At 62.9% G+C, this 57,224-nt stretch carries 50 protein-coding genes and 2 tRNA genes (2 of these 52 cut by a window edge); 33 read left to right on the forward strand and 19 right to left on the reverse strand.

Going from position 1 to position 57,224, the window contains the following annotated elements:
* From bamA to ACI3K3_RS05550, 5 genes are all read left to right on the forward strand, one after another.
* On the forward strand, positions 1–1,538 hold the 3' portion of the coding sequence (gene bamA, locus ACI3K3_RS05530) for an outer membrane protein assembly factor BamA (RefSeq protein WP_404912614.1). It extends 1,132 nt beyond the left edge of the window; 1,538 of the gene's 2,670 nt are visible here — the last part of the coding sequence; the start codon falls outside the window, past its left edge; the stop codon is at positions 1,536–1,538.
* Positions 1,538–2,140: an OmpH family outer membrane protein gene (locus ACI3K3_RS05535; protein WP_404912615.1), complete on the forward strand. Its 603-nt coding sequence runs from the start codon at positions 1,538–1,540 to the stop codon at positions 2,138–2,140. Before bamA ends, ACI3K3_RS05535 begins: the two co-directional genes overlap by 1 nt.
* A gap of 20 nt (positions 2,141–2,160) precedes the next feature.
* Positions 2,161–2,613 (forward strand): 3-hydroxyacyl-ACP dehydratase FabZ, encoded by a 453-nt coding sequence (fabZ, locus tag ACI3K3_RS05540; RefSeq protein WP_313434216.1) that lies wholly within the window; start codon positions 2,161–2,163, stop codon positions 2,611–2,613.
* Positions 2,614–2,732: 119 nt separating this feature from the next.
* Positions 2,733–2,960, forward strand: coding sequence for a 50S ribosomal protein L31 (rpmE, locus tag ACI3K3_RS05545; protein ID WP_313434215.1), 228 nt, complete (start codon positions 2,733–2,735; stop codon positions 2,958–2,960).
* A gap of 294 nt (positions 2,961–3,254) precedes the next feature.
* The gene (locus tag ACI3K3_RS05550; RefSeq protein WP_404912616.1) at positions 3,255–3,839 is read left to right on the forward strand and encodes a superoxide dismutase family protein; all 585 of its coding nucleotides are present in this window, start codon (positions 3,255–3,257) and stop codon (positions 3,837–3,839) included.
* A 52-nt stretch (positions 3,840–3,891) separates the two neighbouring features.
* Here ACI3K3_RS05550 and ACI3K3_RS05555 read toward each other — a convergent pair whose 3' ends face one another.
* Positions 3,892–4,524, reverse strand: coding sequence for a prolyl hydroxylase family protein (locus ACI3K3_RS05555; RefSeq protein ID WP_404912617.1), 633 nt, complete (start codon positions 4,522–4,524; stop codon positions 3,892–3,894).
* A gap of 177 nt (positions 4,525–4,701) precedes the next feature.
* Here ACI3K3_RS05555 and ACI3K3_RS05560 point away from each other — a divergent pair.
* From ACI3K3_RS05560 to ACI3K3_RS05605, 10 genes are all read left to right on the forward strand, one after another.
* Positions 4,702–4,778: transfer RNA gene (locus ACI3K3_RS05560), tRNA-His, on the forward strand.
* A 146-nt stretch (positions 4,779–4,924) separates the two neighbouring features.
* Positions 4,925–5,653: a heme ABC transporter permease CcmC gene (gene ccmC, locus ACI3K3_RS05565; protein ID WP_404912697.1), complete on the forward strand. Its 729-nt coding sequence runs from the start codon at positions 4,925–4,927 to the stop codon at positions 5,651–5,653.
* On the forward strand, positions 5,647–5,826 hold the full coding sequence (locus ACI3K3_RS05570; protein WP_404912618.1) for a hypothetical protein: 180 nt from the start codon (positions 5,647–5,649) through the stop codon (positions 5,824–5,826). Before ccmC ends, ACI3K3_RS05570 begins: the two co-directional genes overlap by 7 nt.
* A gap of 2 nt (positions 5,827–5,828) precedes the next feature.
* Positions 5,829–6,323, forward strand: a complete 495-nt coding sequence (ccmE, locus tag ACI3K3_RS05575) for a cytochrome c maturation protein CcmE (protein ID WP_404912619.1) — start codon at positions 5,829–5,831, stop codon at positions 6,321–6,323.
* Between the two features lie 24 nt (positions 6,324–6,347).
* Positions 6,348–8,381 carry a heme lyase CcmF/NrfE family subunit gene (locus ACI3K3_RS05580; RefSeq protein WP_404912620.1) on the forward strand — a complete coding sequence of 678 codons (2,034 nt, stop codon included), beginning with the start codon at positions 6,348–6,350 and terminating at the stop codon, positions 8,379–8,381.
* The gene (locus ACI3K3_RS05585; protein WP_404912621.1) at positions 8,378–8,962 is read left to right on the forward strand and encodes a DsbE family thiol:disulfide interchange protein; all 585 of its coding nucleotides are present in this window, start codon (positions 8,378–8,380) and stop codon (positions 8,960–8,962) included. Before ACI3K3_RS05580 ends, ACI3K3_RS05585 begins: the two co-directional genes overlap by 4 nt.
* Positions 8,962–9,378 carry a cytochrome c-type biogenesis protein gene (locus ACI3K3_RS05590; RefSeq protein ID WP_404912698.1) on the forward strand — a complete coding sequence of 139 codons (417 nt, stop codon included), beginning with the start codon at positions 8,962–8,964 and terminating at the stop codon, positions 9,376–9,378. Before ACI3K3_RS05585 ends, ACI3K3_RS05590 begins: the two co-directional genes overlap by 1 nt.
* Entirely contained in the window at positions 9,375–10,067 is a 693-nt protein-coding gene (locus tag ACI3K3_RS05595; RefSeq protein ID WP_404912622.1) for a tetratricopeptide repeat protein, read from the forward strand. The genes ACI3K3_RS05590 and ACI3K3_RS05595 overlap by 4 nt, the downstream gene beginning before the upstream one ends.
* Before the next feature lie 105 nt (positions 10,068–10,172).
* Entirely contained in the window at positions 10,173–12,131 is a 1,959-nt protein-coding gene (locus tag ACI3K3_RS05600) for a potassium transporter Kup (protein WP_313434200.1), read from the forward strand.
* A 98-nt stretch (positions 12,132–12,229) separates the two neighbouring features.
* The gene (locus tag ACI3K3_RS05605) at positions 12,230–13,381 is read left to right on the forward strand and encodes a glycosyltransferase family 2 protein (RefSeq protein WP_404912623.1); all 1,152 of its coding nucleotides are present in this window, start codon (positions 12,230–12,232) and stop codon (positions 13,379–13,381) included.
* Between the two features lie 18 nt (positions 13,382–13,399).
* On the opposite strand, the gene ACI3K3_RS05610 is transcribed toward ACI3K3_RS05605, so the two are convergent.
* From ACI3K3_RS05610 to ACI3K3_RS05635, 6 genes are all read right to left on the reverse strand, one after another.
* The gene (locus tag ACI3K3_RS05610; RefSeq protein ID WP_313434197.1) at positions 13,400–14,053 is read right to left on the reverse strand and encodes an inner membrane-spanning protein YciB; all 654 of its coding nucleotides are present in this window, start codon (positions 14,051–14,053) and stop codon (positions 13,400–13,402) included.
* Positions 14,053–14,994, reverse strand: a complete 942-nt coding sequence (gene ftsY, locus ACI3K3_RS05615; protein ID WP_404912624.1) for a signal recognition particle-docking protein FtsY — start codon at positions 14,992–14,994, stop codon at positions 14,053–14,055. Before ftsY ends, ACI3K3_RS05610 begins: the two co-directional genes overlap by 1 nt.
* On the reverse strand, positions 14,991–16,208 hold the full coding sequence (locus tag ACI3K3_RS05620; RefSeq protein ID WP_404912625.1) for a MiaB/RimO family radical SAM methylthiotransferase: 1,218 nt from the start codon (positions 16,206–16,208) through the stop codon (positions 14,991–14,993). The genes ftsY and ACI3K3_RS05620 overlap by 4 nt, the downstream gene beginning before the upstream one ends.
* The gene (dapF, locus tag ACI3K3_RS05625) at positions 16,205–17,023 is read right to left on the reverse strand and encodes a diaminopimelate epimerase (RefSeq protein WP_404912626.1); all 819 of its coding nucleotides are present in this window, start codon (positions 17,021–17,023) and stop codon (positions 16,205–16,207) included. The genes ACI3K3_RS05620 and dapF overlap by 4 nt, the downstream gene beginning before the upstream one ends.
* A gap of 58 nt (positions 17,024–17,081) precedes the next feature.
* The gene (locus ACI3K3_RS05630) at positions 17,082–18,809 is read right to left on the reverse strand and encodes a putative bifunctional diguanylate cyclase/phosphodiesterase (RefSeq protein WP_404912627.1); all 1,728 of its coding nucleotides are present in this window, start codon (positions 18,807–18,809) and stop codon (positions 17,082–17,084) included.
* 138 nt (positions 18,810–18,947) lie between these two features.
* Positions 18,948–19,883 carry an isopenicillin N synthase family dioxygenase gene (locus ACI3K3_RS05635; protein ID WP_404912628.1) on the reverse strand — a complete coding sequence of 312 codons (936 nt, stop codon included), beginning with the start codon at positions 19,881–19,883 and terminating at the stop codon, positions 18,948–18,950.
* 168 nt (positions 19,884–20,051) lie between these two features.
* On the opposite strand from ACI3K3_RS05635, the gene ACI3K3_RS05640 reads away from it, so the two are divergent.
* From ACI3K3_RS05640 to ACI3K3_RS05650, 3 genes are all read left to right on the forward strand, one after another.
* On the forward strand, positions 20,052–20,465 hold the full coding sequence (locus tag ACI3K3_RS05640; RefSeq protein ID WP_404912629.1) for an EVE domain-containing protein: 414 nt from the start codon (positions 20,052–20,054) through the stop codon (positions 20,463–20,465).
* A 116-nt stretch (positions 20,466–20,581) separates the two neighbouring features.
* On the forward strand, positions 20,582–20,764 hold the full coding sequence (locus tag ACI3K3_RS05645) for a CsbD family protein (RefSeq protein WP_404912630.1): 183 nt from the start codon (positions 20,582–20,584) through the stop codon (positions 20,762–20,764).
* A 165-nt stretch (positions 20,765–20,929) separates the two neighbouring features.
* On the forward strand, positions 20,930–21,121 hold the full coding sequence (locus tag ACI3K3_RS05650; RefSeq protein ID WP_404912631.1) for a hypothetical protein: 192 nt from the start codon (positions 20,930–20,932) through the stop codon (positions 21,119–21,121).
* Between the two features lie 10 nt (positions 21,122–21,131).
* Here the strand turns inward: ACI3K3_RS05650 and ACI3K3_RS05655 are convergent, their stop codons facing one another.
* The gene (locus tag ACI3K3_RS05655; RefSeq protein WP_404912632.1) at positions 21,132–22,445 is read right to left on the reverse strand and encodes an MFS transporter; all 1,314 of its coding nucleotides are present in this window, start codon (positions 22,443–22,445) and stop codon (positions 21,132–21,134) included.
* 231 nt (positions 22,446–22,676) lie between these two features.
* Here ACI3K3_RS05655 and pgsA point away from each other — a divergent pair, with 231 nt between their 5' ends.
* Both pgsA and ACI3K3_RS05665 read left to right on the forward strand, forming a co-directional pair.
* Positions 22,677–23,270 carry a CDP-diacylglycerol--glycerol-3-phosphate 3-phosphatidyltransferase gene (gene pgsA / locus ACI3K3_RS05660; RefSeq protein ID WP_404912633.1) on the forward strand — a complete coding sequence of 198 codons (594 nt, stop codon included), beginning with the start codon at positions 22,677–22,679 and terminating at the stop codon, positions 23,268–23,270.
* Positions 23,271–23,500: 230 nt separating this feature from the next.
* Positions 23,501–24,628: an MFS transporter gene (locus tag ACI3K3_RS05665; RefSeq protein ID WP_404912634.1), complete on the forward strand. Its 1,128-nt coding sequence runs from the start codon at positions 23,501–23,503 to the stop codon at positions 24,626–24,628.
* 89 nt (positions 24,629–24,717) lie between these two features.
* On the opposite strand, the gene ACI3K3_RS05670 is transcribed toward ACI3K3_RS05665, so the two are convergent.
* The 3 genes from ACI3K3_RS05670 to ACI3K3_RS05680 form a co-directional block, all read right to left on the reverse strand.
* On the reverse strand, positions 24,718–25,614 hold the full coding sequence (locus tag ACI3K3_RS05670; RefSeq protein WP_313434179.1) for a hydrogen peroxide-inducible genes activator: 897 nt from the start codon (positions 25,612–25,614) through the stop codon (positions 24,718–24,720).
* A 235-nt stretch (positions 25,615–25,849) separates the two neighbouring features.
* Positions 25,850–27,070, reverse strand: coding sequence for a ribonuclease D (rnd, locus tag ACI3K3_RS05675; protein ID WP_404912635.1), 1,221 nt, complete (start codon positions 27,068–27,070; stop codon positions 25,850–25,852).
* Positions 27,071–27,151: 81 nt separating this feature from the next.
* Positions 27,152–27,376 carry a hypothetical protein gene (locus ACI3K3_RS05680; RefSeq protein ID WP_404912636.1) on the reverse strand — a complete coding sequence of 75 codons (225 nt, stop codon included), beginning with the start codon at positions 27,374–27,376 and terminating at the stop codon, positions 27,152–27,154.
* Between the two features lie 254 nt (positions 27,377–27,630).
* Between ACI3K3_RS05680 and aspS the strand changes: the two genes are divergently transcribed.
* From aspS to mltG, 4 genes are all read left to right on the forward strand, one after another.
* The gene (gene aspS / locus ACI3K3_RS05685) at positions 27,631–29,415 is read left to right on the forward strand and encodes an aspartate--tRNA ligase (RefSeq protein ID WP_404912699.1); all 1,785 of its coding nucleotides are present in this window, start codon (positions 27,631–27,633) and stop codon (positions 29,413–29,415) included.
* 233 nt (positions 29,416–29,648) lie between these two features.
* Positions 29,649–29,885 carry an acyl carrier protein gene (locus ACI3K3_RS05690; RefSeq protein ID WP_007013838.1) on the forward strand — a complete coding sequence of 79 codons (237 nt, stop codon included), beginning with the start codon at positions 29,649–29,651 and terminating at the stop codon, positions 29,883–29,885.
* A 186-nt stretch (positions 29,886–30,071) separates the two neighbouring features.
* Positions 30,072–31,331, forward strand: coding sequence for a beta-ketoacyl-ACP synthase II (gene fabF, locus ACI3K3_RS05695; protein WP_404912637.1), 1,260 nt, complete (start codon positions 30,072–30,074; stop codon positions 31,329–31,331).
* Between the two features lie 20 nt (positions 31,332–31,351).
* Positions 31,352–32,326, forward strand: coding sequence for an endolytic transglycosylase MltG (gene mltG, locus ACI3K3_RS05700; RefSeq protein ID WP_404912638.1), 975 nt, complete (start codon positions 31,352–31,354; stop codon positions 32,324–32,326).
* A gap of 9 nt (positions 32,327–32,335) precedes the next feature.
* Here mltG and ACI3K3_RS05705 read toward each other — a convergent pair whose 3' ends face one another.
* Entirely contained in the window at positions 32,336–32,746 is a 411-nt protein-coding gene (locus ACI3K3_RS05705) for a sugar transporter (RefSeq protein ID WP_404912639.1), read from the reverse strand.
* Between the two features lie 110 nt (positions 32,747–32,856).
* Here ACI3K3_RS05705 and ACI3K3_RS05710 point away from each other — a divergent pair, with 110 nt between their 5' ends.
* The 4 genes from ACI3K3_RS05710 to ACI3K3_RS05725 all read left to right on the forward strand — a co-directional run bounded on the left by ACI3K3_RS05710 (position 32,857) and on the right by ACI3K3_RS05725 (position 37,124).
* On the forward strand, positions 32,857–33,399 hold the full coding sequence (locus ACI3K3_RS05710; protein ID WP_404912640.1) for a 2'-5' RNA ligase family protein: 543 nt from the start codon (positions 32,857–32,859) through the stop codon (positions 33,397–33,399).
* Positions 33,400–33,507: 108 nt separating this feature from the next.
* A tRNA-Met gene (locus ACI3K3_RS05715) sits at positions 33,508–33,584 on the forward strand.
* Positions 33,585–33,785: 201 nt separating this feature from the next.
* A complete protein-coding gene (locus tag ACI3K3_RS05720) occupies positions 33,786–35,159 on the forward strand; it encodes a tyrosine-type recombinase/integrase (RefSeq protein ID WP_404912641.1) in 1,374 nt (457 codons plus the stop codon).
* Positions 35,160–35,789: 630 nt separating this feature from the next.
* A complete protein-coding gene (locus ACI3K3_RS05725) occupies positions 35,790–37,124 on the forward strand; it encodes a prolyl hydroxylase family protein (RefSeq protein WP_404912642.1) in 1,335 nt (444 codons plus the stop codon).
* A gap of 218 nt (positions 37,125–37,342) precedes the next feature.
* Here ACI3K3_RS05725 and ACI3K3_RS05730 read toward each other — a convergent pair whose 3' ends face one another.
* Positions 37,343–37,831 carry a hypothetical protein gene (locus ACI3K3_RS05730; RefSeq protein WP_404912644.1) on the reverse strand — a complete coding sequence of 163 codons (489 nt, stop codon included), beginning with the start codon at positions 37,829–37,831 and terminating at the stop codon, positions 37,343–37,345.
* A 147-nt stretch (positions 37,832–37,978) separates the two neighbouring features.
* Here ACI3K3_RS05730 and ACI3K3_RS05735 point away from each other — a divergent pair, with 147 nt between their 5' ends.
* Positions 37,979–39,250, forward strand: coding sequence for an acetyl-CoA carboxylase biotin carboxylase subunit family protein (locus tag ACI3K3_RS05735; RefSeq protein ID WP_404912645.1), 1,272 nt, complete (start codon positions 37,979–37,981; stop codon positions 39,248–39,250).
* Between the two features lie 478 nt (positions 39,251–39,728).
* Here the strand turns inward: ACI3K3_RS05735 and ACI3K3_RS05740 are convergent, their stop codons facing one another.
* Positions 39,729–41,669: a hypothetical protein gene (locus tag ACI3K3_RS05740; protein WP_404912647.1), complete on the reverse strand. Its 1,941-nt coding sequence runs from the start codon at positions 41,667–41,669 to the stop codon at positions 39,729–39,731.
* A gap of 190 nt (positions 41,670–41,859) precedes the next feature.
* Positions 41,860–48,246: an NACHT domain-containing protein gene (locus tag ACI3K3_RS05745; protein WP_404912648.1), complete on the reverse strand. Its 6,387-nt coding sequence runs from the start codon at positions 48,244–48,246 to the stop codon at positions 41,860–41,862.
* A gap of 754 nt (positions 48,247–49,000) precedes the next feature.
* On the opposite strand from ACI3K3_RS05745, the gene ACI3K3_RS05750 reads away from it, so the two are divergent.
* From ACI3K3_RS05750 to ACI3K3_RS05760, 3 genes are all read left to right on the forward strand, one after another.
* The gene (locus ACI3K3_RS05750; RefSeq protein ID WP_404912649.1) at positions 49,001–49,306 is read left to right on the forward strand and encodes a hypothetical protein; all 306 of its coding nucleotides are present in this window, start codon (positions 49,001–49,003) and stop codon (positions 49,304–49,306) included.
* On the forward strand, positions 49,290–51,206 hold the full coding sequence (locus ACI3K3_RS05755; RefSeq protein ID WP_404912650.1) for a hypothetical protein: 1,917 nt from the start codon (positions 49,290–49,292) through the stop codon (positions 51,204–51,206). Before ACI3K3_RS05750 ends, ACI3K3_RS05755 begins: the two co-directional genes overlap by 17 nt.
* A gap of 573 nt (positions 51,207–51,779) precedes the next feature.
* Positions 51,780–53,201, forward strand: a complete 1,422-nt coding sequence (locus tag ACI3K3_RS05760) for an MBL fold metallo-hydrolase (RefSeq protein WP_404912651.1) — start codon at positions 51,780–51,782, stop codon at positions 53,199–53,201.
* 265 nt (positions 53,202–53,466) lie between these two features.
* On the opposite strand, the gene ACI3K3_RS05765 is transcribed toward ACI3K3_RS05760, so the two are convergent.
* From ACI3K3_RS05765 to ACI3K3_RS05775, 3 genes are all read right to left on the reverse strand, one after another.
* On the reverse strand, positions 53,467–54,246 hold the full coding sequence (locus ACI3K3_RS05765) for an HNH endonuclease (RefSeq protein WP_404912652.1): 780 nt from the start codon (positions 54,244–54,246) through the stop codon (positions 53,467–53,469).
* A 51-nt stretch (positions 54,247–54,297) separates the two neighbouring features.
* On the reverse strand, positions 54,298–56,016 hold the full coding sequence (locus ACI3K3_RS05770; protein WP_404912653.1) for an AAA family ATPase: 1,719 nt from the start codon (positions 56,014–56,016) through the stop codon (positions 54,298–54,300).
* A gap of 204 nt (positions 56,017–56,220) precedes the next feature.
* Entirely contained in the window at positions 56,221–56,358 is a 138-nt protein-coding gene (locus ACI3K3_RS05775) for a hypothetical protein (protein WP_404912654.1), read from the reverse strand.
* 56 nt (positions 56,359–56,414) lie between these two features.
* On the opposite strand from ACI3K3_RS05775, the gene ACI3K3_RS05780 reads away from it, so the two are divergent.
* Positions 56,415–56,861: a hypothetical protein gene (locus tag ACI3K3_RS05780; RefSeq protein WP_404912655.1), complete on the forward strand. Its 447-nt coding sequence runs from the start codon at positions 56,415–56,417 to the stop codon at positions 56,859–56,861.
* A gap of 192 nt (positions 56,862–57,053) precedes the next feature.
* Here ACI3K3_RS05780 and ACI3K3_RS05785 read toward each other — a convergent pair whose 3' ends face one another.
* A protein-coding gene (locus tag ACI3K3_RS05785) for a hypothetical protein (protein WP_404912656.1) crosses the window boundary here: on the reverse strand, positions 57,054–57,224 show its 3' portion. 69 nt of this gene lie beyond the right edge of the window; 171 of the gene's 240 nt are visible here — the last part of the coding sequence; the start codon falls outside the window, past its right edge — the gene reads right to left on this strand; it ends in the stop codon at positions 57,054–57,056.

Here is a 57,224-nt window from a genome sequence, read left to right on the forward strand (position 1 = left end):
ATGTCGAGAAGATCGACATCAACGGCAATACGCTGACGCAGGACAAGGTCATCCGCCGCGAGTTCCGCCTTGCGGAGGGTGATGCGTTCAACTCTCTGCAGGTCAAGCGCTCGACCAACCGCATCAAGTCGCTCGGTTACTTCCAGGAGAAGTTCGAAGTCGAGCAGAAGCCCGGCACCGCCGACGATCGCATCGCTCTCGAAGCCAACGTCGAGGAGAAGCCCACCGGCGAACTCCAGCTCTCGGCCGGTTTCTCCAGCCTCGAACGCTTCATCTTCCAGGCCTCGATCCGCCAGCGCAACTTCCGCGGCCGCGGCCAGACAGTCGGCCTTTCGGGCAGCTATTCGTCCTATTCGAAGTCGGTCGAGGCGAGCTTCGTCGAGCCTTACCTGTTCGACAAGAACGTGTCGCTGGGCGTCGATATCTATCGGCGCGACTACAACAGCTTCAACTTCGCCAATTCCAGCCGCAACACGACTTACGAACAGTCGACCACCGGCTTCCAGATCCGCGCCGGCGTGCCGCTGACCGAATACCTGACGGCGATCGCGCGCTATACGCTCAACTACGACGACGTTTCGCTGGACAAGAGCACCTATTACTCGGTCAATGACAACGGCGAATACGCTTGCGATCCCATCCGCGCCGGCCGCTATCTGTGCGATGCCATCGGCAAGCGGCTGAGTTCGATTCTTGGCGGGTCGCTGATCTATGACAACCTCGACAACCGCATGCGTCCGACGCGCGGTGAGACGGTGTCCGTGAACTTCGATCTGGCTGGCCTTGGCGGCGACGTGAATTACTACCGTCTGCGCGGCAATGCGGCGAAGTATTGGCCGCTGGGCAAGGGCTTCATCTTCTCGATCCAGGGTGAGGGCGGCCTGATCAAGGGCTGGGGCGGCGACGATATTCGCCTTACCGACCGCTTCTACCTGGGCGAACCGCAAATCCGCGGCTTCGGCATTCGCGGTGTCGGTCCTCGCGTGGTCCGTCAGTATTACACCGCGGATTCCGATGGTAATTACACAGTCGAAGGGCAGGATACCGACGACGCGCTGGGCGGCCGCTATTACTACATGAGCCGTGCCGAACTGGAGATCCCGCTGGGCTCCGGCGCAAGGGAGATGGGGCTGCGGCCCTCGATCTTCGTCGATGCAGGCGCGGTATGGGCGATCAAGTCGCCGGTGCTGAACCAGTGCCACGCTCCCGATACGACCGATCCCCGCGGCTGCTTCGTGGGTTCGCGTGATAACAGCGGGAACCAGCTTTATACCCAGACGGCTGCGGACGGCACGCAGACGACAACCACGAGCGCGACCAATACCGTCACGGGCGGAGCAAATGATCCGATCGGCTCGTACAACAACTTCACCGAACGTTTCCTCGGCAACACCTGGAAGCCGCGTGTTGCCGTCGGTTTCGGCGTGAACTGGAACTCGCCTTTCGGCCCGTTCCGTATCGACATCTCCAAGGCGCTGCTCAAGTATGACGGCGACCGTACCAAGACCTTCACTTTCAACGTGGGAACTCAATTCTGATGAACATGCTTCTCAAGTCCGCCGCTCTGGCCTCGGGCCTGGCGTTTGTCGCACTGGCCCAGCCTGCGCTGGCCCAGGCCGTGCCCGCGTCGAAGGTGGCCGTGGTCGATCTCGACCGCGTCGCCCGCGAGTGCAACGCTTGCAAGACCGCCAACCAGGCCCTGCAACAGCAGATCCAGACCTTCGAGGCGCGCCGCAACCAGCTCCAGACCTCGCTTCAGCCCGAAGCTCAGGGCCTTGAAACTGCCGTCAAGGCGCTGAACGGCAAGCAGCCGGACGCCGCGCTGCAGACCCGCATCCAGGCTTACCAGCAGAAGGAACAGCAGGCCGGCCAGGAACTCCAGGGCCAGCAGCAGCAGCTCCAGCGCAACCAGGCCTACATCGGCCAGCAGATCCAGGCGCAGCTCCAGAACCTCTACAAGCCGGCGATGCAGAAGCGCGGCGCCAACATGCTGGTCGAAATGGGCCAGACGCTGGCCTACGATCCGTCGCTGGACATCACCACCGACGTGCTGACCGCCCTCAACGGTGCGCTCACCACGATCAACACGACCGCTCCGGCTCAGCAGCAGCAGCCGGCACCGGCGGCTTCGGGCCGCTAAGAGCAGCGACGGGCAAGGCCATGAGCGAGCCGACCGAGCTGGTATACGACACCGCGAAGATCCTCGCGGCCCTGCCGCATCGCTATCCGATGCTGCTGGTAGACCGTGTGGTCTCGTTCGATGAGAACGAGATCCACGCGGTCAAGGCCGTGAGCTTCAACGAAGGCTTCTTCCAGGGGCACTTCCCCGGCCGTCCGATCATGCCCGGCGTGCTTCAGATCGAGGCGCTGGCGCAGGCCGCGGGTATCCTGGCGATCGAATCGCTGGGTCTCGCGGGGACCGGCAAGCTGGTTTACTTCATGGCGATCGAGGAAGCGAAGTTCCGCAACCCCGTGACCCCGGGCAACCTGCTCGACCTGCGGGCCGGCTTCGTCCAGAAGCGCTCGCGCGTCTGCAAGTTCTGGGGCAAGGCTTCGATCGGCGACAAGGTGACCTGCGAAGTGAACTTCACCGCGATGATCGCGGACGCCTGACAATCCGGAGAGGCGGGCGCTCTGCGCTTAACCCTTGCTTTTTCGGGGTCATCGATGTAAGGGCGCCGCTTTCCCAAGCAGGCCGGTCGGAACCGGCCATATGCGAAGAGAGATACGACATGAAGGCCGATACGCATCCCGACTACCACACGATCACCGTCCAGATGACCGACGGCTCGACCTTCCAGACCCGCTCGACCTGGGGCTCGGAAGGCGACACGCTCGTTCTCGACATCGATCCCACGTCGCACCCGGCCTGGACCGGCGGCAAGGCACAGCTGCAGGACGGCGGCCGCGTTGCCCAGTTCAACAAGCGTTTCGGTGGTCTGTCGCTCAAGAAGAACTGAGCGAAACAGGTTCGCGAACACGAAGAAGGCGGTCCTTGCGGACCGCCTTTTTTGTTGCCCGCAGCACCGTTCGCATCGCTTTTCCTCGCGCAGTCTCGCGAAGATGGGGTGCAGCCTTGCGAGCAACCCCGTCGCTGTGCGATGTCCTTGGCGTAACGTCGAAAATTCGCAGCCTATTCCGGTCGGTTTCGTTAAGGGACAGTCGCCGCGAACCTCTCAAGGCAAGTCCTCACCGAGGTTCGATGTGAGATCGAGGCATAAGCCGGCGCGCCGGCTCGCAGATGGAGAAGCGCAATGAACCGTAATTTCCGTATCCTGACCGCTTGTAGTGCTTCGCTTTTGGGCATCGGCGCTCTCGCGGGCCAAGTGCAGGCGCAGGGAACCACTGCATCTGCGGCTCCGGCGTCGGCTCCGGTCGAAGCGCCGTCGATCGTTGCCAAGGTCGTGGGTCTCGACGGCAAGGCTCTGGGGACGGCAAAGCTTCAGGACACGCCCGCCGGCGTACTCGTGACCACCGACCTCAAGGGCATTCCGGCCGGAGACCACGGCTTCCACTTCCACGAAAAGGGCATTTGCGAGCCCGCGCAGAAATTCACGACCGCAGGCGGACACTTCACCGGCGGCGATCACAAGCATGGCCTGATGGTCATGGGCGGTCCCCACGGCGGCGACATGCCGAACCAGCATGTCGGCGCCGACGGCGTGCTGAAGGCGCAGGTTCTCAACACCGGCGTGACGCTGGGCGCCGGGATCAAGTCGCTGGCAGACGCAGACGGCACCGCGCTTGTGATCCATGCCGATCCCGATGATTACACCAGCCAGCCGGCCGGCAATGCCGGTGGTCGAATCGCCTGCGCGGTGATCAGCGCGCCGAAGTGAAGCGCATGTACCGGAAGAGGTCCAAATCTCTTCCGGTACAGCCTCTTCCGGTTCATCCCCAAGGCCGCTCCCGGTACCACTGGGTGATGACGTACTTGTACCCCTTGCGCACCTTCATGGCGTGATGGAGCGTCGCGCCGTTGAGCGTTCCGTCGGGCCGGCGATTGTTCCAGGCGACCAGCTTGCCGCGCTCGGGCTGGATGAGCTTGTCGATCACCTTGAAACGAGTTGCGCCGCCAGCCTCGACATTGTTGAGATAGACCATGAAGGTCCAGGTCCGCTGCCCCGAGACGGTGCAGTATTTCTCGTAATCGGCGTTGTTGGGCTCGAAGTAGTCGGTATGCGCCTTGAACTCCTGGCCGGCCTCGTAGCGCTGCCCCTGAAGCGGTTCGGCATGGGCGATGTCTATGCCGGACAGGGCGGCCAGCCGGTTCGCCAGTTCGGCCACGGCGGGGTCTCCTCTATCCAGGTCGCAAGTGGAACTGGTGCGGAAGGCATCATCGCCGTTGTAGTTCGCGATCGTGGAGGGGCGGTGCTGCGCCTCGATCATCGCCAGCAAGGTTTCGCATTCGGAGTCCGAAAGAAAATCGCGAAGAACGAAGAGGTCCAGCCGCGAGGAGGGGAAGCGCTTCACGCCGGGATGCGAGAGCAGGGTGTCAGCAGATGATTCGCCTGGAGCCGTCATCCGGCGACCTTAGCGATGCGCCCGCGGCGAGAAAATCACGCGAGTTTCGGTCTGATCGAATTTTTTGCTTTCCAAGTCGCCCAACCTTGTGCAAAGGGCGCCCTCCGCACCGATCGCGACACGGCGAACGGAGCGGGCTTCGGAAGCGAAAATGCGATCCAGCATGCGTTTCCCGTGGCGACTGTAGCTCAGTTGGTTAGAGCGCCGGTTTGTGGTACCGGAGGTCGTGGGTTCGAACCCCATCAGTCGCCCCACTTCTCACCCTGACATTCCAGATATCATCGCGGTGCGGTTTTCTCGTGACCTTGCCATGCCTTGGGCGTTTGCGGGGTGTAAATCGCGATGCTTTGACGTAGGCCACTTGCTCCTTGTCCTGCGCGCGATAGAAGCATCCTTCACCATGCACGGCTTTGCCAATCCTGCCCGTTTCCTGCGCATCGCCCGATGGCTGATGCCCCTTTGCATGGGCGCCGGATTCGTCCTGGCGTTCGGCGCACTGGGCTGGGGGCTGTTCTTCGGTCCGGCCGAACGTCTCCAGGGTGAAACCGTGCGAATCGTCTATCTGCATGTTCCGGCGGCCTGGCTGGGCATGGCGGGATGGATGGGCATTGCGGCGGCCAGCTTTACCGAACTCGTCTGGCGGCACCCGCTGGCCGGCATAGCGGCGCGGGCCTGCGCGGTGCCCGGCGCGGTGTTCACCGCCGTCTGCCTAGTGACGGGCTCGCTATGGGGGCGCCCGGCTTGGGGCACCTGGTGGGTGTGGGACGGTCGATTGACCAGCATGCTGGTGCTGCTGTTCCTCTATTTCGGGTGGATTGCCCTTTCGCAGGCCAGCGATTCCGCCGAGGGCGGAGAGAACCGCGCTCCGGCCATCTTCGGCCTGGTCGGCGCCGTGAACATTCCCATCATCCACTATTCGGTGATCTGGTGGAACAGCCAGCACCAGGCGCCCAGCATCACCGTGGGCAAGTCGGCTATGGCCGGGGCATTCCTCTGGCCGCTGCTGCTGGCGACGCTGGGTTTCACACTGCTGTTTGCGGGCTGCGTGCTCGCCCGGATGCGAGCCATTCTTGCCGACCAGCAGGCCGAAGCACGCCTGCGGCGCAAGGCATCGAGCGACGCATGGTGAACGAAATCCGGGCCATGACGGCGGACCTGAACTGGCGTGAGGCAATGGATCCCTGGGCCTTCGTGGTCGCCGCCTACGTGGTGGGCCTTGGCGCAACGGCAGCCATGGTGCTGTGGTCGCTCTACACCATGCGCCGGGCGGAAAAGCGCCGCGATGAAGCCAGGCGGCGCTGAGCATGGCACAGGCATCAGACAACCGGGCAGGCGACAATCGGACAGGCCGCATAAAGGCCAAGCATCAGCGACTGGTGCTGCTCGTGGTGGCGCTGGTCGTGCTGATCGGCGCTGGGCTACTGGCGGCATGGGCGCTGCGCAACCAGGCCAGTTACTTCTACGTTCCGGCCGAGATCGCGGCGCAACCGCCCGCGCCGGGCCGAGCCGTGCGGCTGGGCGGGATGGTGGCGCAAGGCTCGCTCCGGACCGAGGCTGACGGCGTGACGATCGCTTTCGTCGTAGAGGACGGCAAGGCGCGGGTTCCAGTGCGGTTCAAGGGCATCGTGCCGTCGCTTTTCGTCGAAGGCTCGGGCGTCGTGGCGGAGGGGCACATGAGCGCCGAGGGCGTATTCGAGGCGGACAATCTCCTGGCCAAGCATGATGAGAACTATGTGCCGCGCGAGATGAAGGACATGAGCAGGGAACAGGCCGAGCAGGTCATGCGCGAGACGAAATGAGCTGCACGAAATGAATGGGGCGCCATGATCGCCGAACTCGGACTTGCTTCGCTTTGGCTGGCGGCGGCGCTGGCAGGGCTTCAACTCGTCTCGGGCGCCCTGGCGCTGACCGGACGCGGAGCCTCGCTGGCCGGTATCGTGCGCCCCGTGGCCGTGGTGCAGGGCGTGCTGGCAACGCTCGCCTTCCTCTGCCTGATCCTGGTCTTCGCGACGACCGACCTTTCGGTGAAGCTGGTGGCGATGAATTCCCATTCGCTCAAGCCGCTGGTCTTCAAGATCGCGGGAGCCTGGGGCAACCATGAAGGCTCGATGCTGCTCTGGGTCACGGTGATGGGGATGTCGGGCGGCTTCCTGGGCCTGGTCGAACGACGATTGCCGGAACGGACGATGCTGGCCACCCTGGCGGGCCAGGCTTTCGTCAGCCTGGGGTTCTATGCATTTCTCCTGATCGCTTCGAACCCCTTCGAGCGGCTGTTTCCGGTTCCCGAAGAAGGCAACGGGCTCAATCCGCTGCTTCAGGATATGGGGCTCGCGTTCCATCCGCCCACGCTTTACCTCGGCTACGTGGGCCTGTCAGTGGCCTTCAGCTTCGCCATCGGCGCGCTGGTGACCCGGCAGGTCGGGCCGGCCTTCGCCCGCGCGATGCGACCCTGGGTGCTCGGCGCCTGGATTTTCCTGACCCTGGGGATCACCGCAGGCTCCTATTGGGCCTATTACGAGCTGGGCTGGGGCGGCTGGTGGTTCTGGGATCCGGTGGAGAATGCCTCGCTGATGCCGTGGCTGGCGGCCACCGCACTGCTGCATTCCGTAAGCGTCCTGGCCTCTCGCGATGCCTTGCGGGCCTGGACGATCATGCTGGGCGTCGTGGCGTTCTCGATGTCGATGATCGGCACGTTCCTGGTGCGCTCGGGCATCCTGACCAGCGTCCACGCCTTCGCCGTGGACCCGGAGCGCGGCTCTTTCATCCTGGCGCTGCTGGCGATCAACATCGGCGGGGCGCTGACGCTTTTCGCCCTGCGCGCGGGCACCGTCACCGAAGGCGAGCGCTTTGCCCTTGTCAGCCGCGAGGGTGCGCTGGTCTTCAACAACGTCATGCTCTCGGCAATCCTGGGCATCGTGCTGTTCGGCACGCTCTATCCGCTGGTTGCGGAAGCGACAGGCGCGAAAGTCTCGGTGGGGCCGCCCTACTTCAATCCCATGAGCGCGCTTTTCGCGGTGCCCATGCTGGTGGTCCTCGCAGTTGGCCCGCTGCTGCGTTGGCGGCGGGATTCGCTGCCGCGTATCAGCCGGCACCTCGTCATACCCGCGATGCTGGTGGGCGCGGGCCTGATCGCGATGGTTGCGATCGGCGGAGTGGCCTTGTTGCCTACGCTCGGTTTCGCACTGTCGCTGGGGCTCGGCTGGGCCAGCGTGCTGCCGCTGAAGGGGCGCAACCTGCGGCGCACGCCCTTGCCGATCTGGGGCATGGTGATCGCGCACTTCGGGATCGCCGTCTCGCTGTTCGGCATGAGTTGCGAAAGCGCATTTTCCATTGAGAAGCTGGTGGCGATCAGGACCGGCGAAGCCACCACGGTGGGGCCGTGGCAGGTCAAGCTGGATACCGTCGCTCCGGTTGCGGGGCCGAACTGGACCGCGCTGGAGGCACGGCTGCTGGTGCGCTATGGCGATTACGGCAAAGTCGTGGAACTCGATCCGCAGTCGCGCAATTTCTGGGCGCCGCCGCAGCAGACCAGCGAATCGGCACTGCTTACGCGCTGGAACGGTCAGCTTTACGCGGTGCTGGGCGGGGAGGCGGACGCCAAGGCCCAGGCCCAGGCCCAGGCCCAGGCCCAGGCAGGCCCTAAGGATAAGCCCAGTCGCTGGCAGCTGCGTCTCTGGTGGAAGCCTTTCGTTCCGCTGATCTGGCTTGGCGGTATACTGATTGCGCTTGGCGGCCTGCTTGCCCTGGCGGGACGGGTCGCCAGCGACTTGCGGCGCATTTTCGCGCGCGAGAAGATCGCCTATCGTCGCGGTCGCCTGGCGGAACTGGACGACATGAAATCGGAAGAGCAGCCATGAGCGACGCGCCCCGTGCCCAGCCGCCCGCTCCAAAGCCGCCCGCTCCCAAGGCGCCGAGATGGGCGATATGGCTGCCGCTGGCCTTTTTCCTGGCCTTCGTCACGCTGGTGACGATCGGGCTCTATCGTCCCGCGGACAGGACGGTCGCGAGCACTCTGGTGGGCAAGCCGATGCCGCGCTTTGCCCTGCCGCCCGCGTTGCCTGCCAGGCCCGGGCTGAAAACCGGGGACATCGCCACCGGCAAGCCGCATCTGGTCAACATTTTCGCTTCCTGGTGTATCCCCTGCCGGGTGGAGGCGCCCCAACTTGCCGCCCTGGCCGGTGCAGGGGTGCCGATCGAAGGCATTTCCGTGCGCGATAGCGAAGAGGCGCTGGCGGGATTTCTCAAGGAAAACGGCGATCCCTACCAGCGTATCGGTGCGGATGACGACGGCAAGGTGCAGCTTGCGCTGGGATCCTCCGGCGTGCCGGAAACCTATGTGATCGATGGGAAGGGCGTGATCCGCTACCAGCACATCGGCGAGATCAGGCCGGAGCATGTCGCGATGATCCTGGAGAAACTGCAGGAGGCGTCGCAGTGATGCGAGTTCCGGGCGCTTTCCTGTTCGCGCTGGCGCTCCTGGTGCCGGCTGCCCATGCCCAGGAAGAGCAATCGACCGCGCCATTCGCCTATCGCCAGCTCGACGATCCGGCAAAGGAGCAAGAGGCGCGGGCGCTGATGGAAACCCTGCGTTGCCTGCAATGCCAGGGCCAGTCGATCGCCGATTCGGATGCGCCCATCGCCGGTTCCATGCGCTCGCTGGTGCGCGAACGCATTGCCGCGGGGGAGGAACCCGAGGCCATTCGCGGCTGGCTGGTCGAGCGTTATGGCGACTACGTCAGTTACGCTCCGCAGCTGACCACGCTGACCTGGCCGCTCTTCGCCGCGCCGATCTTCCTGCTGGGGCTGGCGGTGCTGCTGCTGCGCAAGCGCTTCCGCCGGGGAGATGCGCGATGACCTGGATTTTCGTAGCGCTGCTGGCGATCCTTGCCTTCCTGGCGATATGCTTCCTGTTCAAGGCTCCCAAGGGTGGCAGGGAAGCGGTGGCAGCGGCACTGATGCTGGGGGTCGCGGGCTATGCCGCGCAAGGCCGGCCGAGCGAGGCGGGCGCGCCGAAGCCGGCAAGCGAAGCGCAGAACCCGGAAATGGGGCAGTTCTTCGTCGAGGCACGCGGCAGGCTGAGGGGAGAGGGAATCCCCACCACCAATCACTGGGTGATCATTTCCGACGGGCTGGCCCGAAACGGGCATTATCTCGATGCGGCACAGCTCCTGCGCGGGGCGATCGAGGACGATCCCAAGGATTCGGAGGCTTGGGTAGCGCTGGGCAACGTATTGGTAGCGCATGCGGAAGGCGTTCTGACGGCCCCGGCGCTCTACGCCTATCGACGGGCGGGCGAAGCCGACCCGAAAGCGCCGGCGCCGCCCTTTTTCCTCGGCCTTGGCATGGCGCAGTCCGGACGATTGGAGGAGGCGCGCGCGATTTGGGCCGGTCTGCTGGAAAGGGCGCCGAAAGATGCGGATTGGCGGGGCGCTCTGGAGCAGCAGCTCCAGCGGCTGGATGCCTTCGTGGCGAGCCAGTCTCCAGCGCCCGAGACGGCCGGATCGGAGGGGATAAATCCCTCTTCGATGACCGGGCCTCGATGAACCTGGGGCGAACGCCCGTTGCTAGGCTCATTTCATGCTGCTAACGGCGGGCGCTTGTTGCGGGGGCGAAATGTCGACGCGGCAAAGCCATAACGGGGCGCTGGAATGAGTGATACAGGTTCGGACACGAATGGCGTCCCGACGGTGATCGATCCGGCGACCGGGCGAAAGACCCCGGTTGCAGGTGCACATGGTTCCGGAAACATCACCAAGCTCGCGCTGGGCGCGGTGGGCGTGGTGTTCGGCGACATCGGCACCAGCCCGCTCTATGCCTTTCGCGAAACCTTCGTCGGCCCGCATCCGCTGGCGATCGACGAATTGCACATCCTTGGCGTCGTCAGCCTGATCTTCTGGTCGATGACGCTGGTGGTGTCGGTGCAATACGTCGGCATCCTGATGCGCGCCGACAACAAGGGGCAGGGCGGCAGCCTGGCGCTGGTGGCGCTGATCTCGGGCGTGATCCGCAAGTCGCGCTACGGCCCGCTGGTGGTCCTGCTGGGCGTCTTCGCGACCTCGTTGTTCTACGGCGATTCGATGATCACGCCGGCGGTCTCGGTGCTTTCGGCGGTCGAAGGCCTCACCGTCGTCGAATCGCGGCTCGCGCCGCTGGTTCTGCCGATCGCGCTGGTCCTGCTGATCGCTCTGTTCGTGATCCAGAAGAGTGGCACGGCGAAAGTCGGCGCGCTTTTCGCGCCGGTCATGGTGGTCTACTTCGCCGTTCTCGCCATCCTGGGCATCTATCATCTCGTGCAGATGCCATCGGTGCTGGTGGCGCTGAATCCCTGGTACGCGATCCAGTTCTTCATGACCGACAAAGTGCTGGGCTTCCTGGCGCTGGGCTCGGTCGTGCTGGCCGTGACGGGAGCGGAGGCGCTCTATTCGGACATGGGGCATTTCGGCCGTGGACCGCTGCGCCTCTCGTGGTTCGGCGTGGTCATGCCCTGCCTGCTGATCAACTACTTCGGCCAGGCGGCGATGATCCTGGGCCTTGACGATTCCGCCGCCGCCGAAGCGATGAAGAACCCGTTCTTCAACCTCGCCCCGGAAAATCTGCGCCTGCCGCTGGTGATCCTGGCGACCTGCGCCACATTCATAGCCAGCCAGGCGGTGATTTCCGGTGCCTTCTCGATCACGCACCAGGCGATGCAGCTGGGCTTCATTCCCCGCCTCTCGACCCGCCACACCAGCGAGCACGAGGTCGGCCAGATCTACATTCCCTTCGTGAACTGGGCGCTGATGACCGGCGTGATCGTGCTGGTCCTGGTGTTCCAGAACTCGTCGAACCTGGCTTCGGCCTACGGTATCGCGGTGACCGGAGCGATGCTGATCGACACCTGCCTCATGGCGGTGCTGGTGATAGTGCTGTGGCGCTGGAAGCTGTGGCTGGCGGTGCCGGTGATCGTGACGTTCTTCGTGGTGGACGGCGCCTATTTCGCGGCCAACGCCACCAAGGTGCCGGACGGCGGCTGGTTCCCGCTGCTGATCGGCGGCATCGCCTTCACCTTGCTCACCACCTGGAACAAAGGCCGCCGCCTTATGCGCGATCGCATGACCGAGGCCGCACTGCCGCTGAACGTCTTCGCCAAGAGCGCGCACGGTTCGGCTGCGCGCGTTCCCGGCACGGCGATCTTCATGGCCTCCAGCAATGCCGGGGTGCCTTCGGCGCTGCTCCACAACATCAAGCACAACAAGGTGCTGCACGAACGCGTGGTGGTGCTGACGGTCGAAGTGCAGGACGTGCCATACGTCGAACCGGGTGACCGCTATTCGGTGATTGACCTGGGCCAGGGTTTCTATCGCATGACGCTGCGCTACGGCTTCATGGAAGAAACCGACGTACCCGTTGCGCTGGCGCATTCCGAGATGTGCGGGGGCCCGTTCGAGATGATGAAGACGAGTTTCTTCCTCTCGCGCCAGACCCTGGTGCCGTCGGCCAAGCCCGGCATGACGATCTGGCGCGAAAAGCTGTTCGCCTGGATGATGCGCAATGCGGCCAGCGCCATGGAATTCTTCCGCCTGCCCACCAACCGCGTGGTGGAATTGGGCAGCCAGCTGGAAATCTGAAAATTTAGCTGTTCGCGGGCGACTCTTGACCCTAAGGGGCCGCCAAGACCTGGCATGACTCGGCAGTGAATGTGACAGGTATCTGCGGGGGCAGTCGAATGGCGGGAACAGGTACGGACATGGCCGGATGCGGTCATGTTGTCCGATCGAGCGCGGGTGAACGTGAGGCTGTGCCGGAAGGGCCGTGGCTGAGCATTCTGGTCCCGGTCTACAATGTACGTCCGTTCGTGGGCGAATGCCTGGATTCGATCAGGGCGCAGATGACGAAGCAGCCTGGGGTCGAACTTATCGTCGTGGACGACTGCTCGACGGATGGCTCGGCGGAGATATGCGCACAAACCTTGACGGGCAGCGGCGTCGATGCGCGCCTTCTCCGCCATGACGACAATCGCGGGATCAGTGCTGCACGCAACACGCTGCTGGAAGCGGCGCGCGGGGAATATGTGTGGTTCATCGATTCGGACGACACCTTGTTGCCCGGCGCCTTGAGCGCCCTGAGCGAGGTGGTCTGGTCGCATCGTCCCGACGTGATCCTATGCGATTACCGCCGCGAGAAGGGTGATGCGTTCCGCACGTTCTGCAGCAAGAGCGGCGTCCAAAGCGGCGTGCCGATGCAGTGCACCGAGACGCTTGTGGCGGGTGCCTTTTCCCGCCGCCGCCTCCATGCCTGGTCCAAGATCTGGCGTCGGGAACTGTTCGGGGATACGATCCGCTTTCCCGAGGGCGCTCGTTTCGAGGATGTCGCCACGGTGCCCTGGCTTCTGCTTTCGGCCAGAAGTTTCGTCTACGCCGCGCAGCCCTGGATCTTCTACCGTACCCGCAAGAGTGGGATCATGGCCCAGCTCAATTGCAGGGGCCAGTTCGACCGGCAGGGCAACGACGATCTCGCGGCCTCGTTGCATGGGTTCAATCGCGCCTTGGCGGAGCGACTGCCGCATGCCTGCGCGAAGCTGGATCGCGCGGTTTCCCGTTTCTGGGCGCGGGAGTTCGTGAAGATCGTGAAGCGCATCGCGCGGGGGCAGGCGGGCGGCTGGCGCGCGTTGCAGGTCGAAGCCCTGCGTTACCGCAATCAGATGGAGGCGTCTTCGCCTTGGGCGTTCAACGCGGTGCTGCGCGATTACGTTCGCAGCGGCGACGTCGTGCGGGGCGGGGCGCTCGCCCTGGCTTTGACGGTTTCCAGCCCGCCGCGCATGGCGCTGCCCGACTGGCGCCGTCTTAAGCGCCGCGCCGGGGCGCGACAAGGCACCTGAACCTCGGGCCGCGCGACCTTAATCGTGCGGCGGGTTCTCGATCACTTCTTCCTTGGCAGCCTCTCCCATGCCGTGCCTGAGCACCATGGGAAGCTGCGAAAAGGTGAAGACGAACGAGAGCACGGTAAAGCCCCAGAGCTTGGCCTGGAGCCAGGCGTCGAAGCTGACGGTGAAGACCAGCACGGTGTTCAGCACGGCGAGCAGGACGAAGAACCAGGCCCAATTGCGGGACAGCTTCATCCAGCCTTCCTCGTCCAGTCCCTCGAACGCGGACTGGAGAAGGTACTTGAGCATCGGCTTGCCGCGCATCAGCCCCACGAAGAGCACTACGGCGAACATTAGGTAGACCGCGGTCGGCTTGATCTGGATCCAGAAGGCATCGTGGAACACGACGGTCAGAGCGCCGAAGCCGACGATCAGCACGGTGGTCAGCCAGAGCATCGGCGAGATGTGGCCGAGGCGCCATTTGGAGACGCCCAGCGCGATCACGGTGGCGACCATGAAGGCGATCGTGCCCTTGATGACGGCGGAGACAGTGCCGATCGTATCGCCTTCGCCCGTAGGCGAGAAATGGCGGTAGGCGAGGAAGAACACCAGCAACGGGCCGAAATCGACGACGAGGTTGACCCATGAGCTTTTGGGCTTTTCTGCGCTTGTAGGGGGCGTGTTCATCAGGCGATCCCGGCGATGACGCGGGCCAGCAGGTCCGGGTTGAAGGGGCGCAGGTCGTCGATCTTCTCGCCCACGCCGATGGCGTGGATGGGCAGGCCGTACTGCTCGGCGGCCGCGACGAGAACGCCGCCGCGCGCGGTGCCGTCCAGCTTGGTCATGATCAGGCCGGAAACGCCCGCCACTTCCTTGAAGATCTCGATCTGCGACAACGCATTCTGGCCATTGGTGGCGTCGAGCACGAGGACCACGTCGTGCGGTGCCTCGGGATTGAGGCGGCCCAGCACGCGGCGGATCTTGGACAGTTCGTCCATCAGTTCGCGCTTGTTCTGAAGGCGTCCGGCGGTGTCGACGATCAGCGCGTCGATGCCTTGATCGGTCGCGGCCTTGACGGCATCGAACACGATCGAGGCCGGATCGCCGCCCTCGGGGCCCTTGATCAGGGGAATGCCCAGGCGATCCGCCCAGACTCCGAGCTGGCCGATCGCGGCGGCACGGAAGGTGTCGCCCGCCGCCAGCATGACCGAATAGTCCTGCTCCTGGAACAGATGCGCCAGCTTGGCGATGGTGGTGGTCTTGCCCGAGCCGTTGACGCCGATCACCAGGATCACCTGCGGTCGCGGGAAGGCCACGACATCGAGCGGCTTGGCGACAGGGCGCAGGATATCCGCGATCTCGCGGGCGACCACTTCCATGATCGCGCGCTCATCGGCGTCACGCTCGAACCGCTCGTCGGCCAGGCGGGCGCGGATGCGCGCGGCGGCGCGGGGGCCGAGGTCCGACATGATCAGCGCATCCTCGAGAGCATCGAGCTGCGCGTCGTCGAGCTTCGACTTGCCGACGATGCCGGACAGGTTCTCGCTCAGACGTTCCGACGTCTTGCGGAAGCCGCCGAACAGGCGCTCGGACCAGTCGCGCTCTGCCTGCTGGCCTTCGGTACTCATGATTCCAGTATTCCTTCGACTACCCTTGCGGGCGTAACGCGGATCAGCGTGCCGGGCTGCACATCGGCGGGCAGGCCTACCGGCGCGAAGTTTTCCGCATGGCCTTTCGCGCCTCTTTCGGCAAGCACCGATAGCGGTTTGCCGACGAGGCCCGCCAGCCAGTTCGCCCTGATTTTGGCGATCTTCGCACGCAGGTCGGCGGCGCGCGCCTTGATCGTGGCGGCATCGACTTGCGGCATCCGCGCCGCCGGGGTTCCGGGGCGCTGCGAATAGGGAAAGACGTGGCCGTGGACGACCTGCAATTCCTCGACGATGGAGAGATTGGCGGCATGCGCCTCCTCGTCCTCGGTGGGAAAGCCGGCGATCAGGTCCGCGCCGATGGCAATCTCCGGCCGGCGTGCGCGCAGGGCGCTCACCAGGCTCACGGCATCGGCGCGGCTGTGGCGGCGCTTCATGCGCTTGAGGATCAGGTCGTGCCCGTGCTGGAGCGAAAGATGGACATGCGGCATGACCCGCGCTTCCCCCGCGAGCAGTTCGAACAGCGCCTCGTCCACTTCGGCGCCGTCGATCGAGGACAGGCGCAGGCGCGGCAGAGTGGGGAACCGGGCGAGGATCGCTTCGCACAGCGCGCCGAGGCGAACGGGGGCCGGACCGGACGCGCCATCGAGGTCGCTGCCCCAGGAGGTGAGGTCCACCCCGGTCAGCACGATCTCGTTCACGCCTGCATCGCGGTGAACCGCTACGTCATGCAGTACCTCGGAGATGGATCGCGAGCGGCTGGGCCCGCGTCCCTGCGGGATGACGCAGAAGGTGCAGGCATGGTCGCAGCCGTTCTGCACTTGCACGAAGCCGCGCGTATAGGCGTGGCGCCTGAGAGGACCAGCTACCGGGGCAGGGGCGGGCGCCACGTTCCAGGCGCGGGGGTCGAGCTTGGCGGTATTGGGCACCAGCCCGTCCACCTCGGGCATGGCGGCCAGCATCGCGCGTTCGACCTCGGCGGCGCAGCCGGTGACGATCAGGCGGGCATCCGGCCGCTCCTTGCGGGCGCGCCGGATGGCCTGCCGCGTCTGGCGCACGGCTTCGGCCGTCACCGCGCAGGAGTTGACGACCACCAGATCCCCATCGGTTTCCGACACGCCGCGCAGCAGGCCGCGCAGCGTTTCGCTTTCCGAGATATTGAGGCGGCAGCCGAGCGAATGGACTTCGACGGTCAATCTGTAATCCCGTAGTCCGCCGCTGCGAAGGAGCCCCGGAAAGACTCGGTAGCCGGGCCGGTCATGACGATCTCGTCGTCGGCACGCCATTCGATGGAAAGCGGCCCGCCGGGCAGGGTGACGGTGACCTTGCGATCCACCAACCCGCGCTTCATCGCGCCGATGGCGGTTGCGCAGGCCCCGGTGCCGCAGGCCCGGGTGAGCCCGGCGCCGCGTTCCCAGACGCGCAGGGTGATGGCATCGCGAGCGGTCGCGGCAGCGACGTTCACGTTGATCCGCTCCGGGAACAGCGGGTCGTTCTCGATCAGCGGACCGAGGCGCGCCATGTCGATCGCGTAGGGATCGTCCACGAAGAAGATGACATGCGGATTGCCGACGTTCACCGCGATGGGATTGACCAGCTCTTCCCAGGCCACCGGCATCCTGTGGGTGTCCATGGGATAACCGAGCGGGATGGCCTCCCAGTCGAAGCGGGGCTTGCCCATTTCGACGCTGATCCCCGTGTCGGTCGGCGTGGTGGAAACCATGCCCCCCAGGGTTTCGATCAGGGCGGGCCGGCCGTGGAGCAGGCCGATAGCGCGGGTGGCATTGCCGCAGGCTTCCACTTCGCTGCCGTCACCATTGAAGATGCGCATCCGGAAGTCGCCGCGATCGGACGGGGCAAGCACGATCAACTGGTCGCAGCCGATGCCGGTATGACGGTCGGCCAGGGCCGCCGCCAACGCCGCGTCCACGACCGGCAGCGCGCCGGAGCGCCCATCGAGAACGATGAAATCGTTGCCCAGGCCATGCATCTTGGTGAAATCGATCCGCATGGCGGCGATTTATGCGTTACGCCGCGCCAGGTCCAGCGAAAGCCGCGCGAACGTTCGCTCAGGCGAGGCGGAACTGCGGATCCTGCGAGGCCGGAGCCGAAAGCGCCTGTTCTTCGCGCCGCCGCGCCTCGATCTGGCTGCGCAGGATTGCCAGGTCGTTCACGGTTTCCGGGGCGGCCACGATGGCGACACCCGGAAGCCACTCCGCCAGTTGCTCCGCAGGACGCGGGCGACCGTAGAGATATCCCTGGCCCTTGATCGGCCCATATTGCCGGAGATGCGAGAGAACTTCGTCGTTCTCGATTCCCTCGGCGGTCACCGGCAGGTCGAGCCCCTGGCCGAGCAGGGCTATGGCATGGACGATCGCGGCGCTGTCCTTGTTGCCAGCAAGGTTGGTCACGAAACTGCGGTCGATCTTGATGCGGTCGAACGGCAGGCTGCGCAGCATGGCGAGCGAACTGAAGCCGGTGCCGAAATCGTCCAGGCAGACCTTGATTCCCTGGTTCTTCAGGCTGTCTATCAGCGAGCGGACTTGCGCGATGTTCTGGTGCAGGCAGGATTCGGTGATCTCGATCTCCAGCCGTTGAGGTGGGAAGGCGGCTTCGAGCAGAAGCTTCAGCAGCTTCTGCGCAAACCAGGGATCACGCATCTGGACCGGCGAGATGTTGACCGAGAGCGTCAGCCGCGCATCCCATTCCAGCGCATCCTGAAGAGCGCGGGCGATGAGCCCCTCGGACAGTTCGGCGATGGCACCGATCTCTTCGGCGACGGGTATGAAGATGTCGGGCGCGACCACGCCGAAACGCGGTGAATTCCAGCGCGCCAGCATTTCGAAACCGGTGAGTTCGCCTGTCTGGAGATCGACCTGCCGCTCGTAGAAGGGCACGAATTCGCCCATGGCGATGCCCTGGCGGATGCCGCTTTCCAGATCGTTGCGGAAGCGCATCTCGTCCGCCATCGGCGTTTCGAACCAGTAGAAGCTGTTCCGGCCCTGTCGCTTGGCATGGTACATGGCGATGTCGGCCATTTCCAGCAGGGCATCGGCATTCCGGCGTTCTGGGGCATCGTCCGAATGCGCCACGCCGGAAAAGGCGACATCCGAACGCGCCAGCCCGATCGAAGCGGTGACGTCTGCCCCCGCGAAGTTTTGCGCGGCACTCTGGCCGATGGCTTCCACGAGAGACGCGGCGATGCGATCGACCCGTTCCTCGCGATCCCGGTCGAATTCCAGCGCGACCGAGAACTCGTCACCGCCGATGCGGCTGATCAGGGCACCGTGGGGAAGGCAGCCGGAAATACGCCGGGCGCATTCCTGAAGCAGGCGATCGCCGGTGTCGTGACCGTTGCGGTCGTTTACTTGCTTGAAGTTGTCGAGGTCGATCATCGCCAGAACGACCTTCCGATCGCGCAGCGCGGCCTGCCGGACCATGTCTTCCACGGCGCGGTGGAAGCTGCGGCGATTGAGGAAGCCGGTCAGCGGATCGGTTTCCGCGAGGTGGCGGGCGTGCTGCTCTGCGGCCTTGCGCTGCCGGATTTCGGCGCAGAGTTCGCGATAGCGACTCCATCCGAAGATGATGATGGCGATGTTGAGGACGAAGGCGTTGACCAGAAAGCGGTCGGGGCCGGGTCCCTGTCCGGCCAGCGATCTGACGACGGCAGGGCCGATCGCCGCGCCGGTGGCAACGAAGAGCAGGATCGCGGCGGTGACGATGCCGAGTGCGACGATATCGACCTGGCGGTCCCCGTCTTCGAACGTCCGGCTTTGCTCAGCCCCAGCCTTGATCACCCCACGTCCCCCCGCTCGATCCCCGGGAGGTTTCTTAGGGCACTGGACTGAAATATTGGTTAAATCGGACAAGCGGCCCGCGCGCCCTCGGCAGAGATACCGGGGCGCGCGGGCCGGTGCCGCATTTTAAATGGGCGCTTACATCTTCAGGCCGATTTCGCGCAGGCGCTCCTGGAGGTAGTCGTCGGCGGTGATGCTGACGGGGTAACGGTCCGGGTTTTCATCGGTGATGCACTGTTCCAGCGTCTTGAACGGGAAGTCGCTGCGCAAGTGCAGGAAGAACGGCATCGAATAGCGGCTGTGCGCGGCGCGGTCGCCCTCGGGGTTGCGGACGCGATGCGTGGTGGAGGGCAGGACGTGGTTGGTTAGGCGCTGGAGCATGTCGCCGATATTGACCACCACGGCGCCTTCGGGCGGGGCGATCGACAGCCACTCGCCATTCTTGCCGAGCAGTTCGAGACCGGCTTCCTGCGCGCCGAGAAGCAGGGTGATGAGGTTGATATCCTCATGCGCGCCGGCCCGGATGGCTCCGCCGGCACCCTGGCTCACCGGCGGATAGTGGAGCAGGCGCAGCACCGAATTACCGTCTTCGATGGCGGGGTCGAACCAGCGCGCATCGACGCCGAGATAGACGGCGATGGCGGAGAGGATTTCGGCGCCCGCCTTGTCGAACTGCGCATAGAGTTCGGTGAAGGTTTCCCGGAAGCCCTCGATCTCATCGGGCCAGACGTTCGGCGGCATCGAGGCGGCAAGCGGCGAGCCGGCGGGCAGATCGCGGCCGATGTGCCAGAATTCCTTGAGATCCTTTTCCGTCGCACCCTTGGCCACTTCGGTGCGGAACGGCGTATAGCCGCGCGCGCCGCCTTGTCCGGCGATGAAGTAGGCGCGCTTCACGTCGTCGGGCAGGGCGAAGAACTGCTCGGTCAGCGCCCAGGCGCGATCGATCAGGGCCTGGTCGATGCCGTGATCGCGCACCATGGCGAATCCGAAGGTGCGGAAGCTTTCGCCGATGCGCTGGGAAAACTCGGCGCGATCGTCTTCGAGGCTGAGGACGGGAATCTGGGCAAGGTTCATCATGGTCTTCCAAAAGAATCGGGGGCAAAACAGGATCAGGCCAGGATCGGGACACGGTTTCCCGCACTCCGCCAGGGCGCCGAATCGCCGCTGTTGTTTCCACCGATTGAATCGTTATGCCGCCCCCATAGAAGTTTATTGCCGCAACGCGAAATCGAAAGGCACCCGATGGCAAAGCGCTACTGGCTGATGAAGTCCGAACCCGATGCCTATGGCTGGAACGATCTGGAGGCCGAAGGCGAGGGCACCTGGGACGGCGTGCGCAACCATCGCGCCGCGAACAACCTGCGGGCGATGCAGGTGGGGGATGAGGCCTTCTTCTATCATTCCAACATCGGCAAGGAGATCGTGGGCATCGTCACGATCAGCCAGTCCGGCCTGACGGACCCATCGGATCCGGAGGGAAAATGGGCCGCGGTGAAGGTGAAGCCCGTGCGCAAGGTGGCGCGTCCGGTATCGCTCAAGCAGATGAAGGCCGATCCCCGGCTCGCCGAGATGGAGATGCTTAAGTTGTCCCGTCTGTCGGTTGCGGAAGTGACGCCGGAAGACTGGGATTACATCCTCACCCTGGCGGATCGCTGAGTTCGTCGCTGGCGTAGAACGTTTCGGCGCAGGCGGGTGCAACTTCCTGAGCCTCGGTTCGGTTTCTTCAACGTGTAGACGGCCAAATGAGCCGAAACCGAAAAGGAGTATCGATCATGGGTGAACTCAAGGACACCATCAAGGGCCTCGGCAACGAAATCGCCGGCAATGCCAAGCAGGCCATCGGCAAGGCCCGCAACGATCCGGCCCAGCAGGCTGAGGGCAAGGCCCAGGAAACGAAGGGCGAAGTCCAGCAGGGCGTCGGCAAGGTCAAGGGCGCGCTCGGCGACCGGGTCTGACCTTCGATCCGGCGTGATGTCGGAGCAGAAAAGGGTCGCCTTCGGGCGGCCTTTTTTGTGGCAGGTCCGCAGCACGATCCTGGGACATATGTCCCGCTTCGGGATGATCCGTTTGGATGAGTGGCGTAAGGTAAACAAAGCGTTACGCTGGTCCTCATGTGGAGCATGTCCAGAAGCCCAGGCGTTCTCATCCGTGAACAGGCCGGTCATCCGTACCGGCGCTCCTTGGCCCGATCACGCGACAGCCGTGCCCGGCAACGCGTGGTTGCCGGCTGGGTAATGAGCGGCGCGGATTGGCGCAGCTTCCTCTCGACTTACTGCGCGGTTCTGGCGGCGGTCTTCGCCTTCATCGCTTGAGGCTGGAGCGTCAGGGGCGCTTCGCGGCCCGCTCGGCACGATAGAGCAGCAGGCCGAGCCAGGCGGAGGCCACGCAGCATATCGCCACGATCATGAGCTGGGTCACCACGGCCAGCCCGAGCAGGGACATGAGCCCCGTGGCCATGGCACCGACCACCATGGCGCCGGAATTGACGATATTGTTGGCCGCGATGGTGCGTGCGGTCTGGGACTTGTCCACGAAAGTGGTCAGGAACGCGTAGAGCGGCACCACGAACATGCCGCCGCAAACCGCGATGCCCAAAAGGGTCAGCAGGAGCGGCAAGGCCAGCGGCTGGATGACGAAGGTCGCCACGTTCATCAGCTTTTCCGGCCCTCCGTGCGGAGGCCAGATCGCGCAGACCTGCTGGAAGGCCAGCAGGAACAGCCCCATGCCGATCACCGAAAGCGGCGACCAGCGCGCCGAGACCGAGCCCTTGAGCAGGGCATTGATGGCGACGGACCCGATGGCCACACCGACCGAGAAGATCACCAGGAACAGGCTCGCCACTTCCTTGCTGGCGTGGAGCATGTTCTTGGCCAGCGGCGGGAAGTGCACGAACAGCACGGTGCCGATCGCCCAGAAGAAGCTGATCGAGCAGATCGCCAGATAGACGCGGCGGTCCTGCATGGTGGTGCGGACCAGGTTTATCGAAGAGCGGATGACGTGGTAGTCGATGGGCTCCAGCTTGCCCAGCGGCGGCGCGGAAGGGACTTGCCTCCCCGCAAGGTAGCCGATCGCCGCGATCACGACGACCATCACGGCCGCCGTATCGACGCTGATCCATCCCGCGACGATCGTCCCGGCCAGCACCGCGATGTAAGTGCCGGCCTCGACCAGGCCGGTGCCGGACAGAACTTCGTTGTCCTTCAGGTGCTGCGGCAGGATGGCGTACTTGATCGGGCCGAAGAAGGTGGAGTGGACGCCCATCGCGAAGAGCGCCAGCAGCATCAGCGGGATAGCCACCAGATGCAGCGCGATGCCCTGCCATGCCAGCGCAAGACCGGTGCCGCCCACCACCATGATGATGATTTCGCAGAACTTCACGATGCGGATGATCCGAGACTTGTCCCGCATGTCCGCCATCTGCCCGGCCAGCGCCGAAAGCAGGAAGAAGGGGATCACGAAAATCCCCGAGGCCAGCGCGCTGAACCGCGCTTCGGCGGTTTCCGAGTTGTAGACGCCGTAGACGACGAACAGCACCATGGCGTTCTTGAACAGGTTGTCGTTGAACGCGCCAAGCAACTGGGTGACGAACAGGGGCAGGAAACGCCTGGCCCGGATGAGTTGAGTCGTCGTGGTCATGTCGGAAAAATTCGGCGGCCTCGCTTCATCATAGCGGCGACACTTAATGCGGTAGGGCGAGGGCACAAGCCCCGTAAGGCGTTTTTTGCCGGGCCGCTGGGCGGGCGGTAGGGCATGAAATGGTTTGGCAACAAACGTTCCAGCCATCGCTGGACCGCTTTCGCTCAGTTCTCACACCGTTCTCACAAGGCAATTCTCAAACGCGAGAATCGAGGCTATGGGCTAGGGAACATGCTGACCTTGCCGAATATCCTCACGCTCTCGCGGATCGTCGCGCTTCCCCTCCTGGCCTTCCTGCTGTGGTGGCCACGATGGGAATTCGGCTACGGCTTGGCCTTCGGCCTCTACTGCCTGATGGGCATAACAGACTATTTCGACGGCTACCTCGCCCGGTCCAGTGGGACGGTGTCGAAACTGGGCGTTTTTCTGGACCCCATCGCCGACAAGATCATGGTCGCCACGGTGATCCTGGTGCTGACGGCACAAGGCATCCTGACCGGACCTTTCGTGGGCGACATGCATGTCATCGCCGGGCTGATCATTCTCGTGCGAGAGATCGCGGTTTCGGGACTGCGTGAATTTCTTGGCGGATTGCAAGTGTCGGTCCCCGTCAGCCGCCTGGCCAAGTGGAAGACGACCTTTCAGCTGATCTCGCTGGGCGCGCTCGTGCTTGGCGCGGCGATGCCCTGGTGGAACATCGAACTGGGCGCTCTGGAAGTGAACGTTCCCCATACGGTTGGCCTCACCACGCTATGGGCTGCGGCAGCGCTCACGCTGATCACTGGCTGGGACTATTTGCGAGTCGGCCTCAAGCATATGGACTGATCGCGAGGCCCAGCGCCCAGCGCAGTCGTCCGATTTGCAAATTTCGCGGCCAGGCTTGAACTTGTTGCGTTTGGCACAAGCCTGATCGCCGGGCACGGCGAGCGCGAGTTTGGGGGGCTTCATTCAAGGACATTCCCATCACCGCCTCCCGCGCCTCTTCCACTACCCCGGCCCAACAGCCTTCATCGCCCGACGAGCCGCCTCGCGCGCGTGCTTTCGGCCGATCGCTGGTGTTCGCGCTGGCCGCTTCCGCCGGCCTGACCGTGGCGAACATCTATTATGGCCAGCCGATGCTGGGCCTGATGGAACGCGAGATATCGGGCACCGCGATCACTTACGTGCCTACCGCGACCCAGCTCGGCTATGCGGCGGGCCTGTTCCTGCTGGTGCCGCTGGGCGATCTGCTGGAACGCAAGCGACTGATCGTTAGCCAGTGTATCGCACTTTCCCTGGCCCTGGCCCTTGTAGCGCTGGCGCCTACCGGAGCCACGGTGCTGGCAGCCTCGCTGCTGGTCGGCCTGCTTGCCTCGGTTGCGCAGCAGATCGTGCCCCTCGCAGCCAATCTCGCACCTGAAGAGAAGCGGGGCGCCGTGGTCGGCACGGTCATGGCGGGGTTGCTCTGCGGTATTCTGCTCAGTCGTACCCTGGCGGGCTTCGTCGGCGGCGCGTTCGGCTGGCGGGCGATGTTCTGGCTCGCCGTGCCGCTGGCCCTGCTGACGGCCGCGCTCATGGCCTGGCAGCTGCCGCGCAGTCGTCCCCAGTCGGGAGGCCTCGGCTACCTCGGGTTGATGGCATCCCTGGGCGATCTGTGGCGCGAGTTTCCGGCCTTGCGGCTGGCCACGTTCACCCAATGCACCCAGTTCGGCGTGTTCAGCGTGTTCTGGACGATCCTCGCACTGCATTTGCAGGAACCGCGTTTCGGGTTGGGTTCCGAGGTGGCAGGGCTGTTCGGTGTCCTCGGCGCCGCGGGCGTGCTGGCGGCGCCGATCGCGGGCCGCATTGCCGACCGGCGCGGGCCGCATCCGGTGATCGTCGCCGCCAGCGCCCTTACCCTGGTTTCCTGGCTGGTCTTCGGTTTCTGGACCTCGATCGTCGGGCTGATCGTGGGCGTGCTGCTGCTCGACTTCGCGATCCAGGCAAGCCAGATTTCCAACCAGAGCATCATCTACGCCCTGCGACCCGAAGCCCGCTCGCGGATCAACACCGTCTACATGGCATCGATGTTCTTCGCCGGTTCGGCCAGTTCCGGAGCGGCTACGGTGGCCTGGCACAACTGGGGCTGGACCGGGGTGGTCGTGCTGGGCACCGCGATCGCAGCGCTGGGACTGGGGCTGCAGACGCTGCGGGTGAAGACGTAAACGGAAGTCCTGGGGGATGATCCCCCAGACCCTCGGAATGTCAGCGCTGCGCGCCGCCTATGCGTAGCGCGCTCACCGATTTTCCTGTTCTACCCTGCCCGCAGCTCATCGGCGAGCAGCCGGAATTCGTCCCCGCGAGGCGAGTTCTTGCGCCAGACCAGCGCGATTTCACGGTTAGCGTTAGGCGAGAGCAGGGGGCGGGCGACGACGTTGGTGCCGTTCAGGATGCCCGCGTCGATAGCCATTTCCGGCAGCATGGTCAGGCCCAGGCCATTGTCCACCATCTGCACCAGAGTATGCAGCGAAGTGCCGATCATTGTGGCCGAGGCGCGCAGTTCGGGGCGATTGCAGGCGGCCAGCGCGTGGTCCTTCAGGCAATGCCCGTCTTCCAGCAGCAGCAGGCGATGTTCGTCGATGACGTCCGGACCGACCTCGGCGGGTGGATTGCGCGGGTCGTCGTTGGGGAAGGCCACGAAGAAGGCGTCTAGTTCGATCGTCTCCTTCTCGATTTCCCCGGTGGCATAAGGAAGCGCCAGCAGGACGCAGTCGGCCCGGCCGTGGTGGAGCGATTCGATGGCGGCCTGGCTTGGCTCCTCACGCAGGAACAGCTTGAGATTTGGCCGTTCGCGCCTCAGCCGGGGGAGCATGCGCGGCAGCAGGAACGGCGCGATCGTGGGGATCACGCTCATGCGCACTTCGCCGGAGAGCGGCTTGCCGCTGGACTGCACGAGATCCGACAGCTCCTCCGTCTCGCGCAGGATGCGATGGGCCTTGGCGACGACGGCATTGCCGAGCGGGGTAAACCGCACCGCGCGCTTGGTACGCTCGACGAGTGTCACCCCGAGCAGCGCCTCCAGGTCGCGCAGGCCCGCCGAAAGGGTGGATTGCGAAACGAAGCAGGCATCGGCGGCACGGCCGAAATGCCCGTGTTCGTGCAAGGCGACAAGGTACTGGAGCTGCTTGAGCGTGGGCTGGTATACGGTCACGCGCCGGCTATCGCACGAACCCTGGCCGTTCGCCAAGCATTTGCTTTTGCTGAGCGGGGGCGAAGAGGAGGCCGAGTGCACGTCGTCCCGGACTTGATCCGGGACCGCTGGCTGTGTCTCACCTAACTCTCAGTAGGGCGCCCTGACGCAAGGTAGCGCCTAAAGACCTGCCAGCGGTCCCGGATCAAGTCCGGGACGACGGCTTCCTCAACTTTTCAAGGCGTCCTGAGCGGCCTTATTCCTCGGTTGCCGCCTCGTCGGAAGCCTCGGCGGTTTCCTCGACCACCTCGTCCTCGACGCGCGTCATCTTGAGTTTGCCGTTCTCCACGGCGAAGGCGAGCTTGCCTTCGACCAGGGCGAGGGCGTCGCACCCGAACACTTCGTAGCGCCAGCCTTCGAGGATCGGCAGCTTCTTGCGCACGCCGGCAGCCAGCAGTTCAAGATCCTCGCTGCGGGCAAGCAGGCGGGCCGCCACGTCGATCTCGCGCGCGCGAATCTTCAGCAGCAGCTTGAGGAGATCGGCCACCAGCGAGCCTTCCTTGCCGAGCGGCGCGCCCTTGGGCGTGCGCGGCGGAAGTTCGTCTTCGGACATGGGCTGGGCCTTGGCGATGGTGTTCATCAGGCGCTTGCCGATATCGTTGTCCTTCCAGCCCTGCGAAAGACCGCGAACCTTGGCGAGGTCGGCCTGCTGCTTGGGCGGGTGGCTGGCGATATCCGCCAGGGTTTCGTCACGGGCGATGCGGCCGCGCGGGATGTTCTTGCCCTGGGCCTCGTACTCGCGCCATTCGGCGATGGCCTTGAGGCGCCCGAGCATCGCCGGGTTGCGGCCGGCTGCCTTGATTCGCTTCCAGGCCTGGGCCGGATCGTTGCGATAGTGCTCCGGATCGGCGAGCTTCTCCATCTCCTGATCGAGCCATTCGCCGCGCCCGGTCTTGATCAGGCGCTTCAGCATCTTGGGGAAGATCTTGGAGAGGTGGGTGACGTCACCGATGGCATATTCGATCTGCCGCTCGGTCAGCGGACGGCGCGACCAGTCGGTAAAGCGCGCGCCCTTGTCGATGGTGAGGCCCATCCACGATTCGACGAGGTTGGAATAGCCGATCTGCTCGGACTGGCTGATCGCCATCATCGCGATCTGGGTGTCGAAGATCGGGTGCGGCGTGCGCCCCGTGGCGTTGTAGATGATCTCCACGTCCTGGCCGCCGGCGTGGAAGACTTTCAGCACGTCCTCGTTGTCGGTGAGCAGGTCGAGCAGCGGGGTCATGTCGAGCCCCTCTGCCATCGGGTCGATCGCGGCCGCTTCCTCGGTATTGGCGATCTGCACCAGGCAGAGTTCGGGCCAATAGGTGTTCTCGCGCATGAATTCGGTGTCGACCGCCACGAAATCGGATTTCGCAAGGCGTTCGCACAGCGCGGCGAGGTCGTCGGTCTTCGTTATCAGCGGGTGGATTTTCATTTCGACCGTCGCGGTAACGCGAAGCGGGCGGCGGATCAATGTTTCCCGCTCGTCATATTCTCCGACAAATGACGAATCTGCCTATTTGCGGCGCAGACTGCCCAGGATCCGGCCCAAAAGGCTCGGCGCGGAAGCCGTTTCCAGTTCGGCGATGCTCTCGGCCGTGATCAGGCGGTGGCGAAGCTGGGAGCCGGTGACGTGGATGCCGGGCGGGGGAAGGTGCCAGGCCTGCGGGCCTTGGTCGGCTCCAGTTTCCTCGCCGCCAGCTTCCTCACCACCGGCTTCAGAACTCTGCGTGTCGTCCATGCGATCCATTGGCGAAACCCGTTTCGTCGCAGAGCTTAAGGCGCAATGGTTTATTTCAGGTTAGCGCGGGTTCGGATTTCATAGAGTCTTACACGGAGGCGCGATGATTTGAGGTCAGGCATCGAGGCCGGGCGAGGGGCCGCGGGCTTTCACGTCTCCGGGCGAAACCCTTTCTCTTCTGGAAATCGCCGCGCCACTCGACTAGGGGCCTCGGCTTGCAACTCAATTCCGATCAGAAGAAGCGCGAGCCCGCCATGACTCATCTCTATCGCTCCCACACCTGCGGCGCCCTGACCGCTGCCGAGGTCGGCCAGACCGTTCGCCTCTCGGGCTGGGTGCATCGCAAGCGCGATCACGGCGGCGTCCTCTTCGTCGACCTGCGCGACCACTACGGCATGACCCAGGTCGTCGCCGACACCGACAGCGCGGCACTGGAACTGCTCGATTCGCTGCGCGTCGAATCGGTGGTGACGATCGAGGGCGTGGTGAAGGCCCGCACCGAATCGACGGTGAACGCCAACCTCGCCACCGGCGCGATCGAGGTCTACGCCCGCTCCGCCAAGGTGATCAGCCGCGCCGAGGAGCTGCCGATGCCGGTGGCGGGCGAGCAGGAATATCCCGAGGATATCCGCCTGCGCTATCGCTTCCTCGACCTGCGCCGCGACACGCTGCACGCCAACATCGTCAAGCGCACGAAGATCATCTCGGACATGCGCCGCAAGATGGAAGGCATCGGCTTCACCGAATATTCGACGCCGATCCTCACCGCTTCCAGCCCGGAAGGCGCGCGCGACTTCCTGGTGCCGAGCCGCATCCATCCCGGCAAGTTCTACGCGCTGCCGCAGGCGCCGCAGCAGTACAAGCAGCTGCTGATGGTCGCCGGTTTCGACCGTTACTTCCAGATCGCGCCCTGCTTCCGCGACGAAGATCCGCGCGCAGACCGCCTGCCGGGCGAGTTCTACCAGCTCGACCTCGAAATGAGCTTCGTGACGCAGGAAGAAGTCTGGGAAACCATGGAGCCCGTGCTCCAGAGCGTCTTCGCAGACTTCGCCGAAGGCAAGCCGGTGACGCCTGCCGGTGAATTCCGCCGCATTCCGCACGCCCAGTCGATGCTGGACTACGGATCGGACAAGCCGGACCTGCGCAACCCGCTGATCATCAAGGACGTGACCGAGCACTTCGTCGAATCGGGCTTCGGCATCTTCGCCGGCATCGTCGCGAATGGCGGCACGATCCGCGCCATCCCGGCTCCGGGCGCAGGCGCCGGCAGCCGCAAGTTCTTCGACGAGATGAACGTCTGGGCGCGCGGCGAGGGCTACTCCGGCCTCGGCTACATCAACATCAAGGACGGCGTCCCCGGCGGCCCGATCGCCAAGAACCATGGCGAGGAAAAGACCGCTGCGCTGATCGCAGCGCTGGGTCTCGGCCCGAACGACGGCGTGTTCTTCGCCGCCGGCAAGGAAGAGCAGGCTGCCAAGCTGGCCGGTCTCGCCCGCATCCGCACCGGCGAGCAGCTCGACCTGATCGACAAGGACCGCTTCGAGCTGTGCTGGATCGTCGATTTCCCGTTCTTCGAATGGGACGAGGACAACAAGAAGGTCGATTTCGCGCACAACCCGTTCTCGATGCCGCAGGGCGGCATGGAAGCGCTGGAAGGCCAGGACCCGCTGACGATCAAGGCGTTCCAGTACGACCTCGTCTGCAACGGCTACGAGATCGCCTCGGGCTCGATCCGCAACCAGAGCCCCGAACTGATGGTCAAGGCCTTCGAGATGGTGGGCCTGACCAAGCAGGACGTGGAAGATCGCTTCGGCGGTCTCTACCGCGCCTTCCAGTACGGCGCCCCGCCGCACGGCGGCATGGCGGCTGGTGTGGACCGCATCGTCATGCTCCTCTGCGGTGCGCAGAACCTTCGCGAGATCACGCTGTTCCCGATGAACCAGCGCGCGGAAGACCTGCTGATGGGCGCGCCGAGCCCGGCTGAATCCAAGCAGCTGCGCGAACTGCACATGCGTGTGGTTGAACCGCAGAAGAACTGAGTTCGTTTTTTCCGCCGGGCGGCGGGCCTCGGCTCCGCTGCCCAACCTCCACGATCCGAAAACACCCTGACCCGGCAACAAACTGGAAACGGGGGCGGGTCGTGGGTAAATCGGGCCATGGCGCTTTGGCGTCGTGATCCTATCTTGTGTGCGAGGCTTGCCAGCGCGGCCCCCAATCATTAGGGCGGCAGGCGAGATTCAGCACCTCGCGAATTTTTGAAGGGGTTTATTCAATGAGCGATACCGCCGATCGGGTTAAGAAGATCGTCGTCGAACACCTGGGCGTCGAAGCCGACAAGGTGACGGAAGAAGCAAGCTTCATCGACGATCTGGGCGCTGACTCGCTTGACATCGTCGAGCTGGTCATGGCGTTCGAAGAAGAATTCGGCGTCGAAATCCCTGACGATGCTGCCGAGAAGATCAGCACCGTTTCGGATGCCATCAAGTACATCGAAGAGAACAAGGGCTGAGCCCCGCTCTTCGGCTACTCTCGCATTTTTCGGCCTTGGGCCGGGTTGCGGGCGGCTGTGATCCCGGTTCATAACCGGATTGAACTCGACAGGCTCGACCTCTAAGGGGGCGGGCCTGTTGCCGTTTCTGCGGGCTGGTTCGCGCCAGCCGCAGGTTCGGCCAAATTGCTTTTTCGGAGAGCATGAATGCGTCGTGTTGTCGTCACTGGACTTGGTCTTGTCACCCCGCTCGGGGCCGACGTCGAGACCGCCTGGGCCAACATCCTTGCGAGCAAGAGCGGGGCAGGCCCGATCACCCGCTTCGATGCCTCGGACCAGAAGTGCCAGATCGCCTGCGAAGTGAAGCCGGCCGACCACGAGTATGGCTTCGATCCCAACAAGCGTGTCGATCACAAGGTCCAGCGCCAGGTCGATCCCTTCATCGTCTACGGCATCGACGCCGCGGGCCAGGCGCTGGAAGACGCCGGGCTGACCGACATGAGCGAGGAAGACAAGCTCATGGCCGGCTGCTCGATCGGTTCGGGCATCGGCGGGTTGCCGGGCATCGAAAGCGAATCGCTGGTGCTGGCCGAAAAGGGCCCAAGCCGCGTCTCGCCGCACTTCGTGCATGGACGCCTCATCAACCTGATCTCGGGTCAGGTTTCGATCAAGTACGGCCTCAAGGGCCCGAACCACGCAGTGGTCACCGCCTGCTCGACCGGCGCCCACTCGATCGGCGATGCCGCGCGCATGATCAAGGACGGCGATGCCGACATCATGCTGGCGGGCGGCGCCGAATCGACCGTCTGCCCGATCGGCATTGCCGGCTTCGCACAGGCCCGCGCGCTCAACAGCAGCTTCAACGACCGTCCCGAACAGGCCAGCCGTCCCTACGACAAGGATCGTGACGGTTTCGTCATGGGCGAGGGCGCCGGCGTTCTCGTGCTGGAAGAGTACGAACACGCCAAGGCGCGCGGCGCGAAGATCTACTGCGAAGTGATCGGCTACGGCCTGTCGGGCGATGCCTTCCACGTCACTGCCCCGGAGCCTACTGGCGACGGTGCCTATCGCTCGATGCAGATGGCGCTGAAGAAGGCCGGTATGACCCCGGCCGACATCGACTACATCAACGCCCACGGCACTTCGACCATGGCCGACACCATCGAACTCGGCGCCGTGCGCCGCCTGTTCGGCGATGCCATCGGCAGCGTTTCGATGAGTTCGACCAAGTCGGCCATCGGCCATCTTCTGGGCGGTGCCGGTGCGGTCGAATCGATCTTCTGCATCCTGGCGCTGCGCGACCAGATCGTTCCGCCGACGCTCAACCTCGACAATCCGGACGAGGGTTGCGAGGGCGTCGACCTGGTGCCGCATGTCGCCAAGAAGCGCGAAGTGCGCGCCGTTCTGAACAACTCGTTCGGCTTCGGCGGCACCAACGCCAGCCTGGTGATGCGCAAGATCGACTGATCGAGAAGGACTGAGGGGCGATGATGTCGCGGCGCAACTGGATACTCGTCGCGGCCATCGGCCTTGCGGCTGTCATCGCCCTGTGGTCCTTCGTGGGCGGCTGGTACGGTTCAGGCCCCCTGAAGGAAGACCGCCACTTTTTGGTGCCTGCCGGCGCCAGCCTCTCTGCGGTTGCGGAGCGGCTGGAGAAGCAGGGCGTCGTGCGCAGCGCGCAGGGCTTCACGCTGCGCGCGCGCGTGTTCGGCGGTGGGGGCGCGATCAAGGCGGGTGAGTTCGCCATTCCCGCCCACGCCAGCGCCTCGCGCGTGCTTGCGATCCTTTCCAGTGACGACATGGTGCGCCGCTTCGTGATGGTGCCGGAAGGTATGCCGTCGATCATGGTCTACGAGCGTCTCAAGGCGCAGGAACATCTGAGCGGCGAAGTCTCGACGCCGGACGAGGGGTCCGTCCTTCCCGACAGCTACGCCTACGAGAACGGCGAGCCGCGTGCCGCCATCCTGCGGCGCATGCAGGCTGCCATGACCCAGACGCTCAAGGAGCTATGGGAAAAGCGCGCGCCGGGCATCGCCGTCAAGACTCCCGAGCAGGCGCTCATCCTCGCCTCGATCGTGGAGAAGGAAACCGGGAAGCCGTCCGAACGGCGCATGGTGGCCGGGCTCTATTCGAACCGCGTGCGGATCGGCATGCCGCTCCAGGCCGATCCGACGATCATCTATCCGATCACCAAGGGCAAACCGCTCGGGCGGCGGATTCGTCAGTCCGAAATCCGCGCGGTCAACGATTACAACACCTATACGATGAGCGGCCTTCCCAAGCACCCGATTACCAATCCAGGACGCGACTCGATCGCAGCCGTGCTCAACCCGGCGAAGACGGACGCGCTCTACATGGTGGCGGACGGTACGGGCGGCCATGTCTTCGCCGCGACCCTGGCCGAGCACAACGAGAACGTGAAGAAGTGGTTCGCCATCCGACGTGAGCGCGGCGAAATCTGAGGCGGCTTGCTATTGAAGCGTACCGTCTTTCCGCTTGCGCCAGGCATATATCGTCGAGGCAAGCGCGATTCCGGCGATCAACAAGGGGAATAGCGCTGCCGAGGGGCCTTTCGCCCCCAGCAGGTCGAAGCCCAGGAAAGTCCAGCCGAACTGGATCACGACTGCTGTGAAGGACAGGGCGAACAGCGCCCAGGCCCATCCTCGCCGCATCAGCAGCACGATCGCGCCGATGGTGCCGCTGGTCACGGCGACGGCGTAGGCGGCCCAGGCCCAGCCCGGCATCTCACGAAATGCCTGAGCCTGCACCGGATCCTGCCGTGCAACTTCGTCGAGATTGGCCGTGGCCTGCATCAGGTAGGCAGCATCACCCACGAGGTTCCACAGGAGGATCAGGACGGCGATGATACGGAACTTTCGCATGCCCGCTTCCTTTCGCATGACGGTGCGATCTTTTCCCGATTTTTGCCTCGGCGTCATCGACCTGGCAAGCGACCGAGCGGGCAGGGCACTGGAAATGAAGGAGCGGATGGATGAATCGTGAGGGTGAGTTCCTGTCGCCCGTCCGCAAGCAGGGCGCTCCACTGCTGGTGACGGCGGAACTGCCGGGCGATGTGCTGGAGTGGGCGGACAGCCTTCGCCGCGCGCACTATCCGCCGGAACGAAACCATCTGCGCGCCCATGTCACCCTGTTCCATGCGCTCCCGCCGCGCGTGGAGGCGGAACTGCTTCAGATTCTCGGCGAACTCGCGCGGCGGAGGCCGCCTCAGGCGCGGATCGCGGGGTTGATGAAGCTGGACAACGGCACGGCGATCGCGCTCGAATCGCCGGGCATGGTCGAGCTTCACGGCGAGATAGCCGAGCGGATGCACGGCTTGCTGACCGATCAGGACAGTCGTCCGCTGCGTCTTCATATAACCGTCCAGAACAAGGTCGAACGGGCTGCTGCACTGGCCTTGCAGGCCGAACTCGGGCCTCGGCTCAACCCCGTCGGCTTCAGTTTCCGGGGTTTCGGCCTGCACGCCTGGGAGGACGGATTGTGGCGACCGCTCCGCTCGATATCTTTTCGCGGCTGAACGCATTTTTGGGTGTTGACCGATGCCGACCTTACCCCTAGAGGACGCGACCTGCCCGGCAGCGATGTAGGGCACCGGATCGAGCCGCTCAAGCAGCGGCCCTGGTTTGGCGGAGTAGCTCAGCTGGTTAGAGCAGCGGAATCATAATCCGCGTGTCGGGGGTTCGAGTCCCTCCTCCGCTACCACACCCCCTTTTCAGAGACAGTCCAGCTTTGTCCGTAGACGTCTCGGGGCATCTTTTTTCAAAATAATTTCAAGCGTTTAAGGCGTCCGTCACGGCACGCAAACGTCCGCTCACGTCCATGTGGGACCGCCCACGTCGATTTGAATTGGGGGTGGAATTGGGGGTATTTTCGGCCGGCACCCCCAACAGGCGATACCCCCACATGGCCCTCAAGGAACTCGAAGTCAAATACGCGGCGATCCGGAGCCGCGCATACAAGCTGACGGACGGCGGCGGATTGCACCTGCTTGTCCAGCCGAACGGCTCGAAGCTGTGGCGAATGAAGTACCGATTCGCCGGCAAGGAAAAGCTGCTGAGCTTCGGGAAATATCCCGACGTTCCGCTCGCGGCTGCGCGGACCAAGCGCGACGAGGCGAGGGCCTGCCTTGCAGAAGGCCGAGATCCAGGGGTCGTTCTGGCAGAGGAGCAGGACGTTGCGGAGCGCACATTCGAAAAGGTGGCCCGCGCCTGGCACGCCAATCGCGTGGAAGGATTGAATGCTGCTCACGCGAGGCGGGTGATTAGCCGAATGGAGAGCGATGTCTTTCCTGCGATAGGCCACCGACCTCTCACCGAAATATCGGTCACCGAGATTTTAGCCATGATCCGAAAAATCGAGGCGAGGGGGGCTCTCGATATCAGCCGGCGCGCCAACCAATGCGTGAGTCAGGTCTATCGGTTTGCGATCGCCAACGGATGGGCGCGCGAGAACCCTACCGTCCATTTGCTTGGTGCCCTCAAGCCCCGGCCTCGCGTCAAGCACATGGCTCGTGTCCCGCTACAGGAAGTGCCGGACTTGGTTCGTGCCATCGCGAGCTATGACGGTGAAGATGGAAGCCGAAGGCGTGATCGAACCCGCGACGCCATGATGTTCACCCTGCTTACCTGGGCTCGAACAGGGGAGGTTCGCTTTGCGGTCTGGGGCGAGATCGAGAACCTGGATGGAAAGCAACCTGCATGGAGGGTGCCGGCGGAGCGCATGAAGAAGAAGCGTGAGCACCTCGTGCCATTATCGTCTCAGGCCGTCCTCATCCTCAAGCGTCGGATGGAGCTGACAAAGGTGAAGCCCGGAGGGTTCATCTTCCCTGGAGATCGCGAGGAAACCGCAATGTCGGAGAACACCATGCTCTACGGCTGCTACCGGATGGGATATCGGAGCCGGCAGACAATCCACGGTTTTCGAGCCCTGGCTTCGACATGGGCAAACGAATCGCAAAGCTATCGATCGGACTGGATCGAGTTGGCTCTGGCGCACGTGGAGGATGATACCGTCCGTGCGGCCTACAACAGCGCGCAGCATTTCGCTCAAAGGGCAGGGATGCTTCAGGATTGGGGCGATTATGTCGATGCTTGCGGTTCGCCCGAGAAGGATTGCGCGACCTCTTCCGGCGTGGACCGGAATGACATTTCCGACGTCCATGAACGGCGGTTGGGTGGCGTAGATCGACGAGGCAATTTGCGGCTCGTCCAGCAGAGCGTGGAAACCGGAGACAACATCATCAAATTTCCGGGACGTTCTCGTTGCGGCGAGAATTGAGCTGTCCACGCGGAACGCTCATTTTCGAGCAGGACCTTTGAACTTCTGCCTCAAGGTGAAACTAGTTGCTTGTCGAACAGCTTGAGAGTGGCATGTTTCGACCAACATAAGTCGTTCCGCTCTGACCACCTGAATGGCGGCTCCCGAACGAGGTTGCCGTTGGGCTGCCCGTTCGCGGAATGACCAACCGGTTTACCCGCGCGCTATGCAATGAGGCGGGGGGACTCGCTGTCCTTCTTGTGATGCAACACTCATCCGAAGGGGACGAATACCGAATGCGGTTCTCCTCGCGCCGCGTAACGACGGTCGACCCAAGCGATCTTGCGTCTGAGTAGACCAACACTGCAGTTAGTACTTGCCCGCCGCTGGGAATTGAGTAGCCTCAAGAAGATCAACGTACGGAAAGGAGTCGACTATGGCCTTTTCTTTGCTCGTCAAGGCGCACACCCCGCCGCCGACGCCTGACGTGACGTCTCCGCGGCCCAGCCCGAAGCCGACCCCCCCTCCCGATAAAAAACCAGCCACTGAGGACACCGAGGCCCGTAATGCCTTGCCGCCGCGCGTTACAAGGCGCCACGTCTATGGATTGACCCGTCGAACCGCGCGCTAATCCGGCACAGCGGCAATATCATGGACGCCGCCTGGAGCGCGTGGATCAATGACAATCTCGCACGCGGTGTCTCGCGGGCGGAGGTTTACGACGAACTTCTGATTGCGGGCTTTGGGCCAGAGCAGTGCTCGCGCGGGCTTTCTGCCGAGTTCGAGTCGATCAAGGCCCGAGCCCGCAGTCCGTATCAACAGCCGCGCCTAGAAGAGGGAATGAAGCTGACGACGCATGCAGGTCGGGGATGCGAAGTATTCGAAGTCCAGAATTTTTTGAGCTCGCGTGAGTGCGACCACTTCGTCCAGCGAGGCCTGTTAGGCATGCAGCCCTCGACGATCCTCGGTGACGGTGACCCTCGCTACGTTCGCACGAGCAGGACATCCCAGATCGGGCTTTCAGACGACCACCTGATTGAGCAGTTAGAGGATCGAACCGCGAAGCTAATTGGACTGCCACGCGCCTTTTCCGAACCTTTCCAACTTCACACCTACGAACCCGGTGACTTCTTCGCCGACCACTTCGATTATCTCCCGGAAAGCAGGCTCGATGCCTTTGATCGCGCTTTCGGCCAGCGGACCTGGTCGATCTTGATCTACCTGGAGGCGCCGGACGGCGGTGGCGAAACCGTCTTCGAAAATGCCGGAATCACGATTAGACCGTCGCTGGGAACACTGATTGCATGGAATAACTTGGACGCCGCCTTGGCAGTGAACCCCGCCACGCGGCACCGCGCAAATGCTGTTACTCACGGGCATAAGTCGATACTCACTAAGTGGTTTCGGCTGCCGACATCTTCCATCGAAGTCGAATTTCCTGGAGAGCGCGTACGCCAGCCAAGGTTCGCACATTCGCGTCGCGCAATCGATCCTGTGGTCCTACGGGCGCTCCGCGCAGAGCTCGACTCCAACCGACATTGCGCTGTCGTTGAAGAGATCTCCCACACCCATCTTCGATCTATCGATCCCGATGGCAACTCAAGTGAGATAATTCCGATATCAAGCGACCTGATACGCCGCCTCGAAGTCTACGCCGCAGCGCTCCTCGCCGAGGAGATCGACGAGCCGCTGGCTAATCCTGTTGTGTACGGGATCCGACAATACAACACCGGCGCGTCCCTGCGGTTGCACTTCGATCGAAGCGCAACCCATGGTGCCGGAGTGCTCCTCTGTATCGATCGCACCAACTCGCAACCGTGGCCGCTATTCCTAGAACGAAAACGGGGCGCGATGACGGCAATGGAACCCGAGGCGGGCGAGGTTTTGGTCTTCGCTGGCGAAACCATCCTCCATGGCCGCCCGCGCAGCCTACCCGACGGGCACGTCTGGAACCTCTATGTACATTTCGCACTGGCCGCGGAATGATCACGCCGGAACCTAGCGCTCAAGATCCTGAGGAGGGCGTTGCAGACGCCTTGCAGGCGGCGCTTAACAGCATAGAAATGAAAGGCGCTTGGGACATGCAAAGTCCCTCTGTTCGCTCTGGTCATGATCGCATCGTTTCGATCTTAGATTACGCAGACCAAACGCTAGGGCCCGATCAGCTCCGCATGCTGCTCGCAAGGAGGCAACTCAGGGAAGATCTAATTGGACTTAACGCTCGCCTGCACAGTGTGACTGAGGTCGCCCTGGCAAGATCTGCGCTGGGGCGCGCGCGCGACCGTGATCCCTTCGAGGGTTCGTGGATCAACCGGGGATTCACGGAGCTTCTCGCGGGACAGATCGAGCAATGGCGGCGGTGCGGGGCGTTGCAAACCGGCCGGCACCGCATAGCGATCGTGGGGGGCGGAGCCCTGCCACAAACCCAAGTTTTCCTTGCCCGAGCGCTGGAATGCGAGACCTTGTCGGTCGAGCGCGACTTCGAGGCAGCCCTCCTGTCCCGTGAAGTACTTGCAAGGGCAGGGGTCCAAAATGCCCATGTCGAGTCGGCAGATGGCGCCGACTTCGATTTCGGGGGTTGCACGATCGTTGCTGTCGCTACACTCGTCCGACAGAAATCGGTCGTGGCCCACCGGGTCGCAATGACGGCTCCTCAGGCGACTTTCGCGCCGCGAAACGCCGTCGGGGCCCACGCCATGTGGAGGGAAACGATCGACGAAGGGAGCGTGTCGGCCGCAGGGTGGCGGCTTGCGGACACGTGGGTGCCCGCAGGGTCAACGGTCGCGAGCCACGCCTATCGTAAGCTATCCTGATAGATGCGCGGTCGGGCATTCGTACTCGTGGACCTGGACGAGCGCTGGCTGCCTATCGTTCATTCCCTGCGCGAGCGCGAACTTACGATCGTCTCCATTCAGTCCCGGTGGCGGCGTCAGGCGAGTCCCGTCTGGAAAAACGTCGCCGATACGGATCTCATGATCGAGGATGCCGCACCGGCTTTCGAATTCGCGAGAATATTCGCGTCGCTCGACAGGCAGCACGGCATTGCCGGCATCCTAACCGACCAGGACGAAGTCTTGGCTCCCGTTGCGGAAGCAGCTCGAGCCGCGGGCATTCGTTTCACCGACGCCGACGCAATAGCGATCTGCCGCGACAAATTGCGTTTTCGCCAGTTCCTCAGCGACGCGAGCATGAACCCGCGCTTCTGCTGGATCCCTAAGACAGCCGACCTGCGCGAGGCGGTCGGCAAGATCGGCTATCCCTGCGTTGTGAAACCGGTGCGGGGATCCGGCAGTCGCGTTTGCTACCCGCTGTACAACGACGATCACGTACAGTGGTACGAGGAAGAACTCGCCGGCTTGATGCCTCAACTACCACTCCACATGAATTGGCTCCTCAAAGGAGGGCTCATCTGCGAAGGTTGGCTGGAAGGCCCGGTAGTATCCGCGGCAGTCGCCGCGACAGGCTTGAAGGTGGCGGTGATTTCCTGCGCACTTCACCTCAAGCATGACGAAAACCCCTGTACCGGTTTCGGCTCTGTATCTTTCGACCCAGCTCGGGATGATGGGTTGGGGCAATGCGCTGCAATGGCTGAGCGACTTGTCCACGAACTCGGGCTCAGCTTCGGTCTATTCGATGTCGAGATGATCCTTACCGAAGGAGGTCCGAAGGTCCTCGAGGTCAACGCACGACCGATGGGCGGCGAGATGATCACGGCGTTAGCGCTGCGTACCCAAACGGATGCATATGGCTTTCTGGTCGATCTCTACTGTGGAACCTCGGTCGAAATGCCGTTATTGTTGCCGGACGTAGCGACGGGTATCTACAAGATAGTAGCGAAAAGCGCTGGCGTTATTTCGGAGAGCCTCGACCTCGATGCGATCATAGGCTTGCTGCCAGCAGAGGTACTGCTTCGAAATTATCGGTTGTGCCCGGCAACATCAGTTGCTCCATTAGAGGTGCTGGGGCGCATTCTAGTGGTCGGCACCGACGTGCAGAGTCAACTTGTGGCTCTGGATGAACGAACGGTTGCCGTCGGCGCCGCGATCGGAGTCGAACTAATCACAGCAACACCGTCGATCTCGTCACAGCTCGCTCCCTTGGCCAGACATTGATGACCGGTTGTTCGTCTTGCTGGAGCCAGTACGCATTCCGGCCGCGCAAGAGAGGCTGCGGCGTTCGTTGCAAACCCAGCAAACAGGTCAAATTGGGCAGACCGAGTGTCAGCTCATTCTGAACCAACGTCCGAAATTGTCAGAAACCGCCGATTAAGTAGGCGGTTCGGAACGGCGGCTTCGTCCCTCGACGCGGCGTTCGGTTTCCGGCAGCATGCGACCACAGCCGGTCGTTCAGACCAGCCTCCGCGAACGTCTGCTCCTGACAGAAGCTGCCGGCGTATGGCTCCGATGCGGACTGTCAGGAAGGCGCCAGTAATTTAGTCATTCAGCCGGCGTGTAAACGATCCCGAAAGCTGCCATCGTCCACTCGAAAAACGTCCGAGGCATAGTAAAATTAATCTGCTTCGAATGGACTATTAGGTTCGACTGGCGAACGCGTCTCGGCAACGCTAAGCATGCTGGGGTCACTTCGATGTTATGAAGATTCGCCGCCCATTCGCTCTTCCTCGGAGACGCTGTGAAGGTAGGCCGAATGGGCCTGCTCGCTGAGAGAAAATTCGAACGTAGCCTCACCAGAACGATCCAGCGTTAGTCGGCCCAGTCGGGCGAGGCCATCGGGCAAATCAAGGGGCGCCGCGAGGTCGGGCGCCAGCTTGAGGAATACCTCGTTGAACGGCTCGACCCATTCGCTCGCCGGCCGGTCAGGACATACGATATCGAGGCTTTTACCAAGAAGCGTACTGACCAGTTCAGCGTCGCCCTCGATCGAGAGCGTCGTATCGATCGGGCCCTTTGTCCAGCTTGCCGCGAACGCGACACGGGCCAAGCGGCCCGTTCGTGTTTCCGCGGCGATCGCCGCAGCAAGTGGTTCAGCAAGCTCGCGCCAACTGGTGGCGGAAGGAGGATCGCCCGGCAGGAAAATGCGCGAGAGATTGGCTAGCGAATCTTTTGCTGCAATAGCCGTGGTGGTCGCCGGATCGATCCATTGGCGCAGGAGCGTGCCGATTGCGCCGCGCCCGATCTCGGCGACCGCGATTGGTTGATCTCTGAGAATAACTGATTGGTCGGGCCCCACCGTAATTTGGTCGGGCGGCGTCATTTCCGCCGGCTCGAGGCAAATGAACGCGCTGAGAGCCGCACGCTGTTTCATCGTATCAGGCGAGAACGACGCGGCGCTGCTGAGCTCAGGGTCGTCGCTGGGGGCGCCGAGATACTCCGGAATGAGTCGGTTCCTCCGATACCAGTCTGTCAGTACCCGCTTCCACATCGCGATTGGCAAAGCGCCATCGAGCCGAAACAGCTTGCGATAGTTAGCCTGTTTTCCGGCGCGATCGATCCTCTCCTCAATTCGCTTGAGATAGGTCTCTCCCGCATATGCACGGATGGCGCCATCGAAATGCGAGATCGTCTCGGCGCCAATATCATACTCGGCATGCGCATAGCGGCAACCGTAATGACCAGATTGGAGCCCCGGACTCTCATCCTCGATGAGTTCTTCGATTTCAAAGGTGCGGATCATCTCGGCGCCGGAAGTCGAATCCGCCCGGGTTTCAGGATCCTTCCACCAGATCTGGGTCTTATCGACGCCTGAATAGACGCGATCGCGCGCCTCGCTCTTATGCTCGGCCACGCCGGAAGGGATCGCGGCGATGTCATCGCTATAGTTCGGGCCGTTCCAATATTCGAGCTCAATCACGCCGCGTGCGCTAGCCGGATGGCCAATCATATCGGGATCCAGCCGCAGCCGAGCGGTCACGCCCGCAAGCGCCGCTGCTTCAGCAAAGCTCGCCAGCACGTAGGCGTTCAGGCTGTTCCGCCGCGAGAGGCTGCGGCGGAAGAAGGGATGGGCAAAGAGCAACACGTCGCGCTCGGTTTCGTGAAAGATGCCTGGTTGAAGTTCGCGCGTGCGGCTCTTGAGGAAGGCAAGGTCGACCAGGCCGTGCTTATCCACATGAGTACCGCCGATCGCGAAAAACTCGGGGAATATGTTGGCGGCCAGGCTGGCTTCAACCACTGCAGCTGCGCCCGAATAGAGCAAGGTAGCCTTGTCGCTAGCGAGCCCCGCAATGCGCGCCTCCAGCTCGTGTCGGTATGGCTCGACCTGTAAACGCTGCGTCACCTCGGCAAAGCGCCGGAGCCTAGCATTGATCGCGGCGCGATCCTCGACGCCTTCGGGGCTTAGTATCAAGCTGAACTGCCGCGCCATGTCCTTGGCAAGATAGACGCCGCGAGGGACGCTCCAGCCAATAGGTCGGCACTGATCGTGCGCGATGTTGACGGGCATGCCATACGGCATGTCCTGGTCTGCCGCGACCGCAAGTGGGGTCTCCATCGATTGCACAATGCCTGACAGGACAAGCTGTGATTGCTGCAGGTTGACCGCATCGGTGACAATTACCGCGGATTCGATCTTCATAGCCGGTTGCTCGATCGGGTGGTGATCGCGCGAGCCGCAGCACGCCTATCGCGTGTGCCTGTGGCCCCTGCGTAACAAAAAGAGAGTGCTGACAACTGCTTCAGGCCTCCTCTTCATGGCCCAGTATGAGCTAAAGCTGCTAGACGATGTTTGCGCTGTTACGCGCAGCAGAACCAAGCGGAAGCGAAGTTCATGCATTAAGGACTTTCAGAATGACTCTGAAGCGCTGGGCAAAGTCATAGCGCTCATATTGGCCGAGTCCTGCAACAGCGGCTCGCACTGCGGCCGGCACGCGCTTTGGAATGATTGTACGTCCCTGCGAGTCAATCAGAAAGCCAAGGCTGCGATGATGAAAGCCGCCCTCCACGTCATCGCGGTCGCGCTTGGTGTAGCTTCGCGCCTTGACCATCCCCGCCAGCGTCATGTCGCTGGCCCGTAGGTGCTGAGCGAGCCAGTTGCGGTTCGCCCAAAGCCGTTCACCCCGATCGCCTTTTCGATCGAGTCGTCCATCGGGCCCACCCCAGGCCTCGCCACGCAGGATCGGCTGACCAGCCTGGGTCCAGAGACGGCCTGCCGGATCGGCACGCACCAGTGCTTCGGCCGTTTGCAACCACCGGGCGGGGCGCGGGCGGCCCTGCGCGGTGAGCGCAGCATAAGGGTCGAAGCGATCGAGCTCGCGGTCGGAGATATTATCCTGCTCAATCCACCCGCGGATCTTCCTGGCCGAATTGCCGAACTCGTCCTCGCGTTCGTCATCCTGAATCGGCAAGCCCTGGTGAAAGGCTTCGGTCAGCAGCCCTGCATAAAGCGCCGCGCGAGCGATCCGCTCGGGGGCGAAGATCGTGACGACGCTCAAATCAATGTCGCCCGATGTCTCCCAGTTTCCGGCGACCGCGAGTTCAGCACGTCCTGAATCAAGTCCGATCAACGGGGCGAGCAGGCGTTCGCTCGCGGGGTCGTAAAAACGCCCATGATCGCGGCTCGGCATGGGCATCTCGGCACCCGCATCGATCGGGGTCAGATCGCTCCATTCCGCCAGCCAGGCTCCATCCACACGGCTGATCCCGGCATCGGCGAGGAATTCGCGCCAGCTGTCGCTGTCTCCCGTCCAGGCTGGCTCGGTGCAAGCCCGTTGGCGCATCAACTCCCCGGCGGCCAGTTGAAGGCCATGCCAGACGAGATAGCCGCCGTAGCGGAACTTCTCGGGGATATAGCCGCCCGACCAGCTATCCGAGCGGTCACCGGAATGGTGCGGGCGGGGGTCGGAAAACATACTGTCGAGGGTCGTGTCGCTACGGCGCACCCAAGCCGTGATCCGGTCCTCGATTTGCCAGGCCTCGAGGCGAAACATGCGGATCAGCCGGGCGATGTGAAATTTGTTGAAGTCGTAATCGAGATAGATTTCGCGGCGCGGCGGCTTGGTGCCTTCCGGGCGCATGCCATGCGCATCGGCGTGAAAATTGTCGCGTGCGACTGGCGGGAAGGGCGAGCGATTGGCCTTCACCAGCCGAGCTTCGAGCATCTTCGCCCGATCGCCAGACAGTGCCGGTAGAAGCCCGCGCAGCACCTTGACCGCCGCCTCTTGAAGCGCCGCATGCGGGAATTTGTCGTTAGCGACGACGCCGTCGAATAAGGACTGATGATCAAGCAGCAGGTCGGGCGTCTCGCGGGCGATGCGGCCCAGCGCCAGCAGGAGAAAGAGCTGCGCATCCATGCGGTGGAATGGAATGGCGGGCGCAGCAAATGGGCCCGCATCCTTGTCAAAGCGTGCGATGAGCGCGTCGATGACATCGCGCCGTCCAAGTGCCGCCAGGCGGACAACCGCATGCGCCGCGCGCCAGCGCATCCCGGCCGAGGGATTGCCGAGCCGGATCCAGATCAATCCGGCGGCCGCTTCCACCGCTTCTTGAGGTGCGGCAAAACCCGCCTGCCACGTCCCGTCGCCGATTTCCTCGGGCAGGTCGCGATCGACCAGCGTGAGAAAGCGCTCAAGTCCTTGACGGAGCGCCGGCTGTGATGTGGCTGGCGCGAGTTCGGCAGCGAGCGAGAGCCATGCATCGCCTGCCACGTCGAGCGCGCCCGCATCGAAACCGATCACAGCGGCATGGGCGATCCGGCCGCGATCGAGGCCGAACTTGCGCTCAAGGATACGCCAGCACCTGATGGTGTCCCAGCTAGTGCTGGCGAGGTCGTCAGGATGCCGGCGGGCCAGGCGATCGCCGATTGCCGGCAGCGCTTCGCTGATCGCGGGTGACAGCGCTGCCCACGCGTCCAAGTGCGCTTCGACCGCCTGGAGCTTGTCATCCAGCGGGGCATCGACATCGATAAGCGCGTGCAGAAGCCGGAGACGGCTGCCAGTGTCCTTTGCGCGGGCCGCCAGTTGCAGCAATACCCTTTCAGGGAACCGATGTCCGTCGTGCGCCATGGTATCCTGCGCGATCGCGGCATCGATCGTGTCTGCATCCAACACCATTTCGCCCACGGTCGCGTCGGTCTCCGCCCGGCCATAGGGTGGCGCGTCGTCGTCCCGATAGGGCCGCGCGAGCGCGGCGAGCCGCGTGCGGATCGGATCCTCCGGGTCGAACCGTTCCCCCGCGAGCCTAGTCAGGCCCGCGATCGTTCGGCCGTAGGGCGTGAGGCCATCCTCGCGGTCGATTTCGACCAGCAGATAGTCGAACAAAATCCGCTGACTTGCCGTATCGATTTGGGGCAGCGCAGCGCGGGCGAACCGGTCGAGCCCGAAATCACGGCATTCGCCAGCGCCGCCGATCCCGATCAACGCAAGCGCGATATCGGCGGGCAGATTGCCGTCCTCGACCAGCGCTGTGAGCATCGGCGGCAGCGTGAGCGAGAGCTGGGCGGCCGATCGTTCGTCGAGGCGCGACAACATGGCGAGGGCCACCGTGCCAGCGGTCCCACGCATGGCATCCGCCCACTCACCCCACGGGTACCGATCGTCGTCACCGAGCTGAAGTTCGAAAATACGCGGCAGGGCGTAGCTCGCCGCGTCGGCAAGCGGCGCCCCGCGATAGTTGCCGGCGAGCTGCAACACTGAATTGGCGCGCTGGAAATCGTCCGATCCCATCGCTTCAGCCAAGTCGAGTGCCTTGCGAAACAATGCCGCGGCATCGTGCGGGGATGTCCGCCACACCGCGCGTGCAAGCTTGCCATAGTCGGTCAGTTTTGCGGTGGTATCGGTGCCGCTTCGGATCGCGGCTTCGATGTGCCGGGCAAGTTGCATGATCGCCACCTGCGCGCCGGGTATCCTCGATAGTCGCTCACAAGCCCAGAGCAGGGGGGCGGGCGGCACATGTTTGGCGGCGATCAGCAATGCTGCGATTCGCTCAGCAAGCGGACCGTCGAGCGCGCCGAGCGTCGTCCCGGTAAAGATCAGGGCAAGTCCGCCCATCCGTGCAAGATAGGATCGTTCGTCGCGAAACTCATAATTGCGCGCGCCACGGACATCGCTTTCGATCGCTTCGACCCATTCTGCAACCAGCGCTCGTCGTGCCGACGGCGCCGCCTTGATCATCCCGGCGATGCGAACGGCATAGGGCAAGATCGGTTTGAGCCTGTGATCGACCAGCTTGCGCTGCTGGTCGAGCCGTTCCTGCCGCCACCCGTCCTCCTCACGCCGCTTGGTCTTGCGCCTGGATCGTCGTTGCCCCTGACCCTTGATCCGCTTTTCAAGCTCCACCGCGAAGCCGGCTGGTCCGCGCTTGCGGATGCTTGGCGGGACGAGTTCGAGCAGTTCGGACGGCGCAAGGTCGATCAGCGCGGGTTCACGCCGCGCCAGCGGTCCGGCTACGCCTGCAGCGACTAGCGCGAAGACTGGGTCGAGATCCTTGCCGCGATAGTCGTCAAAGGAATAGGCCGTGCGGGTTCGCGCTTCGAACCGCGCGAAGATCGTCCGCGCTTCCTTGCGGCATTTGAGGTCCGCGGCGCGTAGGGCTGCCTGAAGCAAGGCTTCGACCGGCAAGCTTTCCTGATGCGCGCTCGCTTCCTCGCCGTCTTCAGGTGTTGGCCGTGGCGGCGCCGCGAGTTGCGCGACGAACCGGCGATCAAGCGCAGCGTCGCCATTAGAGCGCGATAGCGCCGCAGCCGCCGCGCCCGGCAATGCGCTGGGGCAGCCGCTCAGCCGACGCCGCAGTATCGCCATGCCAGGCGGGTCGATACCGCCGGCCGTATGGCAATCGCCAAGGTCGAGTACCCGGCTGACGATGTTATATGCGAAGGCATCGCTGTTTCGGCCGAGCCAGTCGAACATGCGCCGCGTGTCATCGGCCAAGAGGCGGACATAGGCGAAGCCGGCGGCATCGAAGCGCCGCGATGGCCCGCCGGAGCCATAGTGCGGGCCTTCCTTGCGAAAACCGTGGTTGAACCAGTCGATTGCCCGTTCCGCGTGGCGTTCGGCTTCACCGCGCTCGCCTGCCAGCGCATAGGCAATCGCCAGCGCGGAATGACGGCCCTGGGGATTGCCCGTCCGGGTGGCGAAGAGCCGCCGCAGCGCTTCAGGGTCGCCAGCGATCGCGGTCAGGTCGGGATGCTCGTAAAGAAAGCGGTCGGCGCGTTCGTGGCCGGCGGCGACCAAGGATGCTTCAAGCGCGAGCCGCAGGATATCGTCGCTGCGGCCAGCATGGGCGCAGGCGTGAAGCGCCGCGGTAATCCGGGCGATCCGGATTTCGCGCCGGCCAATATCGCTCGTGCCAGCCGGCACCGTGGCGCTGAAAGCCAGCTCGGTGAGCGCCTCGACCCGACCCGCTTGTGCCAACACCATTGGCAGCGCGCGGGCGGCATAGCTTGACCGGGACTGCTGGTCGGTCAGTCGGGCGATTACCGCATCGCGCGCCACGGCATCGGCTTGCGCCATTTTTATGATCAGGGTCTCTGTCGGTTCGTCCCGAAACATCAAGCCATGTCGGGTTCGCTCGAGCAGCGGCGCGAGATCGGCAGCGAAACTCTCGATATCGCTGGCGCTCAATCCCTGCGCGGCCGCCAACTCGATCGCTGGAACCGGCGGCGGCAGCATCGCCAGTCCAGCCAGCAGTGCGTCGACGGCCTGGGCGCTGGCGCCGCGGCGCATCGCCTCGCGCCTTGCCTCGGTGATCCGTTCCTCGATCAACGTATCTAGTATCTTGTGCGGGTCGCCTTCGATCGCGGCATGGTTTTCATAGGGCCGTCCGACGGTCAGAAAGGCATCAAGGCAACGTGGATTGGCGCCCGAGCGGGTGGTCAGTGCGGCGATATCGACTGGGGTGGCATGCGCGTCGCGTGCCAGCACCAGCGCGGCGACCTCAGCCTCGCTGAAGGCGGGAATGCGGAAGTCGTCATGTTCAGCGCCACCGACTGCCTGATCGCGCCGCTCGGTGCGGCAGGAGGCGACGACAAGCACGCCATCGATCGGATCGACCGAGAGACTGTGCAGCAGCAGCTGGGCAAAGGAGCGCTGGCCGGGCTGAACGGCGAGAGCGGCATGGTCGATCGCATCGAGCACCAGTGCGACCCCGGCTGCCGCCGCGCGCTGGCGGATACCTGTAACGGCATCGGCAAGGCGCAAGCGAAAGGCGCGGAGCAAGCCGTCTTCCTGATGGGTGGGCAGGAGCAGGTCCGAAAGCCCCTGCGCCGCGAGCAGATTGGCGAGATGGACGAGCGTGCGGCTGGCAAGATGGCGCGGATTGGAGGGATCGCGCCAATTGCCTGCGCCATAGCCGTCGAACAGCACGACCGCGTGCGTGGTGGAAAGGCGCTCGGCCAGCGCCTGCATCAGCACGGTCTTTCCCATGCCGCCCTCGCCATGCACGACCAGCGGCAGTCTCGCCGAGCGGGTTGTTGCAACGATCTCGTCCAGCACCTTGCGCTCGATCCGCGTCGCGACGGGCGGAAAGACGTCGGGCGCAGGATAGAGATCATTCTCGTGATCGACCTTGAGCTCGTCGAGGACCGCAACCCGGTCGATCAGCTTGTCGCGCAGCCCGGCAAGCCCCGCCTTCTCCCGAACGAGATGTTCGAGCTCGCGCAAGCGCAAGCGGGTCTGGGTGTCGCCCGGCGCACTCCAGCTCGCCAGCGTCCGGGCCAGTCCCCGACGTGCTTGCGTCAGATCGCCAAGCCGTCCGAGCAAGGCGAGGCGGCGCAAAAATGCGGGCAGATCGATGTTATAGCCGGCCAGCGCAGCGACAATCTGCGCGGCCTGACCAGTCGCGCTACTTGGCGCCAGCGTACCGGAACCGAGCGCAGCAATGGCTTGATCGAGTTCGGGATGGATTGGCCGGTTAGTGGCATATTCGTATGAAACCCGATCTGCGACGACATCGCCATGCCGCCCGCGCCGCTCGGCTTCGCCTTGAGCAAATTTCATCAGCGTTGGAGAAAGGTCTGTGGCGCGGACCGGAACGGTCGCTCGCGCGGTCGAATATTTGAATTGGACGACCTCGACGCGCTTCGCCTGAAGTAGATTTCTGCCACCATAATAGCGGGTAAGATCGGCGATTTCGATCGCTGGAGCGCTTAGCTCCTGTTCATCCTCGATGCTCAGCCCCTCCATCGCCAGAGCGGTCAGTTCGGTGTGCGGAGGCAGCAAGGCCAACACGCTGCGCGAAGCCCAGGCTTCATGGAAGCGGTGTCCGGCGTGACTTGCGCGCAATGGATCGAGCGGGGTCGCTCGCAATCGATCGCTTGAGGGACGCTTACGAACCATCGTTTGAACTTAACATCGTGAATTTGCCTACGTCAGCTACGACGGCGGAAACTCTGTGGACACTTGCAGCCAGCCGGATCACCATGATCGCGTTTTGAACATCGGCTAAGATCGCTAGCTAAGCCGGGACCGTCAGTCCACATTCGTGCAACTTCAAACCTTCCCGGTGTAAACGAGATGCTATGTGTACAACGTCCGCTTCGGTGCGCTTCCACGCAAATGCAGCCAGTCCGGTAACGGCCCAGGTTCTGTCCGTCTGGGATGCTGGTTGGGCGAACGTGCGACGTCAGCTTCCGCCAGGAGCTGACGTTCGATATCTCGCCTCCGAACGACGGGAATGTCCCACGGCTCGGCGTTCCGCTTCCGGCAGCACGCGACCAGCTTATGCCGTTCCGACGCGGCGGCGGGAATGTTGGGTGATGCCGGAATCGGTCGTTCACGAGCTTGGCAACTGTCCAGCAGCAACGCGCTCCTTCGAGACGCTCAACTGTCATTTCGATGATGCTGGTTGGCACCTATCCTCTCAGCTGTTGGCAGCTAACAGCTGCGAAGAAATGATGTCTTCTGCCCAGCGATACGATAGAAGCCGGCCGAACCAGTATGCATCCAGCACGCAATAGCCAAGGAGTGAAACAGAGTGCCGACCATTTTCGAGATCAAGTTGCCCGACGGCGTATCACCCGAGTCCATCAAGGCCGATCTCGACGACCTGCTGCATGGCACCGCTGCGATCGAAGTCCAGCCCGTCGCAAAATCTGGCCGGAAAGGACAATTGGGTCAGATCGATCCGGCACACTGGGACGTCATCATCCAGCTGCTCGACACGAAAGCCGTAGCTGCCGCCGTGCAATCGGTGCCCGTTGCCATCGCCTATCTGTTTGGCAGAACCGGCGCGAAGCCCAAGGTGACCGAAAAGCCCAGCGTTGATGCCGAAAAGCCCTGAGCTCTTCTCCGAAAGCGCCCGGATCGACATCGCCACCAATTTTGCCAGCTTCGATGCGATCGATTTCTCGAGAGATTTTCCGGACTTTATCGACGGCGATCTAAGAGTCGGGCACTTTCTGACGCTGATCCATGAAGCGACCCATCACTGGTGCCTCATGACGCCGGTCGGTACCGCCCTCGCGGCGCGTACCTACCGGACCTATCATGATGCTGCCTACATGGCCGCGTCCATCCCGGCCGAAACGCCGGCCGAACATGAACGCTGGGCGGCTTTCGATGCATCGCTTATCGTCAGCAGGACGCTCACTAACTTCTTTGTCCCCCTTCTTGAAGGACTGGCACTCTACGCAGAATGGAGGGCGTGTCCCGATGGAAGCGGGGTGTATTCGCGCCCCTTCGACCTGTTCAACATGTTCAGCGGCGCACGCACGCCCAGCGAACAGTCGCGAGAATATCTCGACCGCCTCTCCCACGAACTTGAGCTTACAGGAGCCAATCAGATCGACGCTATCCTGCAGACGAAGGCGGCTTCCCCGGAAATGCAGCACGTCGCTTATGAAAGCGGCCTCTCGTACGCTATGCGACTGCGCGAGCTGCGCGCCATGCCTTCCGAACGGGCCCGGTTCGAACGGATGTTCCAGTCCGCGATCGATCCGCGGCGTGGCAGCTATCAGCTCGGCTATCTCTTTGTTTGCGCACTCGAGACCCTTTCCGGCAGCCAGGGGCGATCGGACATGCTGCTCGGATTCCTGCGTGACCATTTCTTCAATGACGCGGTCCTTGCCGCCCTGATCCTCGATGAGGAAACAGGCATTGCCGAGCTTTACGACCGGGTCAGAGACTCTCTCTTCCAAAAGGTCGTCACGCTGGTCTCGAGCCCGGAATCGACGGCCCGTCAGGTTGAAGCCTGGGGCGGTGCGGTTCCCTTCGCGCCAGTCGCTCGCAGCAGTGCCGACGATTTTCTCGGCCGTACGCCTTCCAGCGAAGCGGACCCCGCAGCCGAGTTGTACGCCGAACGGCTGCGCGCGTTTTGCACATCGGTCGGCTCCGAAATCGTACCCGAGACGATGCTGGAACCCTTCCTGGTCTTGGGCAGGGCCCTGATGCCACTGGGCTCGGACGAATTCGCCGTCACCGGCACCGGCGATGGCGTCGTTCACATGTCCACCGACAAGGGTCTCCAGATCAGCGTCAAAGCGGCCGATTTCTTCGAAATTCCTGCTCCTGGAACCCGCGTCCGCGCGACTATGCTGGCGAACGTCATGTCCCCGGGCACGATCGTGTCACTCCAGTGGGACGAGCGCTTCGAGATTATCGCGGATGAGAACGACACCATCTCGAAACCGCTGATTGAACTCGCCTATCATCAAGCCGAACATATCAGCCGGATCGTCCAGATCGGCCAGGACGCTATCGAACATATCCACCGTGTAACGCCTCATGGTAGAGAACCTTTCGAAGCGGCAGCTGACGATTTTCTGGACAGCGACGAGACAGCCAACCATGTGCTGGAGATCTACCGTTTTCCCATCGTCATGGCGTTCACCGCCGATATTCCCCAATGCATTGATGCTCGCTGGCGCACGACCGCCTTCATGGCCTGGCAGCCTCGCGGCGTTTCGACCCTGCTCGAAAGTCCCGGCCTCCTGCGTGATTTCATGAAGGTCTGCGGCATGACCGTCGCCCTTCACATCGAGCGCAAGGACCTGAATGAACTCGACATTGTCAAAAGCCCTGAGGATCTCGACCGCATCGAGGCAGAGTTCTTCGCCGTGTTCAAAGGCGTTACGCAAAAGGAATACCAGTCCATTATTGCAAATGCCCAATCGCAGCTCGAGAGCAGGGGCGCGAGGCTCTTTGGCCAAACCCAGGACGGCGAATGGATATCTCTAATCTGACAGCCTTGCCCCATGGTTTAATGGGTCATTATCCACCCATCGGGAGATGGCCTCTTCATTGTTAGCGACATTTCCGCATCCGTCGCAATAACACTGACGTCGCCTTTAGCCGCGGCAGAGGCAGCTCGTAGCCCGACTGGTTAATAGGTCCAGCCTCAATGCTTCCCGGAGCCGCTGCTTCAGTAGCAGGCCCCGAATGGTCGCTTTCACGGCGACGCTCATACCAAAAGGCGACGGTCCGCTATCTGGACCTCCCAACTGGGAAGCCGAAACTCCGTAATCAACCCTGCCTTTCCCATTCCCTGCCGCCGATTGCTGTCTTTCACATCGTCAGGTGTTCGGCTGAAAGCCGCCGGTTCAACAGCCGCACCGGAATGACTGCACTGTCCCATGACGTGGCGTTCCGCTTCCGGCGGCACGCGACCAGACTTGGCCAGTCGGGCTGGCCATCATGCTTTAGCTAGCCTTTCAAATCTGTCGGAGCATCCAAGGGGCAAGCTAGAGGTTTGTGAAGCCTGGCCATTAGATTTTAAGGCTTTTCAAGGAAAGGACGCTCAACATACGGGATGTAACATGGCCACACTGATCGCATTGCCTGTGTCGGGCGACGCTTTTCTTTTGGAAGCGGACAATAAGACTATTCTGGTAGACGGGGGAAGGAGTGGCCCCCGACTGGCGAAGGCCTTGAAGGAGGCGCGACCCAACCTTCGTCACATCGACATCATTGTATGCACCCATGCCGATTCCGATCACTCGCAGGGGCTCGCCGATCTTCTAGCAAACTGGCGGTCGAAAAAGGCCGGATGGCAAGGCACCGTAGGTGAGTTCTGGCTTCCGGGCCGATGGCGGAAGATTGTCGCGCAGGCTCTGACCGACCCCAAGACGCTCGTCGATGGGGTCATGGATACGATCGATGCCATCAATGCGGAGCATCCCGAACTCAATCTCCTTGAAACCGAGGAAAAATTTGAGGAAGCGCTCTTGGGAGCCCCTGATGATGATGTTCAGGTGCAAGACAGTCCTTCATTGAGCACCGACACCACTCTTGACAATGTCGTTCTCGAGAGTGTGCAGCCAACCGAGAAAAAACCGAAGATCTCGCGAAAGCGCGTTTTTCCCAAGCGGCGCCGGCTGCGGCAAAAGCCTGACACTGCCGGCGACAACTGGAGCGCGCAGCCTGACCCGTCCGACCAGCCGGACTGGTTTGAGAAGGTGGTAAGCGAGGCGAATGATCTATTCCAGCAGCGCGAAGAAGCCAGACACCAGCTGGAACTCGGTCGCCGCCGGATACGCTATCGCGTGGGCAGTGCAGCTCTGCATGCGCGCAATCGTCCAAGCCAACAGGTCGAGATTGGGAAAGTTGCGGGTACTTACTGGAGCGCGCTGATCGACACTGCGGAAATTATCGCAGAGATTGCAAGATCGGCGATCGCTTCTGGTGCCGACATAAGATGGTTTGACCAGCAGAGTTTCGAGGAAAGCGGCAAACGAGCAGGCGGGGACGAAGATATACTGCTGCCAATGAATGCGGTTGAGCAGGTAGGAGCGCCCGTCCTCACCGGTCCGGAAGGAGAAGTGCTGTATATGCTCTCCATATCTAGGGCGAACCAGGAAAGCCTCGTTTTCTACGCTCCGCCGTCTTTCACCGGCGGCCACGGGGTGCTTTTCTCTGCCGATAACGCGCTGACCTGGGGATTGGGTGATGTCTGGGCGCTTCCCGCATATGCTCAGATGAGCAGTTCGCACACTGTGGCAACGGCCCCTCATCACGGCTCCGAACATAATGCGGTTGCCTACCGACATGGGTGGGACAGCTATAACGTGTGCTTCTGGCTTCGCTCCCATGCTGGCGGCACCATCGGCGCGACGTTCAAGGCGCTCAAAAATCGGAGCTGCACCGAATGCCCGGGTTGTGGTCTTGCTCTAAGACGGGTCGAGATTTCGCTTCTCACGCCCTCAAAGGCGATACTCGAGCATCCCTGCCTATGCTCCTAGCACCGCGCTTTTTGATCTGCAGAGCAGAATGGCAGCTTCGTCCTCCTTCAACGCGTTCGAGACTGCGGCAGGTGGCGGACCACTACTGGAAGTCGCGCGGCTTGATCTTGATCCCCTCAGTCGGCCGTCCAGGGATGATCCCTGAATCGCAAGTGTTTCCGCCGCCTGCGACCATTTAAGTCATTCGTCAGCCTGCACCTGAACGACCACACCAGCCGAAGTTGCCATTCGACTAACGTGGAGATCCCAGCCAACTATGCAGCCGTCACGGCATCGGCGGCAATACGGCTGCGATGGCCTCCTGCCGCAGGTGATCAATGGCGGCCACATCATCTCGAATGCCACGCAGCAGTGCAGCCTGCCAACAGTTCGTGCCCCCCGAATGCAGCGCCACGCGGAGTTCCTGATCGATCTGCTGCGTCACGCTCACTATCGTGAGCTCCGGATCCCGGATTTTCAACTGCCCCGGAAGTGACGACCAGTAGGTGGCCATCGAAAGATGGAACTGCGTACCGAGCACATTCTCCAGATGAAACTCGACGATCTCGCCCTGCGGTGCCGGCAGACCCGGTACTGGTCGGGGTTTGAAAGTTGCCGCCTTGTACGGTGGGACGATTTCCACGAACCAGATCGCCTGTGCGGCCCACGGATCGAAATACGGGTGGATGAACCGGCGTGGATCGCCTCCGTGGACAGTCGTTCCCTTCGCGCCCGAATTGCAGTGCCGGCACGCGGGCACGAGGTTCGCCCGCATGATCGAGAATTCCGGATAGGTATTACGGGCGAGATAGTGGTCAAGATCCCCGGTGACTGGCGAGCCGCAAACCGGGCAGGACTTCAGCCCTGCCTTGCGGCGCATGCGACCAAGTTCGCCGGACCTACTCCGGCTGTCGTACAGTGCGTACTGGAGGTCGGCTACGCCGGGCCCGAAGTCGTGCGGGTCAATCGCGAACGGGCTTCCGCCGTTCGCTTGGTACGCTTGATACGCGGCGATCCAGTCGGCTTGGTGCGGTGTCCAACTGGCCGTCCTGGCGAGCTTGTTCACCACTGCCTCGTCCTCGGCGGCTGCTACGGGAAGGGGGAGGTGCTGCATGGATCAGAACGCTTCGGGGGCGTCCGGCTCAGGCTCAGCGGCCGGAGGTTCGGCGAGGCGGCGGGCTATGAACGACAGGCTCTCCGAGTTCAGATCAGCGCCGTACTGCGCAATTACGCCTTCAATACCGAGGTCGCGCCCGACCTGATCGGCCCACTCAACCAAGGTCTTCTGGTAGCGGTGCGACATGCTGGTATCGCCGAAGACGAACTGCGAGATGCTGTCGATGGTGGCGCCAAACGTCTGCATGCGCGGGGTGTCGATGCTGATCTCGCGACGGTCCAGCGTCAGGACGTTGACCCGGTCACGCGGCACTTCGCGAACGACATACGCGGAGTGTGTAGCGATGACGGCGATCGATCTTGTAGATTGGAGCAGATTATCGAGGATTTCCATCAGATCGGAGACGAAGTTTGGGTGGAGATGCGTCTCAGGCTCGTCCAGCAACAGAAGGCTGCCCCGCTCAATTGCGGCGGACGCCTGCGCGGCAAAGCGGAGCATCGCGTATTCGCCGCTGCTGAGGCGGCGCGCCTGCATCGCATCGTCGAGGACGATAGCCGGGCGCGACCAGTCTATCTGCTGAATCAGACGTATCGAGTTCAGCTCGTTGAGGCGCCCGCCGATGGGAAAGTAGCTCTGTCCGCCAACCTCTATGACGTGAGGGAGGTCGTCTCCCTGCCTGCGTGCGCGAAGGGGCAGGTGCAGACGGCGCCACAAACCAATGGGCTCGAGCGCATCCTGAACCACGTCCATACGCGATTTATCGCGGTTCTCGCCGAAGCCGCTGCGATCTTCCGACTTCTTGCACGCGACGAGCGCGGTGAGCAGCGGGTCGGCCCGGTTCTCGCCCGAGGCGTTCACGGCGAAGTATTCATAATCGATGCCGTGCCATGCACCGATCGAGCGCGGGAACGGATCAGTCGGAACCGACGAGAAGACGAGCACGCGGGATGGGCGGAAGGCCGGCCAGAAGTGCGGTCGTGGGTAGCCGTCCGGATGGTTAGAGTGGAGGCCGTCGACGATCGATTTTAACAGCTGCGTCTTGCCCACGCCGTTACGGCCGATGAGAACGGAAGCGCGGTCGCGGAAGATGCCTTCGCGGTTGAAGCGGAACGGCAACGTGTAGGGATTGTCGGCATTTGGCAGTCGGGCAGAGAAGGCGAAGTCGATGGCCGCATCGTCGACGGGATCGGGGATGTCTGGGCGGAAGAATCGGCCACCGCGTCTGAGGGCGTCGTACGCGCCGCCGTTACGGAGCGCTCCGATGTGAAACTCCTCGTCGTCGATCAGGTCAAGCTGTTGCTGGCTGATCCCCTCGGTACGGGCGACCGTCGCGTTATGCATTTTGCGAAGCGCGCTGACGCCGACCTCGAAGCCCAGCTTCTCGATCACCTGCCGATAGTGGTCGACCTCAATGAGCAGCGACACGAAGGGCGTTTGAATCGCCTCGATGGGGAACACGTCACCGAATTGCCGCAGCAGCTCGGTGAAGACCGGCTCGCTCGTCATATGCGCCTGAAACATCATCCTCATGTGGAGGTCTAGCGGATCGCCCTCGACGGGACGGATGTGCAGCTTGGCGAAGAAATTGCGCCCGTAGTCATTCCAGTTGTCGCTATCCGGGAAGATTGCGACGAGAGGCTCCGGACGGTCCCCAACGTGCAGAGCTGACCTAGCGATAAAAACGTCGACTGGCACATCGGCTGGAATGGCCTCGGGCATTTTTATCACCTAATCTGGACGTCGAAGTTGGATGAAGCACCTAATTCGCGATATCCCTGAAGTGGTCAACCGGTCAGATCACATGTCCAACGAACCATTGAAATCCCATACTTTAGCGTCACATTGCTCAAAGACCTGCCCTAGTCATTTATCGCGTTCACCAAGGTCGGCTCGGCCGTAACGCGTTTCAGGATAGGTTGCCGCTCACTGCCGAAACTCGCCCGCCATTGCTTGACCCGCGTCGAGCATCACCGGCGCCATTTTGGGATCGTCTCTTGTCTTGAGAAATTGTGGGTGGAGATCGGCATCCGGCCGAAGCCGGGCAAAAAGATCGATAACCATGGGCACCTTTCCTTTGACGCTTCGCCCTGATGTCCTAAAACCACAATGGTAGGACGATGATGTGGGGCTCAAATTTGTTGAAATATCAGGTGCCGATCAAGTCTTTGACGGCAATAATCAACCCGCTCGACGGGGAGATGTGGAAAGTCGAAGCGATCAATCCCCAAGAGGTACGCGACGCAGTTGATCGAGGTGATTTCGCCGAGCGTTCTTGGGGACAGGTGAAAGACGAGCTATCGCCAGAGTTTCATCGGAACTTCCATATCTGTCGTATCGCCTGGCTGCTCGGTGTCGAGCTGGACGCCGAAGATTCGCATAAACTGACGCTTGCCGTGATTAAGGATCGGGCCTGGCTCGTCGATGGCAACCATCGTGTCGCCGCTGCCATAGTCCGGGGCGACGACAATATAATTCTCCATATCGCACATAGTGGTGAGGAGGACCTCGTTGGGTTGCTGCCTGGACTGATTTCTCTGAGCGATTGTGCCGCAGCTGGGGCGTGAACCGCGCTACCGGCGTTCGGCAACTTCACCTTGGCCCCCCTTGGTCGGCTGCTGAGCAACGGCCTTGCCTTCCGAGTGAAATTGAGATGGTAACGTCCAAAGCAAATCCCTTGAGCGGCACTTTCGGCGGATCTCGGGAGCCCGCTCCAAAATGCGGCCGAAGTCATACCAAACACGCTGCAAGCTTGTGGATCACTTAAACGTCCAGTTTCGTCGAATGCCGTCATAAGACTGCAGGGCTGCGAACGGCAGGTTAGTCCCCAATCCAAGGTGTTGGGCGCAGGGTAAGAGGATCTGGTCAAGTTTGTCCGCTTCGGCCAGTGCCCATTTCGGCCAGGCTGTAAGCGCACTTGCCTCGATTTC

This window comes from Novosphingobium sp. ZW T3_23 (assembly GCF_044987305.1).
Classification (GTDB): domain Bacteria; phylum Pseudomonadota; class Alphaproteobacteria; order Sphingomonadales; family Sphingomonadaceae; genus Novosphingobium.

Coding starts and splice junctions, on each gene's coding strand:
- ACI3K3_RS05535 (WP_404912615.1), top strand. CDS start 1,538: ATGAACATGCTTCTCAAGTCCGCCGCTCTGGCCTCGGGCCTGGCGTTT.
- fabZ (WP_313434216.1), top strand. CDS start 2,161: ATGAGCGAGCCGACCGAGCTGGTATACGACACCGCGAAGATCCTCGCG.
- rpmE (WP_313434215.1), top strand. CDS start 2,733: ATGAAGGCCGATACGCATCCCGACTACCACACGATCACCGTCCAGATG.
- ACI3K3_RS05550 (WP_404912616.1), top strand. CDS start 3,255: ATGAACCGTAATTTCCGTATCCTGACCGCTTGTAGTGCTTCGCTTTTG.
- ACI3K3_RS05555 (WP_404912617.1), bottom strand. CDS start 4,524: ATGACGGCTCCAGGCGAATCATCTGCTGACACCCTGCTCTCGCATCCC.
- ccmC (WP_404912697.1), top strand. CDS start 4,925: ATGCACGGCTTTGCCAATCCTGCCCGTTTCCTGCGCATCGCCCGATGG.
- ACI3K3_RS05570 (WP_404912618.1), top strand. CDS start 5,647: ATGGTGAACGAAATCCGGGCCATGACGGCGGACCTGAACTGGCGTGAG.
- ccmE (WP_404912619.1), top strand. CDS start 5,829: ATGGCACAGGCATCAGACAACCGGGCAGGCGACAATCGGACAGGCCGC.
- ACI3K3_RS05580 (WP_404912620.1), top strand. CDS start 6,348: ATGATCGCCGAACTCGGACTTGCTTCGCTTTGGCTGGCGGCGGCGCTG.
- ACI3K3_RS05585 (WP_404912621.1), top strand. CDS start 8,378: ATGAGCGACGCGCCCCGTGCCCAGCCGCCCGCTCCAAAGCCGCCCGCT.
- ACI3K3_RS05590 (WP_404912698.1), top strand. CDS start 8,962: ATGCGAGTTCCGGGCGCTTTCCTGTTCGCGCTGGCGCTCCTGGTGCCG.
- ACI3K3_RS05595 (WP_404912622.1), top strand. CDS start 9,375: ATGACCTGGATTTTCGTAGCGCTGCTGGCGATCCTTGCCTTCCTGGCG.
- ACI3K3_RS05600 (WP_313434200.1), top strand. CDS start 10,173: ATGAGTGATACAGGTTCGGACACGAATGGCGTCCCGACGGTGATCGAT.
- ACI3K3_RS05605 (WP_404912623.1), top strand. CDS start 12,230: ATGGCGGGAACAGGTACGGACATGGCCGGATGCGGTCATGTTGTCCGA.
- ACI3K3_RS05610 (WP_313434197.1), bottom strand. CDS start 14,053: ATGAACACGCCCCCTACAAGCGCAGAAAAGCCCAAAAGCTCATGGGTC.
- ftsY (WP_404912624.1), bottom strand. CDS start 14,994: ATGAGTACCGAAGGCCAGCAGGCAGAGCGCGACTGGTCCGAGCGCCTG.
- dapF (WP_404912626.1), bottom strand. CDS start 17,023: ATGCGGATCGATTTCACCAAGATGCATGGCCTGGGCAACGATTTCATC.
- ACI3K3_RS05635 (WP_404912628.1), bottom strand. CDS start 19,883: ATGAACCTTGCCCAGATTCCCGTCCTCAGCCTCGAAGACGATCGCGCC.
- ACI3K3_RS05640 (WP_404912629.1), top strand. CDS start 20,052: ATGGCAAAGCGCTACTGGCTGATGAAGTCCGAACCCGATGCCTATGGC.
- ACI3K3_RS05645 (WP_404912630.1), top strand. CDS start 20,582: ATGGGTGAACTCAAGGACACCATCAAGGGCCTCGGCAACGAAATCGCC.
- ACI3K3_RS05650 (WP_404912631.1), top strand. CDS start 20,930: ATGTCCAGAAGCCCAGGCGTTCTCATCCGTGAACAGGCCGGTCATCCG.
- ACI3K3_RS05655 (WP_404912632.1), bottom strand. CDS start 22,445: ATGACCACGACGACTCAACTCATCCGGGCCAGGCGTTTCCTGCCCCTG.
- pgsA (WP_404912633.1), top strand. CDS start 22,677: ATGCTGACCTTGCCGAATATCCTCACGCTCTCGCGGATCGTCGCGCTT.
- rnd (WP_404912635.1), bottom strand. CDS start 27,070: ATGAAAATCCACCCGCTGATAACGAAGACCGACGACCTCGCCGCGCTG.
- ACI3K3_RS05680 (WP_404912636.1), bottom strand. CDS start 27,376: ATGGACGACACGCAGAGTTCTGAAGCCGGTGGTGAGGAAGCTGGCGGC.
- aspS (WP_404912699.1), top strand. CDS start 27,631: ATGACTCATCTCTATCGCTCCCACACCTGCGGCGCCCTGACCGCTGCC.
- ACI3K3_RS05690 (WP_007013838.1), top strand. CDS start 29,649: ATGAGCGATACCGCCGATCGGGTTAAGAAGATCGTCGTCGAACACCTG.
- fabF (WP_404912637.1), top strand. CDS start 30,072: ATGCGTCGTGTTGTCGTCACTGGACTTGGTCTTGTCACCCCGCTCGGG.
- mltG (WP_404912638.1), top strand. CDS start 31,352: ATGATGTCGCGGCGCAACTGGATACTCGTCGCGGCCATCGGCCTTGCG.
- ACI3K3_RS05705 (WP_404912639.1), bottom strand. CDS start 32,746: ATGCGAAAGTTCCGTATCATCGCCGTCCTGATCCTCCTGTGGAACCTC.
- ACI3K3_RS05710 (WP_404912640.1), top strand. CDS start 32,857: ATGAATCGTGAGGGTGAGTTCCTGTCGCCCGTCCGCAAGCAGGGCGCT.
- ACI3K3_RS05720 (WP_404912641.1), top strand. CDS start 33,786: ATGGCCCTCAAGGAACTCGAAGTCAAATACGCGGCGATCCGGAGCCGC.
- ACI3K3_RS05725 (WP_404912642.1), top strand. CDS start 35,790: ATGGACGCCGCCTGGAGCGCGTGGATCAATGACAATCTCGCACGCGGT.
- ACI3K3_RS05740 (WP_404912647.1), bottom strand. CDS start 41,669: ATGAAGATCGAATCCGCGGTAATTGTCACCGATGCGGTCAACCTGCAG.
- ACI3K3_RS05755 (WP_404912650.1), top strand. CDS start 49,290: ATGCCGAAAAGCCCTGAGCTCTTCTCCGAAAGCGCCCGGATCGACATC.
- ACI3K3_RS05760 (WP_404912651.1), top strand. CDS start 51,780: ATGGCCACACTGATCGCATTGCCTGTGTCGGGCGACGCTTTTCTTTTG.
- ACI3K3_RS05770 (WP_404912653.1), bottom strand. CDS start 56,016: ATGCCCGAGGCCATTCCAGCCGATGTGCCAGTCGACGTTTTTATCGCT.
- ACI3K3_RS05775 (WP_404912654.1), bottom strand. CDS start 56,358: ATGGTTATCGATCTTTTTGCCCGGCTTCGGCCGGATGCCGATCTCCAC.
- ACI3K3_RS05780 (WP_404912655.1), top strand. CDS start 56,415: ATGATGTGGGGCTCAAATTTGTTGAAATATCAGGTGCCGATCAAGTCT.